Source organism: Janthinobacterium pasteuri (genome assembly GCF_051380775.1).
GTDB lineage: Bacteria > Pseudomonadota > Gammaproteobacteria > Burkholderiales > Burkholderiaceae_D > Janthinobacterium.
Genome location: NZ_JBNYXS010000006.1, coordinates 171,554 through 229,224, shown reverse-complemented (window position 1 = coordinate 229,224; position 57,671 = coordinate 171,554). Strand labels below are relative to the sequence as shown.

The 57,671-nt window shown below is 60.8% G+C and carries 47 protein-coding genes and 1 pseudogene (2 of these 48 running past the window's edge); 26 read left to right on the top strand and 22 right to left on the bottom strand.

Annotated elements, in window-relative coordinates:
- The 4 genes in view from ACQ4WN_RS09140 to ACQ4WN_RS09125 are tightly spaced (each overlapping or abutting the next) and all read right to left on the bottom strand, a layout consistent with a single transcriptional unit that may run on beyond the window.
- Window positions 1-975, bottom strand: partial view of a DUF2300 domain-containing protein gene (locus tag ACQ4WN_RS09140; protein WP_436551236.1) — the 5' portion only. Its footprint begins 720 nt before the window's first position; 975 of the gene's 1,695 nt are visible here — the first part of the coding sequence; it begins with the start codon at window positions 973-975; its stop codon lies beyond the left edge, outside the window.
- Window positions 975-5,525: an alpha-2-macroglobulin family protein gene (locus ACQ4WN_RS09135; protein WP_436551235.1), complete on the bottom strand. Its 4,551-nt coding sequence runs from the start codon at window positions 5,523-5,525 to the stop codon at window positions 975-977. The genes ACQ4WN_RS09140 and ACQ4WN_RS09135 overlap by 1 nt, the downstream gene beginning before the upstream one ends.
- The gene (locus tag ACQ4WN_RS09130) at window positions 5,522-6,196 is read right to left on the bottom strand and encodes a DUF1175 family protein (RefSeq protein ID WP_436551234.1); all 675 of its coding nucleotides are present in this window, start codon (window positions 6,194-6,196) and stop codon (window positions 5,522-5,524) included. The genes ACQ4WN_RS09135 and ACQ4WN_RS09130 overlap by 4 nt, the downstream gene beginning before the upstream one ends.
- On the bottom strand, window positions 6,193-7,809 hold the full coding sequence (locus ACQ4WN_RS09125) for a DUF2138 family protein (RefSeq protein WP_436551233.1): 1,617 nt from the start codon (window positions 7,807-7,809) through the stop codon (window positions 6,193-6,195). The genes ACQ4WN_RS09130 and ACQ4WN_RS09125 overlap by 4 nt, the downstream gene beginning before the upstream one ends.
- A gap of 135 nt (window positions 7,810-7,944) precedes the next feature.
- Here ACQ4WN_RS09125 and ACQ4WN_RS09120 point away from each other — a divergent pair, with 135 nt between their 5' ends.
- From ACQ4WN_RS09120 to ACQ4WN_RS09080, 9 genes are all read left to right on the top strand, one after another.
- A complete protein-coding gene (locus ACQ4WN_RS09120) occupies window positions 7,945-9,465 on the top strand; it encodes a B12-binding domain-containing radical SAM protein (protein WP_436551232.1) in 1,521 nt (506 codons plus the stop codon).
- Between the two features lie 57 nt (window positions 9,466-9,522).
- A complete protein-coding gene (locus tag ACQ4WN_RS09115; RefSeq protein ID WP_289952670.1) occupies window positions 9,523-10,656 on the top strand; it encodes an MlaE family ABC transporter permease in 1,134 nt (377 codons plus the stop codon).
- Window positions 10,656-11,555 (top strand): ABC transporter ATP-binding protein, encoded by a 900-nt coding sequence (locus tag ACQ4WN_RS09110; RefSeq protein WP_436551231.1) that lies wholly within the window; start codon window positions 10,656-10,658, stop codon window positions 11,553-11,555. Before ACQ4WN_RS09115 ends, ACQ4WN_RS09110 begins: the two co-directional genes overlap by 1 nt.
- Complete coding sequence (locus tag ACQ4WN_RS09105) at window positions 11,555-12,514, top strand: MlaD family protein (protein ID WP_436551230.1); 960 nt, start codon at window positions 11,555-11,557, stop codon at window positions 12,512-12,514. The genes ACQ4WN_RS09110 and ACQ4WN_RS09105 overlap by 1 nt, the downstream gene beginning before the upstream one ends.
- Window positions 12,515-12,526: 12 nt before the next feature.
- Window positions 12,527-13,141, top strand: coding sequence for an ABC-type transport auxiliary lipoprotein family protein (locus ACQ4WN_RS09100; RefSeq protein ID WP_436551229.1), 615 nt, complete (start codon window positions 12,527-12,529; stop codon window positions 13,139-13,141).
- 10 nt (window positions 13,142-13,151) lie between these two features.
- A complete protein-coding gene (locus ACQ4WN_RS09095; RefSeq protein ID WP_436551228.1) occupies window positions 13,152-14,339 on the top strand; it encodes a VanZ family protein in 1,188 nt (395 codons plus the stop codon).
- Window positions 14,340-14,379: 40 nt separating this feature from the next.
- Complete coding sequence (locus ACQ4WN_RS09090) at window positions 14,380-14,697, top strand: (2Fe-2S) ferredoxin domain-containing protein (protein ID WP_436551227.1); 318 nt, start codon at window positions 14,380-14,382, stop codon at window positions 14,695-14,697.
- 35 nt (window positions 14,698-14,732) lie between these two features.
- Window positions 14,733-15,386: an alpha/beta hydrolase gene (locus ACQ4WN_RS09085; RefSeq protein ID WP_058050378.1), complete on the top strand. Its 654-nt coding sequence runs from the start codon at window positions 14,733-14,735 to the stop codon at window positions 15,384-15,386.
- A 113-nt stretch (window positions 15,387-15,499) separates the two neighbouring features.
- Window positions 15,500-16,645 (top strand): D-alanyl-D-alanine carboxypeptidase family protein, encoded by a 1,146-nt coding sequence (locus ACQ4WN_RS09080; protein ID WP_436551226.1) that lies wholly within the window; start codon window positions 15,500-15,502, stop codon window positions 16,643-16,645.
- A gap of 71 nt (window positions 16,646-16,716) precedes the next feature.
- Here the strand turns inward: ACQ4WN_RS09080 and ACQ4WN_RS09075 are convergent, their stop codons facing one another.
- The 3 genes from ACQ4WN_RS09075 to ACQ4WN_RS09065 are packed head-to-tail and all read right to left on the bottom strand — an operon-like array spanning window position 16,717 to window position 20,647.
- Window positions 16,717-18,114 (bottom strand): cytochrome c, encoded by a 1,398-nt coding sequence (locus tag ACQ4WN_RS09075; protein WP_436551225.1) that lies wholly within the window; start codon window positions 18,112-18,114, stop codon window positions 16,717-16,719.
- A gap of 14 nt (window positions 18,115-18,128) precedes the next feature.
- Complete coding sequence (locus ACQ4WN_RS09070; RefSeq protein WP_436551224.1) at window positions 18,129-19,916, bottom strand: GMC family oxidoreductase; 1,788 nt, start codon at window positions 19,914-19,916, stop codon at window positions 18,129-18,131.
- 38 nt (window positions 19,917-19,954) lie between these two features.
- Window positions 19,955-20,647, bottom strand: a complete 693-nt coding sequence (locus tag ACQ4WN_RS09065; protein WP_436551223.1) for a gluconate 2-dehydrogenase subunit 3 family protein — start codon at window positions 20,645-20,647, stop codon at window positions 19,955-19,957.
- 225 nt (window positions 20,648-20,872) lie between these two features.
- Between ACQ4WN_RS09065 and ACQ4WN_RS09060 the strand changes: the two genes are divergently transcribed.
- A complete protein-coding gene (locus ACQ4WN_RS09060; protein WP_436551222.1) occupies window positions 20,873-21,436 on the top strand; it encodes a TetR/AcrR family transcriptional regulator in 564 nt (187 codons plus the stop codon).
- A 55-nt stretch (window positions 21,437-21,491) separates the two neighbouring features.
- Window positions 21,492-22,418 carry an aldo/keto reductase gene (locus tag ACQ4WN_RS09055; protein WP_436551221.1) on the top strand — a complete coding sequence of 309 codons (927 nt, stop codon included), beginning with the start codon at window positions 21,492-21,494 and terminating at the stop codon, window positions 22,416-22,418.
- A 3-nt stretch (window positions 22,419-22,421) separates the two neighbouring features.
- Here ACQ4WN_RS09055 and pssA read toward each other — a convergent pair whose 3' ends face one another.
- Complete coding sequence (pssA, locus tag ACQ4WN_RS09050; protein ID WP_436551243.1) at window positions 22,422-23,207, bottom strand: CDP-diacylglycerol--serine O-phosphatidyltransferase; 786 nt, start codon at window positions 23,205-23,207, stop codon at window positions 22,422-22,424.
- Between the two features lie 219 nt (window positions 23,208-23,426).
- Here pssA and ACQ4WN_RS09045 point away from each other — a divergent pair, with 219 nt between their 5' ends.
- Together ACQ4WN_RS09045 and ACQ4WN_RS09040 are read left to right on the top strand one after the other, a co-directional pair.
- The gene (locus ACQ4WN_RS09045; protein WP_436551220.1) at window positions 23,427-24,377 is read left to right on the top strand and encodes a CAP domain-containing protein; all 951 of its coding nucleotides are present in this window, start codon (window positions 23,427-23,429) and stop codon (window positions 24,375-24,377) included.
- A 147-nt stretch (window positions 24,378-24,524) separates the two neighbouring features.
- The gene (locus tag ACQ4WN_RS09040) at window positions 24,525-25,106 is read left to right on the top strand and encodes an Hpt domain-containing protein (protein ID WP_436551219.1); all 582 of its coding nucleotides are present in this window, start codon (window positions 24,525-24,527) and stop codon (window positions 25,104-25,106) included.
- Window positions 25,107-25,115: 9 nt separating this feature from the next.
- Here the strand turns inward: ACQ4WN_RS09040 and ACQ4WN_RS09035 are convergent, their stop codons facing one another.
- The 7 genes from ACQ4WN_RS09035 to rpmH form a co-directional block, all read right to left on the bottom strand.
- Window positions 25,116-25,316 (bottom strand): hypothetical protein, encoded by a 201-nt coding sequence (locus tag ACQ4WN_RS09035; RefSeq protein ID WP_436551218.1) that lies wholly within the window; start codon window positions 25,314-25,316, stop codon window positions 25,116-25,118.
- Window positions 25,317-25,408: 92 nt separating this feature from the next.
- Window positions 25,409-25,714, bottom strand: coding sequence for a hypothetical protein (locus ACQ4WN_RS09030; RefSeq protein WP_436551217.1), 306 nt, complete (start codon window positions 25,712-25,714; stop codon window positions 25,409-25,411).
- Between the two features lie 9 nt (window positions 25,715-25,723).
- Window positions 25,724-27,103: a tRNA uridine-5-carboxymethylaminomethyl(34) synthesis GTPase MnmE gene (gene mnmE / locus ACQ4WN_RS09025; protein WP_436551216.1), complete on the bottom strand. Its 1,380-nt coding sequence runs from the start codon at window positions 27,101-27,103 to the stop codon at window positions 25,724-25,726.
- Window positions 27,104-27,289: 186 nt separating this feature from the next.
- Window positions 27,290-29,026: a membrane protein insertase YidC gene (gene yidC, locus ACQ4WN_RS09020; protein WP_436551215.1), complete on the bottom strand. Its 1,737-nt coding sequence runs from the start codon at window positions 29,024-29,026 to the stop codon at window positions 27,290-27,292.
- Between the two features lie 11 nt (window positions 29,027-29,037).
- Entirely contained in the window at window positions 29,038-29,298 is a 261-nt protein-coding gene (yidD, locus tag ACQ4WN_RS09015) for a membrane protein insertion efficiency factor YidD (RefSeq protein ID WP_101483122.1), read from the bottom strand.
- Entirely contained in the window at window positions 29,295-29,732 is a 438-nt protein-coding gene (gene rnpA, locus ACQ4WN_RS09010; protein ID WP_436524581.1) for a ribonuclease P protein component, read from the bottom strand. The genes yidD and rnpA overlap by 4 nt, the downstream gene beginning before the upstream one ends.
- 23 nt (window positions 29,733-29,755) lie before the next feature.
- Complete coding sequence (gene rpmH / locus ACQ4WN_RS09005; RefSeq protein ID WP_010401996.1) at window positions 29,756-29,890, bottom strand: 50S ribosomal protein L34; 135 nt, start codon at window positions 29,888-29,890, stop codon at window positions 29,756-29,758.
- Between the two features lie 636 nt (window positions 29,891-30,526).
- On the opposite strand from rpmH, the gene dnaA reads away from it, so the two are divergent.
- The 5 genes from dnaA (at window position 30,527) to ACQ4WN_RS08980 (ending at window position 39,790) form a co-directional block, all read left to right on the top strand.
- Window positions 30,527-31,921 (top strand): chromosomal replication initiator protein DnaA, encoded by a 1,395-nt coding sequence (gene dnaA / locus ACQ4WN_RS09000; RefSeq protein WP_230523232.1) that lies wholly within the window; start codon window positions 30,527-30,529, stop codon window positions 31,919-31,921.
- A 272-nt stretch (window positions 31,922-32,193) separates the two neighbouring features.
- Window positions 32,194-33,300, top strand: a complete 1,107-nt coding sequence (gene dnaN, locus ACQ4WN_RS08995) for a DNA polymerase III subunit beta (protein ID WP_436551214.1) — start codon at window positions 32,194-32,196, stop codon at window positions 33,298-33,300.
- An 82-nt stretch (window positions 33,301-33,382) separates the two neighbouring features.
- A complete protein-coding gene (gene gyrB, locus ACQ4WN_RS08990) occupies window positions 33,383-35,881 on the top strand; it encodes a DNA topoisomerase (ATP-hydrolyzing) subunit B (protein WP_436551213.1) in 2,499 nt (832 codons plus the stop codon).
- Window positions 35,882-36,704: 823 nt separating this feature from the next.
- Window positions 36,705-38,420 (top strand): SEC-C metal-binding domain-containing protein, encoded by a 1,716-nt coding sequence (locus ACQ4WN_RS08985; RefSeq protein WP_436551212.1) that lies wholly within the window; start codon window positions 36,705-36,707, stop codon window positions 38,418-38,420.
- A gap of 350 nt (window positions 38,421-38,770) precedes the next feature.
- Window positions 38,771-39,790 (top strand): hypothetical protein, encoded by a 1,020-nt coding sequence (locus ACQ4WN_RS08980; protein WP_436551211.1) that lies wholly within the window; start codon window positions 38,771-38,773, stop codon window positions 39,788-39,790.
- A gap of 503 nt (window positions 39,791-40,293) precedes the next feature.
- Here ACQ4WN_RS08980 and ACQ4WN_RS08975 read toward each other — a convergent pair.
- From ACQ4WN_RS08975 to ACQ4WN_RS08965, 3 genes are all read right to left on the bottom strand, one after another.
- Window positions 40,294-41,474 (bottom strand): IS3 family transposase gene (locus tag ACQ4WN_RS08975; protein WP_436551210.1). Its coding sequence is split into 2 segments (ribosomal slippage): window positions 40,294-41,204 and window positions 41,204-41,474, totalling 1,182 coding nucleotides; the frame shifts between segments, so codons are not numbered across the junction.
- 134 nt (window positions 41,475-41,608) lie between these two features.
- Entirely contained in the window at window positions 41,609-42,556 is a 948-nt protein-coding gene (locus tag ACQ4WN_RS08970) for a DUF4928 family protein (RefSeq protein WP_436551209.1), read from the bottom strand.
- A complete protein-coding gene (locus ACQ4WN_RS08965) occupies window positions 42,534-43,727 on the bottom strand; it encodes a DNA cytosine methyltransferase (RefSeq protein ID WP_436551208.1) in 1,194 nt (397 codons plus the stop codon). Before ACQ4WN_RS08965 ends, ACQ4WN_RS08970 begins: the two co-directional genes overlap by 23 nt.
- Before the next feature lie 163 nt (window positions 43,728-43,890).
- Here ACQ4WN_RS08965 and ACQ4WN_RS08960 point away from each other — a divergent pair.
- A pseudogene (locus tag ACQ4WN_RS08960) lies at window positions 43,891-44,152 on the top strand (integrase core domain-containing protein); the annotation flags it as partial.
- A 317-nt stretch (window positions 44,153-44,469) separates the two neighbouring features.
- Window positions 44,470-45,531, top strand: coding sequence for a GGDEF domain-containing protein (locus tag ACQ4WN_RS08955; RefSeq protein WP_436551207.1), 1,062 nt, complete (start codon window positions 44,470-44,472; stop codon window positions 45,529-45,531).
- On the opposite strand, the gene ACQ4WN_RS08950 is transcribed toward ACQ4WN_RS08955, so the two are convergent.
- A complete protein-coding gene (locus ACQ4WN_RS08950; protein ID WP_436551206.1) occupies window positions 45,510-45,881 on the bottom strand; it encodes a hypothetical protein in 372 nt (123 codons plus the stop codon). The two genes, ACQ4WN_RS08955 and ACQ4WN_RS08950, sit on opposite strands and share 22 nt — an antisense overlap.
- Window positions 45,882-45,980: 99 nt before the next feature.
- Between ACQ4WN_RS08950 and ACQ4WN_RS08945 the strand changes: the two genes are divergently transcribed.
- On the top strand, window positions 45,981-47,021 hold the full coding sequence (locus ACQ4WN_RS08945; RefSeq protein WP_436551205.1) for a hypothetical protein: 1,041 nt from the start codon (window positions 45,981-45,983) through the stop codon (window positions 47,019-47,021).
- Window positions 47,022-47,190: 169 nt separating this feature from the next.
- Window positions 47,191-48,342, top strand: a complete 1,152-nt coding sequence (locus tag ACQ4WN_RS08940; RefSeq protein ID WP_436551204.1) for an AI-2E family transporter — start codon at window positions 47,191-47,193, stop codon at window positions 48,340-48,342.
- Between the two features lies 1 nt (window position 48,343).
- On the opposite strand, the gene ACQ4WN_RS08935 is transcribed toward ACQ4WN_RS08940, so the two are convergent.
- Together ACQ4WN_RS08935 and ACQ4WN_RS08930 are read right to left on the bottom strand one after the other, a co-directional pair.
- Window positions 48,344-50,062, bottom strand: a complete 1,719-nt coding sequence (locus ACQ4WN_RS08935) for a methyl-accepting chemotaxis protein (RefSeq protein ID WP_436551203.1) — start codon at window positions 50,060-50,062, stop codon at window positions 48,344-48,346.
- 357 nt (window positions 50,063-50,419) lie between these two features.
- The gene (locus ACQ4WN_RS08930; RefSeq protein ID WP_436551202.1) at window positions 50,420-52,027 is read right to left on the bottom strand and encodes a toxin-antitoxin system YwqK family antitoxin; all 1,608 of its coding nucleotides are present in this window, start codon (window positions 52,025-52,027) and stop codon (window positions 50,420-50,422) included.
- Between ACQ4WN_RS08930 and ACQ4WN_RS08925 the strand changes: the two genes are divergently transcribed.
- From ACQ4WN_RS08925 to ACQ4WN_RS08910, 4 genes are all read left to right on the top strand, one after another.
- Window positions 52,026-52,271: a helix-turn-helix domain-containing protein gene (locus ACQ4WN_RS08925; RefSeq protein ID WP_436551201.1), complete on the top strand. Its 246-nt coding sequence runs from the start codon at window positions 52,026-52,028 to the stop codon at window positions 52,269-52,271. The two genes, ACQ4WN_RS08930 and ACQ4WN_RS08925, sit on opposite strands and share 2 nt — an antisense overlap.
- Before the next feature lie 118 nt (window positions 52,272-52,389).
- Window positions 52,390-52,989 carry a MarC family protein gene (locus tag ACQ4WN_RS08920; RefSeq protein ID WP_436551200.1) on the top strand — a complete coding sequence of 200 codons (600 nt, stop codon included), beginning with the start codon at window positions 52,390-52,392 and terminating at the stop codon, window positions 52,987-52,989.
- Between the two features lie 33 nt (window positions 52,990-53,022).
- On the top strand, window positions 53,023-53,568 hold the full coding sequence (locus ACQ4WN_RS08915) for a DinB family protein (protein WP_436551199.1): 546 nt from the start codon (window positions 53,023-53,025) through the stop codon (window positions 53,566-53,568).
- A gap of 261 nt (window positions 53,569-53,829) precedes the next feature.
- On the top strand, window positions 53,830-57,168 hold the full coding sequence (locus ACQ4WN_RS08910; protein ID WP_436551198.1) for a DEAD/DEAH box helicase: 3,339 nt from the start codon (window positions 53,830-53,832) through the stop codon (window positions 57,166-57,168).
- Here ACQ4WN_RS08910 and ACQ4WN_RS08905 read toward each other — a convergent pair.
- A protein-coding gene (locus tag ACQ4WN_RS08905) for a heavy metal sensor histidine kinase (protein ID WP_436551197.1) crosses the window boundary here: on the bottom strand, window positions 57,165-57,671 show its 3' end. Its footprint extends 894 nt past the window's final position; 507 of the gene's 1,401 nt are visible here — the last part of the coding sequence; the start codon falls outside the window, past its right edge; the stop codon is at window positions 57,165-57,167. The genes ACQ4WN_RS08910 and ACQ4WN_RS08905 overlap by 4 nt on opposite strands.

Here is a 57,671-nt window from a genome sequence, read left to right as displayed (position 1 = left end):
CTGCGGACGGCCGCCCTTCTCCTGCAGCAGCATCAACTCGCCGGTGCTGCGCAAGGCGAGGTTCTGGCCATTCTCGAACTGCACATGGTAGCGACCATTGAGCGGGCCAGGTGCGGCCACGCCACGTTCGCCGCGCACGGCGCGAATCGGATAGCGCTTGAAGTAATCAACCACCACGCAGCCGCCATCTTCGGCCGCGCCCACTGGCGGCAGACTGGCGGCAAGCCTGGGCGCCCACTGCTCGAAAACATTGCTGCTGCCGCCCGCGCCGCCAAGCCAGATCGGCGTGCCGTCGGCCAGCCAACCGGCCGCGCCGCCGATGCGCTTGCCGTCCTGCTGCCAGGAATACGTCTTCACGCGCAACTGGCTGCCGAACCAGCGCGCCGTACCGGCGCCGCGCCCACCCCGTCCATCGAGCACCACGCGCAGCAGCGCCGCTTCGGCTTCCTGGCGGCTGGCGGCCGGGATGCTGTCCAACGCGCGCAGCAGGCTGTCCAGGCGCACCATGCGCGCAGGCGCCATCTGCGCGGGGTCAGACAGCCAGGCAAAGTCGCCTGCGGGCGCCGCGCCCAAGCGGCCGGTCCAGTACTGGCGCCATGAAGCCGGCGCGATCATCAGGCGCTTGGGCGAGAAAAAGAGGCCGCAGGACTGCGCCAGTGCAGCGTCGTGGCCGATGCTCTGGCCCGCGTCGCAGCAATACACTTCTTCCGGATCGCTGCCGCCACAGCGGTAGTCCGGCATCGCCACCTTGCTATCGGTCGCATACACATACACGAACAGCTTCCACAGGCTGGCCAGCGGCACTTGCCGCGCGCCGTCAAACGGCGGCGGTGCCGTGCCACCCTGGTGCAACCGCCGCACTTCCGTCTTGCCATCGCGCCGCCAGGCCACATCCAGCGATTTTGACGATGACTGCGACCAGGCAGGTGCGGCCAGCAGCAGGGTCGCCATCAATGCAGGAAGTGCTACGCGCATCAATCGACCTTCAGCGCGCGCGTGGTCTTGCCGCCGCCCTCGAAGGCTTTCTGCTCCGGCTGGTACATACGGTAAAAGCGCGCCGGCGGCAGCACATAACTGCCCTTTTGCGCGAAGCGCAGCAAATGACGCACCGTCACGTCGCCGGCCAAAGGCTCGATCGGCACGGCATAACCGTCGCGGCGCTCGGTATGGCGCGCGCGTTCCAGCGCGGCCGGCTTATCGCCCGCCATGACCATGCCCCAGGTGGTCGATTCGACCATGGCGCCCGGCGGCAGCGCCACTTCCAGCAGACCAAAACGGTGCTTCGCGCCCGGCGCTGCTTTCAAGGTGATTTCATCGAGATACAGCGCGTCCGTGCTGAGCGTTTCGCCCGCCTTGACCAGTTCCGTCGTGTAGCCGCCCTTGCCTGCCTTCATGCGCAGGATGCGCCGTTCGACGGTAACCGGCAAGGTTTGCGCTTCGGCGGCGTGGCTGTCGTACTGCACCACGGCTACCGTGCCGGCAGGTGCCGGAGTCGCTGCGGCGAGACGCAATTTATCCGGCACGCTCCTGGCATCGGTCCAGCGCCACAACGGCTGGCCGCTGCGGCTGTCGCGTTTTTGCCAGGCGCCGTCCAGCGCCACGGCCGGTCCCTTGCCGAACGACGCGCCGCCCAGCTTCTTTTGCACCCACAGCAAGGTCATCGCGCGGTCCAGGGTCGGCATCTCGGCGCGCACGCCGGCCAGTACCGCATCGGCCTGCGATGGCGGCACTTCGCCGGCCAGCATCAGCAAGGCCTGCGCCACCGGCGCCTTCGACGCGCGCAGTACCTGCCAGGCATCGGCGACCTGCTGCTGCAACGCCGAAGGCAAGGCGATGCCATTCTGGCTGGCGACCAGCGCCACCAGCCCAAAAGCCATCGATTGCGCTTCGCGGTCAGAGGCGCCGCCCAGCAGCAGGCTGCCGCTGTCGCCCGCCTGGCGCGGCTTGCCGCCCAAGATAGCGATGGCACTGTCGTCCACCAGGCCGGCGGCCAGCGTCTGCGTGGGCAAGCCCATCTCGCGCGCCATCCACAACACCAGCGCGCGGTCGCCCATCGCATCTTTCAAGCCATGTTCGCTATAGACGGCCAGCAGCTTGTTCCAGTGCTCGGGCGGCAGCTCGATGTGCAGCGCGCGCGCTGCGTACCAGTCGGCATAATAGGCGTAGGCCGTCATTAGCGCATTGCCGGCCGTGGCATTGCCCCACCAGCCAAAGACGGCGTTCGGACCGGCCATGGACACCAGGCGCAGGCGCTGCGCCGTGAGCAGCGTTTGCAGGGGTTCGCTTGCCGCGCCGGCATCCGGCCCCAGGCTTTGCGTGGCCAGCGCGAGCGGAATCAAGCGGCTCGCCGTCTGCTCCACGCAGCCATACGGATAGTCGATCAGGTCGTCGGCAATGCGCGCGAATTGGCTGGCGGCGCCCTGCGCGAACGAGACGCGGATATTGCGCGCGTCCGCCGGCAGCTTGAGCGCGAGTTCACTCGTGGCGCCATCGAGCGGCAGCACCAGCGAGCGCGGACTGCTCCAGGCGGCGGGCAAGGTTTGCATGGCCGCCTCTAACGCATCGACCAGTTTTCCACTCTGTTTTACTTCCAGGCGCAGAGGTCCGGCCCCTGGGGCGAGCGGGAATTCGACATAGTTCACGCCCGGCTTGGCGGACAGCTTTTCCGTCGTCGGCTGCGCCCCGCCGGAGAGGACAACGTCGAGCGCCTGCTCCTTGCCCGTCTGGTTGAACACGGCCACCGAGGCACGCGGCGCATCGCCGGCACGCATCCAGTCCGGCGCCGTCCACTTGGCATAGAAGTTCTTGTCCGACCGCAGATAGGCGGTGCGCTGACCCACGCGACCTTGACTATCCATCGCGCGGCCGGTGATCCTCCAGCGGGTCAGCGCGTCGGGCATGATAAAGCTCACGCGCGCGTTGCCATTCGCATCGGTTTTGAGCGATGGCGCCCAGTAGGCGGTATCGATATTGTCGCGGCGCGGACGTTCGAGCACCTTGACGCCACGCTCGTTGTAGTTGTGGCGCGCGGGCGCACCGGCAGTGCGCCCCTGTGCCATGTCGTAGCTGATGAAGGACAGACTGGCCGTGGTGCGCACGTTGTTGCGGCGCGGATGGTAGAAAAAGTCGCCGATGTCCGGCGCGATTTCCGGCTGCAGCACATAGATCATTTCATCGACCACGCCCAGCGCCACCAGGGTGCTCAGGGGCTTGCCGTCCAGGGTCGCCTTGACGTCCAGGGTCACCTTCTCGCCGGGCTGGTAGACCTCCTTATCGCTCTTGAACTGCAGCGCGATGCGCGGCTCGATCACTTGCAGGCCGGCGTTCTCGAACACGAAATCGCCTTTGCGCGTGTAGGCCACCGAGAACGTCATGTTCGGGCCATGCTCCTCCTTGACGGGAATGCGCACGCGCCACTGCCGCGGCGCCACGCGCTTCGCCTGGTACCAATCAGCGGCGCCGGCCATCAAGCCATGGTGTTCCACCTTGTCGCGCTCGAGCGTCAACAGCGCCTGGTCGACCTTGTCGGAAAAGGTGATCAAGGCCTCGGCGATGTCACCCGGACGATAGCGGGCGCGATCCAGCACGATCTCGATGCTGCCCGGCGTGGTCTGCACGCCATCGCCGGCGACCCAGTGGCTGGCGGCGGCCAGCAGGTTGCCGCGTTCGTCGCGCAGCGCCAGCTGATACGAACCGGAGGCCGGGAATGTCACGTCCCAGCCCTTGGCGTTTGGATCGAACGCGCCCTCGGTCTTGCTCTGTTTTTCCAGCTGCACCATCTCCCAGCGCACGGGCTTCGCCGCGCCCTGGCCATCGGCCAGCAAATCGAAATGCACGGCCTGACCCGGATCGGAAAACTGGCGCGTGGCCTTCAACTGGTAACTGCTGCTGGAGCGTTCTATCATCAGCTCGCGCGTCGCCTTGACGCGGTAGGCCGCGCCATCGGTCGCCAGCACGGTCAAGATGTAGCGCGAGGGATCGGCGGCGGGCGGCAAGGTGAAGTCGACATTGCCGCTGCCATCGCTGACCACTTCCTCGCTCTTCAAGGCCACCGGGAACAAGCCGCTGTAACGCAGTTCGCCTTCGACCATGGTGTTTTGCTGGCTGCGCAGTGACAGGGTCATCTTCGCGTTTTTCACCGGTTTGCCATCCGGGTATCGCAGCGCGATGCTGCCCTTGACCGCCTCGCCCGTCTTGAATTCCGGTTTCGATGGCTGCACGTTGATTTCAAAGTGCGGCTTGACGTATTCGGCCACGCGGAAGGCCGCGCCGTACACGCCATCCTTGTAATTGAAGCGCAGCTCATAGCCACCGGCGGTAGCTTCCGTGGGCAGGCGGAAGCGCGTCTCGGTGCCCGTATCACCGGACAGCTGCAGCGTTTGCGTCAGCAACGGCGTGCCGTTCGGATTGAGCACGGTCAAACTCAGCGGCGCACCAGCCGCCGCCTGCGATGCGCGCGCCGAAGTAAATTCGCGGCCCAGGAACTTGACGTTGACCTCGTCGCCGGGCCGGTACAAGGGCCGGTCGGTCACCGCATAAATCTTGGTGTTGTAGATCTCGCTGTCATAGTAAAAATTCTCGGACACGAACACGCCGCCGGCGCGGTCCTGGCCCAGCACATACGTGTGTTCGGGGCTGCCGCGCTCTAGCGACGCGACGCCGTCTGCACCGGTCACAGCCGACTGCAGCACGCCGGTGCCGTCGGTCCACGCCACGCTGGCGCCAGCCACGGCGGCGCTGGTGTCGCGCCGCGCCGTCCAGACCAGCATCTGGCCGGACGATACCTTGGTGACGGCCACCGTGTCAGACACGAACACCAGGGTGGTGGCACGGTGCTCGCCGATGATCGCTTCGACCAGGTACAAGCCCGGCTTGCGCTTGCCCAGCGGGATCATCACATTGCCGGCGCCGGCGACGATGAAGTCACTGCTCGATCCATCGAGCTTGACGCCCTTCGGCGGTGCGATGGCCTTGGCTTGCCAGATCGGATAGCGGAAGCTGTCGACCAGCTCCATGCCCTTGATCGGCTTGTACTGCGGATGGTTGGCAAACACGGTCGGCCGGCGGATCGCATCATTGGTGGCCAGCTGCGGCTGTTCCTTCGTTACCGCGCGGCGCGCCTCGCCGGAAAACAGCTTGCGCCAGGCCAGGCGCGACTGCTTCCACCAGCTATCCCACAGAAAGCTCAGCGTGTTGGCCAGGCCTTCGCCCTGGTAATTGCCTTCGACCTGGATGCGGTGCAGATTGCGCTGCTTTTTCAGGAATTCCATCGGCTCGGGCACGCGGTAGACAACGATGTCGGCGCCCGAATACGCTTCCAGGTTCATGCGTCCCATGTCGCGGCCGGGCACCTCGAGGCGCACGCGCGACTCGTCGCTGCTGCCGTAGCTGGCGTCCGACAGCAGGAAAAAGGGCTCGCCCTTGAAGGTCGTGTAGTTGCTAGGCTCGTTGCTCGGTTCACGTTCCTGCGCCGAAGCGCCGCCAATGAGCACCAACGCCAACAAGCTGGCGAAGAATAGCTTCATGATAAAAACGCCAGCCGGAACACACCGGCGAAATTCGGATTGTTGACCACAGGTTGCCACCGCGTGTCCTTCCAGCTCGTAAGTTCTTTGATATCGACGGTCCGCAGACCATTGTCGTCGGGGGTGACGGTGCCGGTGTGGTAGGCGATGCGCGCCCCCATCCAGACCATCAGGTGCTGTTCGTCGCCCTGGTCGAAAAACAGCAGGTCGCCGGGCAGCGCCTGGCTGATCTCGCGGGCGATGAAACGGCTGTTGTGCTGCACCAGCGCCAGCGCCGTGACAAAGTGGCCGACCTTGCCGCCCGTTTGCACCCAGCGATTGCGCAAGGCCGCCTGGTCCGCGCCAAGCTCCAGCTCGGGCGGCAGGCGCCGGTCGCTGGCGATGCCGTTCGCGCGCAGCCACTTCGCGTCATGCACGGTGAGCGCCTCGTTGACGGCAAAGCGCACCAGGCCGGCGCAATCGCGGTGCGTCCAGCGCGGCGACGGGCCCCGTTCGATCTGCGCGTTGACGATGCGCAGCATCCAGGCCTGGAAAGCGCGGCTCTGGGCCTGCGACAGCTGCACTTGCGGCGCGGCCGCCGCGCGCAGGGCCCAGGCATAGGGGCAAGTAACAACGGCAGCCCCTCCCGCCAGCCAGCGCAAGGCGGCACGGCGCGCATGCCACACCGTCATCGCGCAGTCTCCTGCCATTCCAGCGTTTCCCATGACGTGCCGCTGGCTGGCTGCCGCTTGAGCACCATGCGCAGCGGCGGATATTTTTTCAAGGCGTTCAGGCGCGGCACCAAGTGTTCGTTGGCGGCTGCGCGCAAGACCGGTTCGTTATTCGCCGGCAGGGTATTGAAGGCTTCCAGCTGGATCAGCCGCGCCAGCGACGCAGGCGCGATCAGGCCGATGGTGCGCGCGCCATCGGGCAGCAAGTCGCTGGCGGCCGGCGCCTGCTTGCGGCGCACGGCCAGCACCTGGTCCACCAGCTTGCCATCGGCGGAAAAGACAACCGTGTTGCCAGCCACGGCCAGCGCCGGCGTGGACTGGCCCAGGGCGGTGGCGACGCTGCGCTCCCAGCGCACGAACTCACCTTGACCATCCTTGCCGGTAATCTTGCGCACGGGATCCTTGCCGCCGATGGCCGCCTCGAACAGGCTGCCATATACAGCGTCATCACCGACCTGCGCACTGCGCGTGGCCACGAACACGGGCGTATGCAGCCGTGAAGTGCCGTACCAGCAGGCGGCGGCAGGCCCTTGCAAGTGCTGGGCCAGTGGCACCACCGGCTCGGATGTCTTGTCGCCCAGGCGCTTGAGCACAGGCTGCAGCGCGGTCCAGTCCACCGGCACGCTGAAGCAGGCGCTGGGATGATGCGGCAGTTGCTGCCACAGGAAGCTGCTGTCATAACCACCGTTTTTCAGCTTGTCGGCATTGAGCAGCACCTTCGATTGCCAGGCGCCCTGTTGAAAATCGAAGCGCAGCGCTTCGAGCGCGCCGAAGAAAGGCTGGTAGCCGAACGACAGGAAGTCCGCCTTGACGGCGATGCTGTGGCCCTCGGGCGCGGCGCTATCGAGATGGAACTGCGCATGAAAGACATTCTGTTTGGCCGCCTCCGGCGCCAGCAGGCTGGCCACGGTTTTCTCGGCCGTGCCATCGCCATGCTTGCCGTCGCTGCCGCCATACAGCATGCCGGGATGGGACAGGATGACCAGGCGCTGGCCATGCGCGGCAAACAGCAAGGTGCGCTGCCAGGCGTAATTGAGCGCGTAGACGGGCACGGTGTCGCCATCGACGCGCAAGCTGCCGGCCACGCGCATTTGCGTATCCTTCAGGGCGATCTTGCCCGCTTCCTCGAGCAGGCGCGTCAACTGGTTGCGCGACACGACGATGGCGAAATGCTTGAGCGAGCCGTCGGCGTCGCGCCACAAGGCCACTTCCGCCGGCTGGTCCAGCACCATGCGCAGCAGCTGGTCGCCCCATCCCAGTTCATGTTCGTAGGCGATGCGGCGCAAGCTGCCCTTGAGCCCCAGCCGGTCTTCGCTTTGCTCGTAATAGAACAGGAAATCCTCGCGCAGCACGTCGCGCGCCAACGGCACCGTCAGCAGGTCGCGCGGCAAGGTCGACAGGCTTTTCGTGCGGACCAGCGCATCGGGCCGGGATAAATCCAGCTTCAGGCCGTTGACCGGCCCCATCGCGCCCCAGCCGAATACCCGGTAACCGACCAGCGCGGCGGCCACCAGCGCCACCCCGGCAAGTGAGCCGACCAGAACTTTCTTATTGAGTACTTTTTTCGCCAGCACCTTATATCCCTTTTAGCCTGCCACGGCATTGACAAGTTAGTAATTATTGACAAATGGTAACATGGCATTTGTGGCCGCAGCGCACCGGTGACGCGACAGCGTAAAATAGCGGTTTCGCCGTTTCCATCGCCTCCCATGACCATCCTGCTCTCCACCCTGAACGCCCGCTACACCCACGCTTCGCTGGGCTTGCGCTATTTGCTGGCCAATATGGGGCCGTTGCAGGCGCAGACGCGATTGCAGGAATTCGTCATCGGCACGAAAACCACGGAACTGGTCGAGCGCATCCTGGCGAACAAGCCGCGCATCATCGGTTTTGGCGTGTATATATGGAACGTCGAAGAAACCACCAAACTGGTGGCCATGCTCAAGCGCGTGGCGCCCGAAGTCATCATCGTGCTGGGCGGGCCGGAAGTGTCGCACGAGGCGGGCGAGCAGGAAATCGTCAAGCTGGCCGACTACCTGATCACGGGCTGGGGCGACGTCACCTTCCCCAAGCTGTGCGGCGAGATCCTCAACGGGCCAAAACCACTGATGAAGATCCACGCGGGCGTGCAAGCGCCGCTGGCGGAACTGCAACTGCCCTACTCTCTATATACAGACGACGATATCCGCCACCGCACGATTTACGTGGAAGCGTCGCGCGGCTGTCCGTTCAAGTGCGAATTCTGCCTGTCGGCGCTGGACAAGACGGCCTGGCCCTTCGCCCTGGACAACTTCCTGGCCGAGATGGAATCCCTGCATGCGCGCGGCGCCCGCCTGTTCAAATTCGTCGACCGCACCTTCAACCTGAACATCAAGACCAGCCTGAAGATCATGCAGTTCTTTTTAGATAAGATCGAAGCGAATCCGGACGATCCGATCTACGCCCACTTCGAGCTGGTGCCCGACCACTTGCCCGATGCCCTGAAAGAAGGCATCAGCAAGTTCCCTCCCGGCGCCCTGCAGTTCGAGATCGGCATCCAGAGTTTCAATCCGGACGTGCAATCGCTGGTCAGCCGCAAGCAGGACAATCAAAAGGCGGCCGACAACATCCGCTGGCTGTGCGAGGAATCGAACGCCCACCTGCACGTGGACTTGATCGCCGGCTTGCCGGGCGAGGATGAAGCGAGCTTCGCGGCCGGCTTCAACAAGCTGGTGGCATTGAAACCGCATGAAATCCAGTTCGGCATCTTGAAGCGGCTGCGCGGCACACCCATCATCCGCCACACGGAAAATTACGGCATGGTGTTCGACCCGCACCCGCCGTACACCATCCTGGCCAACAAGCAGCTCGATTTCATGAGCATGCAGCGCCTGGTGCGCTTCGCCCGCTACTGGGACCTGGTGGCCAACTCGGGCCGCTTCGCCAATACGGTGCAATGGATGCTGGGCGATGCACCGTTTGAAAATTTCATGGACTTTTCGAACTGGCTGTACGCCCACACGGACGCCACCCACCGCATCGCCATGGAACGCCTGGCCAAGCTGGTGGCGCAATGGCTGCAGACGCGCGGCATGAGCGCAGCCGAGGCCAATGCCCTGCTGGCCAGCGACTATGCGGGCGGCGCGCAGGCAGCCGCGCAGGCCAAGACAAGCGAAGTGAGCACTAACAACAGCAAGGTGCGCCCGGACGTGGCCCTGCCACAGCGGCAGGCGCGTCACCTGGCATCCTGAAACGGCGGCGATTGAACAGCGGTGGCGGTCTGCGCCATTCTCCCTTAAACTGGCACGATGCCGACTGTACAATCGCCGAAACTGACCCTCTCCCAGACCAGCTCCCAACAGGGAGCACTTGTCACTGCCAGCGGCACCTGGCAGGTGCACGCCCTTGCGCATGACAATGCGATCAAGGCCATTGACGCCCAGCTCAAGCCCTTGCAGGGCGACGCGAATGCCAGCTGGGACCTGTCACAGATCGACAGCATGGACCATATCGGCGCCCAGCTGTTCTGGAATGCCTGGGGCAAGCGGCGCCCTGCGCAGCTGACCCTGGCACCATCCCAGGAAGAGTTTTTCCGGCGCATCGAAGAGACGGGCCCACTGGAAACGCCGCCTTCGCGCGCCAACCGCCTCACGCCCGTGATGAAGCTGGGCATGACCATTTTGCTGTTTTTCGAACATTTGAAGGGCTTTATCGCCCTCGTGGGCCAGGTAACGCAGGATATCGGCCGCTTTGCGCGCCACCCGATGCGCGGACCATGGCGTGAAATTTCCGCCAATATTTTCCATGCGGGCTTCCAGGCGCTGGGCATCACGGCGCTCGTGGGCTTTTTGATCGGCGTCGTGCTGTCCTATCTGTCGGCGCAGCAGCTGCGCGCCTTTGGCGGCGACATTTATCTGGTCAACCTGCTGGGCATGAGCGTCATCCGCGAACTGGGGCCTTTATTGGCGGCCATCCTCGTGGCCGGCCGCTCGGGTTCGTCCATCACGGCACAGCTGGGCGTCATGCGCGTCACTGAAGAGCTCGACGCCATGCTGGTGATGGGCATTTCACACGGTTTCCGCCTGATCATGCCGAAAGTGCTTGCCCTGGCCATTTCCATGCCCCTGCTCGTCATCTGGACGGATACGGCCGCACTGATCGGCGGCATGGTGGCGGCCAAGGTGGAATTAAACTTGTCGGCGCGCTATTTCATCCAGAAGCTGCCGGATGCCGTGCCGCTGGCCAACTACATGATCGGCCTGGGCAAGGGCGTCATCTTCGGCATGCTGATCGCCCTCGTCTCCTGCCACTTCGGCCTGCGCATCAAGGCCAATACGGAAAGCCTGGGGCACGGCACCACCACCGCCGTCGTCACGGCCATCACCGTGGTGATCCTGGCCGACGCCGTGTTCGCCATCGTCTTCAATGGAGTGGGCTACTGATGGCAGACGACACCGATATCGCTTGTGGCACGGGCAAGGACGGCCAGTTCAACCTGCATGGCAGCGCGCCCGTGGTGGAAATCACCAATCTGTGGACCAAGTTCGGCCGCACCGTCGTGCACCAGGACTTGAACCTGGAAATCGAACGGGGCGAAATCCTCTCCATCGTGGGCGGCTCCGGCACGGGCAAGACGGTGCTGCTGCGCCAGATGCTGGGCCTGGAACATCCGGCGCGCGGCTGCGTCAAAGTCTTTGGCGAAGATATTAACAAAGCAAGTTCCGACCAGCTGCAGCAATTGCGCAACCATTGGGGCATGCTGTTCCAGCAAGGCGCGCTGTATTCGGCCCTGACCGTGTTTGACAACGTAGCCCAGCCGATGCGCGAATTGCGCGTGCTGCCCGAGGCGCTGATCCACGACGCGGTATTATTAAAGATGAACATGGTGGGACTGGGCCCGGAACATGCGCTGAAAATGCCATCGGACCTGTCGGGCGGCATGATCAAGCGCGTGGCGCTGGCGCGCGCCCTGGCGCTGGAACCGAAGCTGCTGTTCCTCGACGAACCGACGGCGGGCCTGGACCCGGACCTGTCGGAAAGCTTTGTCTCTTTGATCCAGTCGCTGCACCGCGAGCTGGGCTTGACGGTGGTGATGGTCACGCATGACCTCGACACCCTGTTCGCCCTGTCCACGCGCATCGCCGTGCTGGCGGAAAAACACGTGATCGCCATCGGCCCCACGCGCGAGGTGATCGCAGTCGACCACCCGTTCATCAAACAATTTTTTCTCGGTGACCGCGGCCAGCGCGCGCTGGCTGTCCTCGATGAAAAACAGGCGGCGGCAAGCAAGGCGGCGCAGCCAGGCGCTGACGCCGGCACAGACAAGAAAGCGGAGAAGTAATGGAAAACAGATCACATGCCCTGATGACGGGATTTTTTACTCTCACCCTGCTGGTGGCCGCCATTTTGTTCGGCGTCTGGTTCAACCGTGACCGCGTGGAACGCGTCCCGTATCTGCTCGCCACCACCCTGTCCGTGCCGGGCCTGAACCCACAGGCGGCCGTGCGCTACCGGGGCCTGGAAGTGGGCAAGGTCGACGCCATCGATTTCGATACGCAAAAAGCGGGGCAAATCCTCGTGCACATCAGCGTGGCACCAGACACGCCCGTCACCCACACCACCTTTGCTACCCTGGGCTACCAGGGCGTGACGGGCATCGCCTACATCCAGCTCGACGACGAGCACGTGGGTTCCAAATTATTGGGCACCAGCAAGGACAAGCCGTCGCTGATTCCCCTGCGCGCCGGCTTGCTGGACCAACTGGAAAAGCGCGGCAAGCGCATCCTCGACCAGGCCGAGCAGATCACCAACAAGGTCAACAACCTGCTCAGCCCCGACAACCAGGCGGCCATGCTGGGCGCCTTCAATGAAGTGGGCAAGGCAGCCAAGGCCTTCGGCGCCATTCCGCAGCAGCTGGAGCCGACCCTGACGCAATTGCCGCAACTGACGGAACAAACACGCCAAACCTTGACGGCCGTCAGCACGGCTAGCAAGAACGTGTCGGACTTGACGGCCACCTGGAAAAAGCTGGGCAACGATATCCAGGCGCCCGGCGGCGTGCTCGACAAGGTCAATGGCACGGTCGACCGGGTCGGCAATTCGGTGGAAACGGTGGCCAATGGCGTATCGCTGGAAGTGCTGCCACAGGTCATCGAGCTGAGCGGCGAGGCGCGCTCTTCGATGCGCGCCCTGAAAACCACCATGAGCACGCTCAATGAACAGCCGCAGAGCATCTTGTTCGGCGCCCCAGACATCCCGCCCGGCCCGGGCGAGCCCGGTTTTTCGGCGCCGGGCAAATAAGGAGAAGAAAGCATGCACATCCCTCGCAATTTCACGGTGCTGGCCCTGGCCGGCGCTTTCCTGCTGGGCGGCTGCGCCAGCCGCGGCCCCGTGCCCACGTTTTATGATTTCGGCCCGGTGGCGCCGATGGCGGCCGCACCAGCGGCGGCGCCAGCCGTGCCCGTGCTGGTGATTGCCGACGCCAACGGCCCTTCGTGGCTGGACAGTCAGCGCATGTATTACCGCCTGCTGTACGCCGATGCGCAACAATCGCGTCCTTACGCCTACAACCGCTGGAACACGCCGCCGTTGCAACTGTTGAGCCAGCGCCTGAAAACGCGCGTGGCGCAAAGCGGCGTGAAAGTGCTGTCGACTACGGACGCGGCCGCCGGCATTCCCCTGCTGCGCATCGACGTCGATGATTTCTCACAAAACTTCGATACGCAAACGCACAGCAGCGGCCACGTCTCGCTGCGCGCCTCGCTGTTCCGCGGCCACCGCCTGATCGACCAGAAAACCTTCAGTCGCAGCGGCCCGGCCGGCAGCGCCGACGCGCAAGGCGGCGCGCAGGCGCTGGCGGCAGCGTCGGACGCCATCGCCAACGACCTGCTGGTCTGGCTGGGCACGCTGACCATCCCGAAAGAATGACCGTCACAGAATGACCGCCTCCGCAGCCCCTGCCAGCCAGCCAGCGCCACTGCCGCCCGTACGCTCGTCGCCCGTGTCGCGCGCGACCCTGCTCGCCTACGTCTTCCTGATCGTCTACGCCAGCTGGTTCCCGTTCACGGGCTGGCACAGCAATGGCTTGTCGCCGCTGACGTTCCTGGAAAACACGCGCATGCCCCGCTACTGGACGGGCTTTGACGTGGGCATCAACGTCGTCGGCTACATCCCGCTGGGCGCGTTGATCGTGTATTCGCTGTTCCCCAGGGTCACGGGATTTTTTGCCGTCGTGATCGCCAGCCTGTGCGGCGTCTTCATCTCCGGCAGCATGGAAGCGGTGCAAACCTATTTGCCCAGCCGCGTGTCGTCGAATCTCGATTTTTATACGAATGCGGCCGGCTGCTTTATCGGTTCCATCATCGGTGCCTTGACGGCGCGCAAGCTGCTCGACCATAGCCATTTGTACCGCGTGCGCCAACGCTGGTTTGCCCAGCACGCCAGCCAGGGCCTGGTGCTGGTGGCCTTGTGGCCACTGGCGCAAATCTATCCGCAAGGCTATCTGTTCGGCCTGGGCCAGCTGCTGCCCATCCTGTCGGACTGGCTTTCCAGCCTGATGGGCATGGAGATCGATCTGGCCACGTATCTGCGTCCCGATGTGACATTGACCGTCGAGCAATATTGGCTATCAGAAACCATCATCACGGCTTGCGGCATGACGGGCGCCGTGCTTACCTTGCTGTGTCTGCTGCGCCGCGCCGCACCGCGCGCCATCTTGATGCTGATCCTGATCGCCGCCGCCTTGATCGTGCGCTCGATGGCCAGCGCGCTGCTGTTTTCGCCGGAAAACGCCTTCGTCTGGATCACGCCGGGTGCGCAGGGCGGCTTTTTGATCGGCCTGATCATGCTGGGCGGCCTGGCCTTCGCGCCCCATGTGGCGCAGCGCCGCATCGCGGCCGCCACCTTGCTGCTGAGTCTAGTGATGGTGAATACGACGCCGATCAACCCGTATTTCATGTCCACATTGCAAGGCTGGGTACAGGGAAAATTCCTGAACTTTAATGGCGCGGCGCAATTCCTGGCCCTGCTGTGGCCTTTCATGGCCCTGTGGTTCCTGTGCCTGCCCTCGCACCGCCTGAACCGGCAGGACGATGCGCAGCGCCAGCGTCGCGAAGACCACCCATAAGCGCTATCATGGCGTATTGATGAATCAGCAGGAGCATAGTATGAGCGACGCACCGTATTTTGAACGCCACGTTTTTTTCTGCATGAATAAACGTGAAGACGGCCGCAACAGTTGCGGCGACCATGGCGCGGAAGCGGCGCAAAAGCATTGCAAGCGCCGCATCAAGGAACTCGACATGAATGGCGCAGGCAAGATCCGCATCAACCAGGCCGGCTGCATGGACCGCTGCGAAGAAGGCCCGCTGCTGGTCATCTACCCGGAAGCGACCTGGTACACCTATGTCGACACCAGCGATATCGATGAAATCATCGATTCGCACCTGGTGGGCGGCAAAATCGTCGAACGCCTCAAGATTTAATGCCAATTTAAGAGATAGCCACCAGTATGAGCATCATGAACAGAAATTCGGAAAAATTTACCCTCGCCGGCCATGCAGGCAGCATGGAAGGCTTGCTCGATTTCCCGGCAGACACCCCGCGCGGCATCGCTCTCGTTGCCCATCCGCACCCGCTGTATGGTGGCACGATGGATAACAAGGTCACGCAAACCCTGGCGCGCGCCTTTGTCGCCCTCGGTTACGTGGTGGCGCGCATCAACTTCCGCGGCGTGGGCGCCTCGGAAGGCGTACACGACCATGGCGTGGGTGAGACGGACGACATGCAATTGCTGTATGAACACATGCGCGGCCTGTACCCGGGCTTGCCCGTGGCCTTGTCCGGTTTCTCGTTCGGCACCTTCGTGCAATCGAAACTGCAGGAGCGCCTGGCAGCCGCCGGCACGCCCGTCGAGCGCCTGGCGCTGATTGGCAGCGCGGCAGGCAAGTGGGCCATGGCCGACATTCCGGCCGACACGATTTTGATCCACGGCGAACTGGATGACACGATTCCCCTGTCCGCCGTCTTCGACTGGGCCCGTCCACAAGACATTCCCGTGATCGTGATCCCCGGCGCCGACCACTTTTTCCACCGCAAGCTCAATCACATCAAGAACCTCGTGATTGCGCTGTGGCATGGTGACAAACCCGCCATCGCAGCAGATGATCATTGAAGTGTGGGCTTACTACCGTCTCCACGGCTATAATTGATCCGTTTTTTCCACGCGGCCATGTAAGCAGCAACAACATGGCCCCCAGCCTTCATCTTTTTCGCAGACCAGCCTCCATGAAAAAACTTTTAGCGGCACTGGCCTCCAGTGTACTTTTCCTATCCGCCGCCTACGCCCAGAGCGTTCCAGCCCCGACCATCGCCGCCAAGTCCTGGCTGCTGCTTGACGCCACGAGTGGCCAGATCATTGCTTCGCAAGATCCGGACGCGCGCATCGAGCCGGCATCGTTGACCAAGATCATGACGGCTTACCTGACGTTTGCCGCCATCCGCGAAAAGAAACTGGCGCTGGACCAAAAAGTGAATGTTTCCGTGCGCGCCTGGAAAGTCGATTCGAGCAGCTCGAAGATGTTCATCGACCCGGCCACCCCCGTATCGATCGACGACTTGCTGCATGGCCTGATGATTCAATCGGGTAACGACGCCGCCGTGGCGCTGGCTGAAGCCGTCGCCGGCGATGAAGGCACTTTCGTCGTGCTGATGAACCGCGAAGCGCAACGCATGGGCTTGAAAAATACGCGTTTTGCCAATCCGCATGGCTTGCCTAGCCCCGAGAACTATTCCACCGCACAAGACCTGTCCGTGCTGGCCCAGCGCGTGATCGCCGACTATCCGGAATTCTACAAAATCGATTCCGTAAAAAGCTTTACCTACAACAAGATCACCCAGCCTAACCGCAACCGCCTGCTGTGGCTGGACCCGACCGTGGACGGCATGAAAACGGGCCACACGGAAGCGGCCGGCTATTGCATGATCGCGTCGGCCCGCCGTCCAGGCGGCACCGGCGAGCGCCGCCTGATCTCGGTGGTGCTGGGCACCACGTCCGACCAGGCCCGTACGCAGGAAAGCCAGAAGCTGCTGAACTGGGGCTTCCAGAACTTCGATACGGTCAAGCTGTACTCGAAGGGCCAGGCCGTGGCCACGCCGGAAGTATGGAAGGGCTCGAAAGGCACCGTGAAAATCGGTTTCGCCCGCGACGTGCTCGTCACCGTGCCAAAAGGCATGGCTGCCAAGATGAAACCTGTGCTGGAACGCAAGGACCCGCTGGTCGCGCCACTGGCTGAAAACGCCCCGGTCGGCAAGCTGAAAATGATGGTTGAAGACAAGGTTCTGCTGGAACTGCCTGTCGTGGCGCTGGAGCCGATCAACCAGGCCACGATCTTCGGCCGCGCCTGGGATTCGATGCGTTTGTGGATGAAGTAATTATTTCTTGTATCCCATAAAAAATGCCCGCAGATACTGCGGGCATTTTTTTCGTCTTGCGCTACGTCAGCTTACTTCAGCGGCGCATCCTTCAAGTGCGGCTGGCGCGCCACGGGCGGGAAAGTGCCCGGGCGGCCTGCCGCAAAGGTCGCTTCCGTCTGCGACGCTGCCACCGGCACGGACAGCTTGCGCACCTTGGCCACCTGCGCCGCCGTCACCGGTGCGCCGCGGTTGCCCCAGCTGGTCTGGATGAAGGTCACCACTTGCGCAGTCTGCTCATCATTAAAAATGTCGGCGTACGGCGCCATCGTCAGCGCCGACGGTGCCGTGCGCGTGGCCGGCACGGCGCCGCCCGACAGCACAATGTTGATGGCTGAAGTAGGATCGTTCGTCTGCAGCACGGCATTGCCCGCCAGCGCAGGGAAGGCCTTGTCGTAGCCCTTGCCGTCGGAACGGTGGCAACCGGCGCAACGGTCCAGGTACAACTGCGCACCCTTGGAATTGACGACGCCGCTGAACAACTGCTTGCCCAGCTTGTCGTCCGCGACAAACGCGGGCGTGGCCGGGTTCGATGGCGGCAAGGACTTCAGGTATTTCGCCATCGCCGCCAAGTCGCCATCCGTCATGTGCTGCATGGAATGGGCCACCACGTCGTTCATGGCGCCGAACGAGGCCGTATGGCTATTGCGGCCCGTCTTCAGGAATTCAGCGATCTCCGCCACACTCCAGCGCGCCAGGCCGCCGCCATGTTCATTGCGCAAGGAGGGCACGGACCAGCCGTCGATCACGCCGCCGCCCGCCAGGAAGGTGGTATTGCCCGCGTCCGTCAGCGATTTTTCCTGCATGCCCACGCCGCGCGCCGTATGGCAGGCGCCGCAGTGGCCCAGGCCCTGCACCAGGTAGGCGCCGCGCAGCAATTGCGCGTCGCCCGTGGCCGGTACCTTGTAGGGCTGCGGCGTGGGGGCAAAGACCCAGCGCCAGATGGTTAACGGAAAACGCATCGACAGCGGCCACGGGATGTCGGCTGCCTTGTTCGGCGTCGGGTCCGCCTTCACGCCATGCATGAAATAGGCGTACAGCGCTTGCATGTCCGCCTCGCTCAGGCGCGAGTACGACGGGTAGGGCATGGCCGGATACACGGTGTAACCGTGTTTCGTCACGCCAGTGCGCATCAGCTTGTCGAAATCGGCAAAGCTCCAGTCGCCGATGCCGGCTTTTTTGTCGGGCGTGATGTTGGTGGAATACACCTTGCCGATCGGCGTTTCCATGCCCAGGCCGCCGGCGAACGGCTGGCCCTTGCTGCCGGCCGTATGGCAGGCGATGCAGTCGCCCGCGCGAGCCAGGTATTCACCCTGGCGTATCAGCTGGGCGTTCGGGGTGGTGGCGGCGGCCGACCAGGCGGCGCCGGGGGTACTGGCGGCGAGCGCCAGCAGCAGCGCGCCCACGGTGGTGGTGAATGTGTTGTTCATCTTCTTGTTCTTTATCAAGCGACCAGGGGACGGGGATCTTTCAGGTATTGCTCGCGGATGGCCTTGGCCGACCAGTAGGTCAGCGCGCAAGCGAGGCCCGTCGGGTTGTAGCCGATGCCGACCGGGAACACGCTGGAGCCGACGGCAAACACGTTGTGCACATCCCAGCTCTGCAAGTAGCGGTTGACGACGCTGGTCTTGCGGTCCGCGCCCATGGCCGTGCCGCCCGCCCAGTGAGTGGTCTGGTAGTTGCGCAAGTCGAGGTGGTCGCCCACGCTCTTGACGGAGACCTTGATCGCTTCGGGATTCATCGCTTCAGCCACCTTCATCATCTTGTCCGTGACGAAACGGCTCATCTTGATGTCGTTTTCCTTCCAGTCGAAGGTAAAGCGCAGCAATTGCTGGCCATACTTGTCCGTGTAGGTCGGGTCGAGGTCGACATAGCAATCGCGGTAAGTCATGTTGGCGCCATGGCAATCGAAGGAGACCGTGTTCAGATAGCTCTTCTTGACGGCCTTTTTCCAGGCAGAACCCCAGGCGGGCGTGCCATCCGGTGTGGCGATGCCGGAAATCGGCTTGGAGCCGGCCGGGTTGCACCAGGCGGGCGAACCACCGACAAAGCCCAGCGGGCCATGGTCGAAATTGTCGCCATTCCAGTCATCGAGCGCGACACCGGTGCCGCCGGCGCCGATGAAGGGGTTGGTGTTCGTGTCTTCCTTGAAGAAAGTCTGGATGGTGGACATCATCTGGTAGGCGATATTGCGTCCCACCACGCCTTCATTGCTGACGGGATCGTACGGCTTGCCAATGCCCGACAACAGGAACAGATGCGCATTGTTGTAGGCAAACGCGCTGGCGATGACCAGGTCGGCCGGCTGCTCGACGGCCTTGCCGTCCGCATTGATATACGTCACACCCGTTGCGCGTTTTTTGCTGCCGTCGAGGTTGATGCGCACGACATTGCAGTTGGCACGCAATGTAAAGTTCGCCACCATGCGCAGGGCCGGCATGATGTTGACGTTGGGCGAGGCTTTGGAGTAGTTGTAGCAGGCGTAGCCGGAGCAGAAACCGCAAAAGTTGCATGGCCCCATCTGGCAGCCATACGGGTTCGTGTACGGGCCGGACGCGTTCGACGAAGCGTTGACAAACGGGTGGTAGCCGACGGCCTTGGCCGCGCGACGGAACAACTCTGCCGTGTACGGCACTTTTTGCGGTGCCAGCGCGTAATTGTCGGAGCGGTCGCCCTCGAACACATTGCCGTCGCCGACGACGATGCCGTTGACTTTATACGCCTGGCCCGAGGTGCCGAAGACTTTTTCCACGAAATCGAAGTGCGGCTCCAGCTCGGCGTAGGTCACGCCAAAGTCCTGGATCGTCATGCCTTCGGGAATGAATTTCTTGCCATAGCGGCGTTCGTAGTGGCTGCGGATTTGCAGCTCTTCCGGCAGGACGCGCCAGTGCATGCCCGACCAGTGCAAGCCCGCGCCGCCCACGCCCGTACCCGGCTTGAAGGCGCCTATCTGGCGGTACGGCACGGCCACGCCCGTGATGCTGTGGCGGAAGGTAAATGTGCTCTTCGACATATCCTGGAACAGCTTGCTGCGCTGGATATAGGTCAGCTCGTCGAGGGTCTTCGGATAGGCGCCGTCGGGATAGGTGTCGCGGTACTCGCCGCGTTCCAGCGCGACCACGTTCAGGCCCGCTTCCGTCAATTCCTTGGCCATGATGGCGCCGGTCCAGCCAAAGCCGACAATCACGGCATCGACAGGCTTCATTTTTACATCTGGTTTGATATCACTCATGATGGTTTTTCTTTTTCTTTGATCTGCTACTAAAAGTTTTACGCTATGGATACCGGCGGAAGAGGATATTTTTTTCCGTACTGTTCCACCCAATCCATGTAGTCGGCACGCGCGCCAGGGAATCCCACCATCTTCCAGGCCAGCATGTCCTTGTTACCGCCGTGCACGGGGTCGCAAAAGTATCCTTCGCGCGTGTTTTGCAGCAGCTGGTTAAAGAAGATCTTCGATGGCACTGCGCCGATGTCCAGGGTGCCCTTTTGCAATTGCGTGATGACGGCATCGCGCTCGGCCCCGTTCAGCTGCACGAAGGGCTTGCCGGACTGCTTGTGCACGGCCGCATTGACGCCGGCCAGGGCGCTCTTGTACAGCTCGCGCGGCGCCATGTGGAACTGGTAGCCGAACTGTTCGATCGAGGGTACGAACGGCCCCTGCATGTACCACAGCGCGCCATACGCGTAAGGCGTGTTCATCTGCGAGTCGATGAATTCATGCACGCCCGATTCCAGCGCACCCGGCCCTTCGGCGTCGGCGGGTATCAAACGGTCGACCAGCGCGCTCAGGGTGGCCCATTCGGTGGCGTCGAAAAAGCGCGGTTTATAGGCAGGCTGGTCCTTGGAGACGGCCATGGCCAGGCCGCCGCCGGCGCCGGCTAGCAAGGCCACGGCAGGTGCGGCGCCGACAGCCTTGCGCAAGAAGTGTCGCCGATGGGGCGAAATCCCGATGATTTTCATAGGTTTTCCTCAGGCGGCGCGAGCCGCCACAGTGATGGATGTGGGAGTCAGAAAGAAAATGCGGGCAAGCGCCGCGGAGATGGCAGATTTCACGTAGAGATGACTGGGGTATCGCGGCGCATCCGCCTGCCGGTTAATTGATCAAGGTGATTGACAAGCAGTCGCTTTGCATTTACGGTGCGCATCGTACCATAATTAAAAGAAACATTCAGAGACAGGCTCAAGGTGATTAAAAATGCAGCAGCGCCGCGTGGACGTCCGCGCAAGGCGGGTGTGGAAGATGCGGTGCTCGAAGCGATCGTCATGCTGGTCAGGCAATATGGACTGGAAGCGGTGACGATACAGATGGTGGCCGACGTGGCCGGCGTGGGGCGCCAGACGATATACCGGCGCTGGCCGCGGCGCGAAGACATGCTGCTCGACGCGCTCGTCAAGCGCACGGCGGAAAAGCTGCAGCGCGCGCTCGACATGCCGGATGGCCAGGAAATCGAAGCGATCTGCGCGCGCATCTTCGACAACCTGAACGCCGATGGCCGCTTCACCTGTGATTTACTGGTACTGATCCACGATGATGCGGCCGCCCAGCTGCGCTTTCGCGAGCAGATCGTCGCACCGTGGATCACCCTGGTGGTGCAGCGCCTGGTCAACATCGGCGTGCGCGCCGACCTCGACTTGCGCCTGTTCGCCTTCATGCTGCAATCGGCGCTGGTGTACCAGATGCAACTGGGCGGCCAGCTCGACCTTGCCCTGCAAGAGCGTTGCTGCCGCTTCATCCGCAGCATGCTCTAGATTAGCTGGCTATAATCGTGGCGAGTCCATCACGTCACCATCCGAAAGCCAGCCCATGAGCCACGTATTTCCCGCCAGCCTGCAAGCACCACGCAGCCGTTTAAGCAGCAACGGTCCCGAACTGTCGCGCATCGTCGCCGGCATGTGGCGCATCGGCGAGTGGAATATGTCGGCGCAGCAACGACTGGCCTTCATCGAGCAATGCCTGGCCCTGGGCGTATCGAGTTTCGACCATGCCGATATCTATGGCGATTACAGCGCCGAAGGTTTGTTTGGCGAAGCGCTGGCCCTGCAACCGGGCTTGCGCGACAAGATGGAGCTGGTCAGCAAGTGCGGCATCAAGCTGCTCTCGCCCCACCGTCCCGGACACGCCATCCAGCATTACGACACGAGCGCGGCGCACATCACCAGCTCCGTGGAACACACCTTGCGCCAGTTGCACACGGACCGCCTGGATTTGCTGCTGATCCACCGTCCCGATCCGCTGATGGATTTCGACGAGATCGCCGGCGCGTTTACCCAGTTACAACAGGCGGGCAAGGTCCTGCACTTCGGCGTATCGAACTTCAGCCGCCACCAGTTCGAATGCCTGCACCGGCGTTTCCCGCTGGTGACGAACCAGGTGGAATTCTCGCCGCTGCACGTAACGCCCCTGTTCGACGAAACCTTCGACGGCTTGCAGGACGTGGGGGTGGCGCCGATGATCTGGTCGCCGCTGGCCGGCGGCAGGCTGTTCCAGGGTGGCGATGCGAATGTGGAGAACTTGCGCAATGTCATCAAGCAGATCGCCGACCAGCTGCAGCGCCCGTTTGCCAGCGTGGTGTTTGCCTGGATCATGCAACTGCCATGCCGCCCCCTGCCGCTGACGGGCTCGGGCCGCATCGAAGCCGTGGGCGTAGCCGTGGAAGGCACGCAATTCACGCTCAGCCGCAGTGACTGGTTCGCCATCCTGCGCGCCGCGCGCGGGCACGAGGTGGCTTAAAGTCTAGTCAATCTCATCCGGATCATTAAAGACTTGCGGCAACGCAATGCCGCGCCAGCCCAGATACCAGGCCAGGTTCAGCGCCAGGGTGGCAGCGATGTAGACGGCGAAGAACAGCGCAAAGAAGCTGGTCTTCAGCCACACCAGCAAGGCGATGGCCACGATCAGCACCAGCAGCGCGGCCAGGCTTTTCTTTTGCTTGGAACTGGGGAAACGCAAGGTCGACACCATCAGGCTGCCCACGCCCACCAGCAGCAGCATCAGCAGATAGCTGTGCAGCATGGAATCGATGGGCGCCGGCCAGGCCACCACCACGGCCGCCACGCAGGCGGCACCGGCCGTGATCGGCATGCCGACAAAATACAGCGGGTCGGTACGCCCCACATTCACATTGAAGCGCGCCAGGCGCATGGCGCCGCAAGCGACAAAGAAGAAGCTGGCCATGCCGCCAAAGCGCAGCAGCAGCGGATCGTGCACACCCATCTGCACAAAGCCGTAGCAGTACAACAAGACGGCCGGGGCGCAGCCGAAATTCATCACGTCGGCAATGGAATCGAGCTGCACGCCGAACTGCGAACTGGTCCCCGTCAGCCGGGCCACATAGCCGTCGAGCGCATCAAACACCCCGGCGAGCACCAGCAGCGCCGCGGCCAGGCGATAGGCATCCGCGTCGCCCACCGCGGCGTTATCGACGGAAATGACGATGCTGGCAAAACCGCAGGCTATCGACAGCAAAGTCACCATGCTGGGCAAGGCGTACTTGGCGCGCTGCAGGCGCGACTTGGGCAATGTGTTCAAATTATGGGCAATCAAAGTAGCGGGAATGAGGCAATGCAGCGGTAAACACTGCACTGTGCCCATTCTACCCTGCGCAGCTGCGGCACCGCCCCCGCACGAGCGCGACATATCTTGTCATAGATGCTCTACGGCATATAAAAATGCCTTAAAATCGTTTCACTGGGCAGCACCCTCCCCCACCACTGCCCGTTTATCGATACAGGAGCCCTCTTGATTGCCTCGTCACTGCGTTGGAAATACTGGATACCCGCCCTGCTGAGCGCAGCCCTGCTGGGCGCCTGCGGCGGCGGCGATAGCGGAGGCAAGCCGTCGCTGAGCACCTCGACCCCGGCAGGGCAGCTGACGCAGGAACCGGGCGCTCCCGTCCTCAGTAACAATATCGCCACCGATGGCTTCAACTGGTTCAACTACCGGCGCAGCCAGATCGGCCTGTCGCCACTGGTGCGCAACGGCCAGATCGACAGCGCGGCCCTGGGCCATTCCAGCTATCTGAACCTCAACAATACGGTGGCGCACGAGCAAGTGCAGGGCAAGCCCGGCTTTACGGGCGTCAAACTGGGCGACCGCCTGGCCAAGGCCGGCTACGTCGTCACGTCGCTGCAGGGCGAAGTCATCGCCGGCGCGAGCAACAACTCCGGCTTTTACCTGGCCGAAGAGCTGGTCACGGCCATCTATCACCGCTTCGTCATTTTCGAGCCGCTCTTCAAGGAAGGTGGCGCGGGGGCGGCCGTCAGTAGCGCCGGCTACGCGTATTTCACCACCGACCTGGCAAGCAACCGCAACTATGGCCCCGGGCTGGCGGCGGCGCAAATCGTCGCCTATCCATTTGGCGGACAGCAAAAGGTGGCCGTCAGTTTTTCCAGCGATAACGAATCGCCCGATCCCGTGCCGAACCAGGACGTGGTCGGCTACCCGATCAGCGTGCACGCCAACTACGGCACCACGGTCAGCGTGACGGCGTTCAGCGTGCGCCAGCGCGGTACCGGCACGGACCTGACAGTGCGCCTGCTGACGAGCGGCAGCGATATGCATACGCCGGTCTCGGCCGCATCCATCATTCCGCTGGCGCCCCTGGCCGCGAATACCACCTATGACGTGAGTTTCATCGGCAAAGTCAATGGCGCGGACATCACGTACAACTGGTCATTCAGCACGCGCTAGCGTGGCAAGCGGGCGCGATGTTGAGCACGACAGGAAGTAAAATAGTGCTTCCTGCTTTACGACAGTGACAAGTTTTGGGGCTCTCTGCACAGCATGCTGAAACCACACGTCACTTGTGATGATGATGCCGCCTTAGCGGCATCCGATATGGTCCGTATTCTCGACGTCGAGAACGGACTGGGCCGCATCATGGGCGACCGCATCCTGTACCTGAAAATCCTGCGCCGCTTCCTGCATGACCACGGCACCACGCCGTGCCAGATCCGCGCCGAATTCGACGCCGGCAACTATGCCTCCGCACGCCTGAAGGCGCATACCCTGAAGGGCGCCGCCGGCATGATCGGTGCGCGCCATGTGCATGGCCTGTCGGAAACGCTGGAATCGGCACTGCGTGCGCAGGCGCCCGATCTGGCCCGGCAGATGCTGCAGCTGGAACTGGCGCAGGATCAATTGCTCGGTGCGGTCAGCAGCATGCTGAGCACGCCGGAAGCGACCCATACGGCGGCGCAGGACATGGCACCCGACCCTGCCGCCCCCGCCATCCAGCTGCTGCTGGCGCGCCTGGCCAGCCACCTGCGCGAAGGCGATGGCGCGGCCATCGACATCCTGGAAAACTCGGCCAGCCTGCTGGCCGCCAGCCTGGGCGTCCACGTCTACCAGGAAGTGGCAGCCGCCGCGCACGAGTTCGATTTTGACGGCGCGCTGGCGGCGCTGCTGCGGCGGCGCTAATTACCGAACTCAAGGTTGGTACAGCGCCTCTTCCGCGTAAGCCATGCCGCAACTCTTGCCGCAAAAGCGGCGCACGGCATCGAGCGGCTTGTCGCAATACCAGCACGCGCCTTTTGGCGGCAAGGTGGCGATCAATTCCGGCATGGCGGGCAGTGGTCGCGCCACTACCTCATCCTCGCATTCCACGACATCCGGCTGTTTGCTGTCCATGGCGCTTCCTTTCCTAGCGGCACTTCAAGGCCGCTCAGCAAGATTACGTCAGCGCAATTTGGACTTCATGATAATTCTCAACGGGGCAGATGCTAGCTAGACTTTCGGAAACTGCGCACCGCATCATTGGCATTCTCGGCAATGACTTTTTGCAGCGCCGGCTGCCCCGCATACTTGGTGGACAGCCGCTTCCACTGCCGCTGTGCCTGGCCGCAGGAGCTTGCCACGGCTTGCGTGATCTCGCGCTGGCGCGTCTTGTCGTTGTCATCCCACTCGCCTGCGAAATGCTCGCACATCCGGGCGTTCTCGACAAACCGTGCCACGTCCTTCGGCAGTTTTTCCTGCGCACCAGCCAGCAGGGGCACACAACTGAACAGCAGAACAAGCAGCAGCTTCATCCAACCTCCTTACTTGCCGATGCAGAAACGGCTGAAGATCACGCCCAGCAGATCGTCAGGCGAAAACTCGCCCGTGATGCTCGACAGCTGCACCTGCGCCAGGCGCAGCTCTTCGGCGAACAGGTCCAGCGACTGGTCATCCTGCGCCGCGTGCGCGGCAGCGATGTTCAAGTGCTTGCCGGCCGACTTGAGCGCGATTAAATGGCGTTCGCGCGCCAGGTACAGCGATTCGCCCGTCTGCTGCCAGCCGGCGATGCGCAGCAGTTCGGCACGCAGCAAGTCGATACCGATGTGCTCGTGCGCCGACAGATACACGTGCGTGGCATCCGGCAAGGCATCCACGCCGGGCTTGTGGCCGGACAGGTCAATCTTGTTCCACACGCGCACCACGGGCACGCCTTCGGGGAAGGCGGCGACGATAGTTTCATCTGCCAGCGTGGGGCCATGGTCGGCGTCGAGCAGGTGCAAAATCACGTCGGCCTTGCCGATCTCGCCCCAGGTGCGTTCGATGCCGATGCGCTCGACGGCGTCGATGGTGTCGCCGGCGCTGCGGATGCCGGCCGTGTCGATGATGTTGAGCGGAATGCCCTCGATCTGGATGGTTTCGCTGACCTTGTCGCGCGTGGTGCCGGCGATCGGCGTGACAATCGCCACGTCGGCGCCCGCCAGCGCGTTCAATAGCGACGACTTACCCACGTTCGGCTGGCCGGCCAGCACGACATTGAGGCCTTCGCGCAGCAGCGCTCCCTGCGCCGCCTGGGCAAACACTTTATTCAAGGCTTCGATGACAGCTTTCAACTGACCGCGCGCATTCGATTTTTCCAGGAAATCGATCTCTTCTTCCGGGAAATCCAGGGTCGCCTCGACCAGCATGCGCAAGCCCGTCACCTGTTCCACCAGCGCATGGATGGTGTTGGAGAACGCGCCCGACAGCGATTGCGAGGCGGACTTGGCCGCCGCTTCCGTGGAAGCGTCGATCAGGTCGGCCACGGCTTCGGCTTGCGCCAGATCAAGCTTGTCATTCAAGAATGCGCGGCGCGTGAATTCGCCCGGTTCGGCCAGGCGCAAGCCGTTGTCCTTGCCCGCTTCCAGCACGCGCGCCAGCAGCAGCTGCAACACGATAGGGCCGCCATGGCCCTGCAATTCCAGCACGTCTTCGCCCGTGTACGAATGCGGGCCCTTGAAGTGGATGGCGATGCCCTGGTCGATGATGCTGCCATCGGCTTCCGTAAACGGTAAATAGGTAGCGTGGCGCGGTTTCAGTTGCTGCGCGCCGAACAGGGCCGTCATCAGGGGAGCGAGGTTTTTGCCGGAGGCGCGTACCACGCCGATGCCGCCGCGTCCGGGGGCGGTGGCGATGGCGGCGATAGGGGAAGAGTCGAGTTTCATGGGGATATTGTAGTGTATTCGGGAAAGGCGGCAGGAGCCGCGATATTTTCAGCGACAAACCGGTGCACATGAAGGGGGCGCTCAGTGGAAAGCCGGCAAAACCCACTTTTTTTTGACATCGGACCCACTGGATACGATGTCAAAAAAAAGCCCGCGCGAGGCGGGCTTTCTGTTCGCTGGCCGGAATTACTTGGCGGCAGGCGCGTATTTCTTGGTGATCACCCATTGCTGGCCGATCGACAGGACGTTGTTGACGACCCAGTAGAGTACCAAGCCCGACGGGAAGAAGAAGAACATCACCGAGAATGCCAATGGCATGAACAGCATCATCTTCGCTTGCATCGGATCGGCCGGGGCCGGGTTCAGCTTGGTCGTGATGTACATCGAGATCGCGTACAGCACCGGCAGGATGCACCATGGGTCATGCTGGGCCAGGTCGGTGATCCAGCCGATCCATGGCGCGCCGCGGATTTCCACGGACGCGTTCAGTACCCAGTACAGGGCGATAAACACGGGCATCTGGATCAGGATCGGCAGGCAGCCGCCCAGCGGATTGATCTTTTCCGTCTTGTACAGCTCCATCGTGGCCTGGTTCATCTTTTGCGGATCGCCTTTGTAGCGCTCGCGGATCGCCTGCATCTTCGGCGTGACCAGTTTCATCTTGGCCATGCTGCGGTAGCCGGCGGCCGACAAGGGGAAGAACGCCAGCTTGATCAGGATGGTGAAGGCGATGATGGTCCAGCCCCAGTTGCCCAGCACGCTGTGGATGTGTTCCATGACCCAGAAGATCGGCTTGGCGATGATGGTCAGCCAGCCGTAATCCTTGACCAGTTCCAGGCCAGGCGATACCGATTCCAGCAGATGCGCGATTTGCGGACCCGAATACAGCTTGCTGTCCATGCTGGCCGTGGCGCCTGGCGCCAGGGTAGGCAATGGCAGCACGTTGCCGATGGCGTACAGGTTGGCGCCGACCTTCTTGGTGAAGATGTCGCGCTTGGCGTTTTCAGGCGGAACAAAGGCGGAAACGAAGAAATGTTGCGAAATAGCAAACCAGCCGCCATTCGCCGTGGCCGGATGCAGGCCCTTCATGGCGTTGTCGTTGCCCTTCTTCTCGTCTTCCACGGCCGCTTTTTCGATTTTCTCGAACGTCAGCTTCTGGTACTTGTCTTGCGGCGTGTACAGGGTCGGACCCGTGAAGCTGCTGTTGAAGAACGAGTCACCGACCGGCTTGTTGCCGTCATGCGTCAGTTGCAGATACAGTTGTGGCGTGACAGGCGCTGCGCCCACGTTGGCCACGTCGTGACGCACTTCAATGACGTAGTCGCCGCGTTTGAACGTAAACGTCTTGGTCAGCTTGACGCCGCCTTCGACCGCTTCCATCACCAGTTGCACTTGCTTGCCATCACCGATAGTGCGCACGCCAGGCTGCACGGTGAAACCGCTCGCGTGGGTAGGGAAAGGACCGCCGACCAGGCCCGATTGCGCCAGGTAGGTGTGGTTCGCGCCCTCGTCGAACAGCACTTCGTTTTGCTTGCCTTCGTCAGGCTGGCACCATTTAAACAGGCCGAAGCAGCCGCCGAACCAGCCCGGATTGCCTGCGCCCTTGAATTTCAGCAATTCCAGACGCTTGACCTGGCCGCCCAGGGTGTCGATGTCGACCTTGATGACGTCGGTGGTGATGCTAATCACTTCGCGCTTGAACGCGGCGGGATCAACAGCCGCGCCCGGCAAAGTAGGCACACCAGCAGCCGCTGCGGCAGCCAGGGCCTCCGTCTTGGCAGGGGTCGCAGGTGCCTTGGCGGTTTGTTGCGTGTTCGCGGAGAACATCGATGGCTCGCCGATCGAGATTTTCCATTCGTTCCAGAGAATTACCAGCGAGACGGAAAACACGATCCACAGGATGGTACGTTTATTGATATCCATTAGGGTATTTGTCAGGAGTGGTTGCAACCGCAAGCGGTCGTTGAAGATTGTTTGCAATCGGCCGGCGGCACCGGGTCGACGCCCCCATCATTCCAGGGGTGGCAACGGCACAGGCGCTTGGCAGCCAGCAGGCTGCCCTTGGCCGTACCGTGCACGCGCAGCGCTTCCATCGCGTAATGCGAACAACTTGGATAGAAACGGCAATTCTGTCCCAGCATGGGGCTGATCAGCAACTGATAAGCACGCAGCAGGAACAGCAGCAGGGTTTTCATGGCGCGGATGGTGGTGGCGCAGCAACAGAACGGGCCTGGGCGGCGATTTGCGCCGCGAACAGGCGGCTCAATTCTTCACGCAGCTCGGCTTTGAGCCGGCTCGTGGTGGCCGGGCCATCCTTGCTGTTGACGGCGCGCGACAAACGCACCACGCAGTCGACCGGCGGCATCGCGCTGTTGCGAAACAGCTCGCGCGTGACGCGCTTGATCGTGTTGCGGGTCGCCGCGCGCGGCGCGAAACGCTTCGCCACAACGACGCCCAGCCGCGCATGCGGCAATTGATTGTGTCGGGTGTACAGCACAAAATGCGCTGTTTTTTGCGAAGGGCGCAAACGAAAAACGGATGAAAATTCATCCGTTTTAACGATACGCCGAACGCGCGCGAAGTCGTGTGAACCTTCGCGTTGATTGCCGACTGGAGTACAGCTAGCCACGCGATCAGCTGTCAACGACAAGCCTAGACGGCCAGACGTTTGCGGCCCTTTGCGCGACGTGCGTTGAGCACATCACGGCCACCACGGGTAGCCATACGAGCGCGGAAGCCGTGCGTACGCTTGCGGCGAACGACGGAAGGTTGGTAAGTACGTTTCATGTTGGTCTCGCTAAAAACAAAAAAAATGCAAAATCGGGTCTGACGTCCCGTCAGTTTTTGGTGCCAATGACAATCGCGCACTTATGCCAAGGCACAAGCTGGCCAATCTCATCGCCCGCTTGAACGCGCACCAAATCTACTACGCGGAGCGATTTGCGGCCTCCGGTGCTCACTGTGCCTTCGCACAGTTGCGCGCCTCAGCCACAACTCATCACCGCTCGCTACGATTTGGTACTGCGTCGTTAATCCACGCTTAGTCCATATTGTCGTTCCAAATGAATAAACACGGAATACGGGCGGGGAACCCTGAATTATTCAGCATATGCCCCCCTCTTGTCAAGGATTGCCGTGATCGCCTGGAAATTTTCGCGCCGGGCCCCATCTGCCGGCAAGCCCCCGCCACAGGCCGCGCCAGCACTGCCTGCGACGGGATAACCGGGGGATAAGTCGCCTCTTATGCACACGGCGCCCCACCCCGCCACAGAAAAATAAGCGTCGTGCCTGTGGATAACTTTGGCAGTCGGGAGTAGAATAGCGCGTTACGTGTGGCGAGCCCTCGCGCGACGCCGGCCTTGCAACACGGTGAACGCAGGGCAGAATCGATACGCCCTCCCACACCTTTTCACATAGACATACATGGATAATTTCTGGCAGGCCTGTTCCGCGCAGTTGGAACTGGAGCTGACACCGCAACAATTCAGTGCGTGGATCAAACCGCTTATCCCTCTCGATTACGAAGAGGGCAAGCTGCGCATTGCTGCGCCCAATCGCTTCAAGCTCGATTGGGTCAAGACCCAGTTCGCCAGCCGCATCACTGCACTGGCCATTCAGTACTTCGAAGCGCCCACGGAAGTGCAGTTCGTGCTCGACCCGCGCCTGGCCCTGCCGAAGAAGCCCGTCACCACCAGCACCCCGGCCAGCGATCCGAATGGCGGCGCGCCCAGCGCGCGCGCCGCGGAGCCGCAGCCCAGCGTGCCGGAACTGAGCATCGGCGCGGCGCCGCGCCGCGAGCAGAGCCGCATCAACACCGACCTGACCTTCGACAGCTTCGTGACCGGTAAAGCCAACCAGCTGGCGCGCGCCGCCGCCATCCAGGTGGCGAACAATCCGGGCGTGTCGTATAACCCGCTGTTCTTCTACGGCGGCGTCGGCCTGGGTAAAACCCACTTGATCCACGCGATCGGCAACCAGGTGATGGCCGACAATCCGGGCGCGAAGATACGCTACATCCACGCAGAACAGTACGTTCGCGACGTAGTGACCGCTTACCAGCGCAAGGGTTTCGACGACTTCAAGCACTACTATCACTCGCTCGACATGCTGCTGATCGATGATATCCAGTTCTTTGGCGGCAAGAGCCGCACGCAGGAAGAGTTTTTCTATGCGTTCGAGGCATTGATTGCTGCAAAGAAACAGATCATCATCACCTCGGATACCTATCCGAAGGAAATCACGGGCATGGATGACCGCCTGATTTCGCGCTTCGACTCGGGCCTGACGGTGGCCATCGAACCGCCGGAACTGGAAATGCGCGTGGCGATTCTGCTGAAAAAAGCCAAGCAGGAAGGCGTGACCTTCTCCGACGACGTGGCCTTCTTTGTCGCCAAGCACTTGCGCTCGAACGTGCGCGAGCTGGAAGGCGCGCTGCGCAAAATTCTGGCGTATTCGCGTTTCCATGGCAAGGACATCACGATCGATATCGTCAAGGAAGCACTGAAAGACTTGCTGTCGGTGCAGAACCGCCAGATTTCCGTGGAAAACATCCAGAAAACAGTGGCCGACTTCTTCAATATCAAGGTTGCCGACATGTATTCGAAGCGCCGGCCCGCCAATATCGCCCGGCCGCGCCAGATCGCCATGTACCTGGCCAAGGAATTGACACAGAAGAGCCTGCCGGAAATCGGCGAGCTGTTTGGCGGCCGCGACCACACCACGGTGCTGCATGCCGTGCGCAAGATCGCGCTGGACCGCACCAAGAACCCGGAATGCAACCACGAATTGCATGTACTGGAGCAAACGTTGAAGGGCTAACAACACCTGACAAAACCTGCTGCGCGACGCGCTTTGCGGCCTGCGATGCTCACCGTGCTCTAGCACGGTTGCGCTTCTTAGCCACAAATCACTGCCGCTCGCTACGGTTTTGTTCGGCGTTAAGCACCATTTGGCAAGACTGGCTCAAAACGTGCTTTACCCTTATCATCTGGGAGGGCACCGCAGCCAGTCTGTCGGGGCTCCCTATGGTAATAATTGTTAAATTAATACGTTAAACGTCGTACTGTTCAACCTATACATTGAGGATAAATATGCAATTGGTCAAAACCACCCGAGATACCCTTCTCCGGCCACTGCAGATCGTGAGCGGTATTGTCGAGCGTCGGCACACTATGCCGATTCTGGCCAATATCCTCATCCGCAAAGACGGTGAAAATGTCTCCTTCCTGTCGACCGACACCGAAGTGCAGATCACCACGCACGCGCAAATCGGTTCCGGCGCGGACGTCACGGGCACCACCGTGGCCGCGCGCAAGCTGCTGGACATTTTGCGCGCGCTGCCCGAATCGGGCGACGTCACGATGACCCTGCTGAACAAGCGCCTGACCGTGCAAACGGGCAAGTCGCGCTTCGCCCTGCAAACCCTGGCGGCGGAAGAGTTTCCTACCGTGCAACAGGCGGAAAGCTATAACGCCTCCGTCACCCTGCCGCAGAAAACGCTGAAGCACCTGTTCAACATGGTGCATTTCTCGATGGCCCAGCAAGACATCCGCTATTACCTGAACGGCTTGCTGCTGGTTCTGGATGGCAATCATGTCATCGCCGTGGCCACCGACGGCCACCGCCTGGCGTTTTGCCAGGTCGCCACCGAGCAGACGTTTGCGCGCCAGGAAGTGATTATTCCGCGCAAGACCATCATCGAACTGCAGCGCCTGCTGGAAGAGAACGATGAGCCGGTGCAGCTGGACATCGCCGCCAACCAGGTGAAACTGACCTTTGCCGACATCGAGCTAATCTCGAAGCTGGTGGAAGGCAAGTTCCCCGACTACACGCGCGTGATTCCAAAAGGCTACAAAAACGACTTCACCATCGGCCGCGATGAACTGCTGCGCTCGCTGCAACGTGCCGCCATCATGACCAGCGACAAGTTCAAGGGCGTGCGCTGCATCATCACCCCGGGCAGCATGAAGATCAGCTCGACCAATGCGGACCAGGAAGAAGCCGTCGAAGAGCTGGAAATCGACTACGGCGGCGACTCCGTCGACATCGGCTTCAACGTGACGTATCTGCTGGACGTGCTGAACAACCTGAAATGCGAATACGTCAACATCGCGCTGGGCGACTCGAATTCGTCCGCCCTGATCTCCATCCCGGACAATGCCGACTTCAAGTATGTCGTCATGCCGATGCGGATTTAAGCCTTAGTCGCAGCATAAAACTGGGGTCAGACCCGACGGGTCTGACCCCAAAATCAGCAATCGTTATTTGAGAAAGCAGTCCATGTCCGAGAATCCACAAGACACCCCGATCCAGGCCAAAACGGAAGAATACGGCGCCTCCTCCATCCAGATCCTGGAAGGCCTGGAAGCCGTACGCAAACGCCCGGGCATGTACATTGGCGACACCTCGGACGGCACCGGCTTGCACCATCTGGTATTCGAAGTGCTGGACAACTCGATCGATGAATCGCTGGCCGGCCACTGCACGGAAATCCACGTCACCATCCACAGCGACAATTCGATCTCGATCACCGACAATGGCCGCGGCGTGCCGACCGGCCTGAAAATGGACGACAAGCACGATCCGAAGCGTTCGGCGGCGGAAATCGTCATGACCGAACTGCACGCGGGCGGCAAGTTCGACCAGAACTCGTACAAAGTCTCGGGGGGCTTGCACGGCGTGGGCGTGTCTTGCGTCAATGGCCTGTCGAAACTGCTGAAACTGACCATCCGCCGCGATGGCAAAGTGCATCACATGGAATTCGTGCGCGGCGTGCCGCAAGACCGCCAGATCGTCATGGTCGGCGACATCGCCACCTCGCCGATCAAGGTCATCGGCGACACCGACAAGCGCGGCACGGACGTGCATTTCTGGGCCGATGAAGAGATTTTCACGCACGTGGAATTCCACTATGAAATCCTGGCCAAGCGCATCCGCGAACTGTCCTTCCTGAACAATGGCGTCAACATCAAGTTGTCCGACCAGCGCACGGGCAAGGAAGAAATCTTCGCTTTCGAAGGCGGCACGCGCGGTTTCGTCGAGTACATCAACAAGGCCAAATCGGTCTTGCACCCGACCATTTTCCAGGCCACGGGCGAGCGCATGTCGGACCAGGGCACGAACATCTCGGTCGACGTGTCGATGCAGTGGAACGATGCCTACAATGAACAGGTGCTGTGCTTCACGAATAACATCCCGCAACGCGATGGCGGTACCCACCTGACGGGCTTGCGCGCGGCGATGACGCGCGTGATCAACAAATACATCGATGAACACGAGTTCGCCAAAAAGGCGAAAGTGGAAATCAGCGGCGACGACATGCGCGAAGGTCTGACCTGCGTGCTGTCCGTGAAAGTTCCCGAACCGAAATTCTCGTCGCAGACGAAAGACAAGCTGGTATCGAGCGAAGTGCGCGGCCCCGTCGAAGAAATCGTCGCCAAGACCCTGGCCGATTACCTGCAGGAAAAACCGAACGACGCCAAGATCATTTGCGGCAAGATCGTCGAAGCGGCACGCGCCCGCGAAGCGGCACGCAAGGCCCGCGACCTGACGCGCCGCAAAGGCATCATGGACGGCCTGGGCCTGTCGGCCAAGCTGGCCGACTGCCAGGAAAAAGACCCAGCCCTGTGCGAACTGTACATCGTCGAGGGTGACTCGGCAGGTGGCTCGGCAAAACAAGGGCGCGACCGCAAGTTCCAGGCGATTCTGCCGCTGCGCGGTAAAGTCTTGAACGTGGAAAAAGCCCGTTTCGAGAAAATGCTGTCGTCGGAGCAGATCACCACCCTGATCGCCACGCTCGGCACCTCGATCGGACCGGACGAATTCAACGTCGAAAAACTGCGCTACCACCGCATCATCATCATGACCGATGCGGACGTCGACGGCGCCCACATCCGTACCCTGCTGCTGACCCTGTTCTACCGCCAGATGCCGCAACTGGTCGAACGCGGCCACATCTACATCGCGCAACCGCCGCTGTACAAGGTGAAATCGGGCCGCGACGAGCGCTATCTGAAAGATGACGCCGAAGAAGCGAGCTACATGATGACAGTGGCGCTGAACACGGCCGTGCTGGTGCCGCGCACAGGCGCGGAAGGCATTTCCGGCGAGACGCTGACGGAACTGGTGCGCAAGTTCAACCTGTCGAACACCATCATGACGCGCCTGACGCGCGTCATCGACCGTGCCGCACTGACGGCCATCATGACGGGCGTGCAGCTGGACCTGTCGACCCTGGACCTGGCGGAAACCTCCGCCCTGGCCCTGCAGACAGCCATCAACGACAGCGCCGTGCGCGTGCATGTGCGTTCCGACGACTTGTCGGAAAAACACATGCTGCGCATCGAGCGCATGCACCACGGCAACGTCAAAATCAGCGCCATCGACGCCGACTTCGTGCAAGGCCCCGACTACGCCGTGCTGAGCAGCGGCGCCGCCACCTTCGAAGGCCTGATCGGCGAAGGCGCGTTTGTCCGCCGCGGCGAAGGCGAGCGCGTCAAGGAAATCGCCGTGGTCGACTTCCATCAAGCCATGCAATGGCTGCGCGACGAAGCCGAACGCACCGTTTCGAAACAGCGCTACAAAGGTCTGGGCGAAATGAACCCGGACCAGCTGTGGGAAACCACGATGGACCCAACCGTGCGCCGCCTGCTGAAAGTGCAGATCGAAGACGCCATTGCGGCGGATCAGATCTTCACGACGCTAATGGGCGACGATGTGGAACCACGCAGGGCGTTTATTGAAAACAACGCGCTGCGCGCGGGGAATATTGACGTGTAATTTTGTAGGTTCTCATAATTCATGCAAAAATTCTCATAATTTGCAAAAAATCTTGAGGCCGCATGCGGCCTGGCGCCGTGCCCCCAACCAGGCATGAATACATGGCGCCAGCACAAGAAATAAACATTCCTGCCACTGAAACAACAACGCCCGGCATGCCCGGGCGTTGTTGTTTTCAACTCGCTATATTTCAGCAGGATGTTCACTGGCGGGTGTGTAAAAAAGGCCCTCACTCAACGGCATGCTATAGGACGCCAACAACTAGATCCCTGATCCGTTAGACGGACTCAATGTGAGCATTGAACCCGAAGGATTGACAGCTGCAGAGATAAGTCTGGAAAATTGACATTGGTAATATATTTTATCGTTGACGCTCATATAAGTTGAGATTGGAATCCGTCGAAATCAATGACTTAGCAGAAAAATTCTCGCATAAGTTGAGATCAGTTCTCACATAAGATGAGATTACTCAGCAAATTCTCACATAAGTTGAGATTATTCAGATTGCCTATTTAACGAGCAGATGCCCGCCCCGTGCCTCTCTGAATCTACCAAGCGGCTTTTGGCCTGTCCGGTAATCCGTCATGTTTACAGCGCGGCAACATGCTAGGCTGGCGAGACCGGCCGAGAACGGCCAAGAGCGGACCTTGTGGGCACTGCAGTTGGCGGCCAATGTTTTTGCCGATCCGGTGGTATTGGGCCGTATTTGGATATTATGAAATGCTACTTATTCATGCCCCAACAGCGTGCCATAGTTATTGAGTTCTACATCCAGTAAGTTAAACTTGGCCTACGGTGCTCTTGCCGTGCCTTCGGTTACAACATGAACGATCTGGAGTTTGCACAGCGCGTTTCCGCGCGAATTGGCGAGCTGTACAGCGAAGCCAAGCGTAGTCGCTACCAATTCCCCAAGCATGCCCTCATCCAGACACGTGCTCTCGCAAGTCTCTGTTGCGACTTGCTGCGGCCAGATGACTGGCGCGATTGGCCCTATGGGCTGGAGGAAAAGATCAGGATGCTGGCAAAGGCCCAACGCATCAATCTCGACACTCACGAGAAGCTGAACGACTTGCGTCGATGGGGCAACGCGGCGGCGCATCCCGAAGAAAGCCGGCGAGAGGAGGCACAGTTCGGACCATTGGCCAGCGAAGCAATGGCAAACGCACTTGTCCTGCTCGAGACGGTGTTCCGGCAGAAGCATAGTGGGGCGGCACTACCCGACTACGTTGTCGTCGAGGAGAGCTCGGACGAACTGAAAGAAGTGTGCTATCGGGCGCTGGTCGAGAACTGTCCCGCCGACCAGTATCAGGTCGCGATGCTGCTGCGGCAGCAACTGGCATCGAAGGTAAAGGAGACCGAGGCAGGGCCCGATTCCTTCTTGGCGTCATACACCAGGCGCTTCGAGTTCGGCGCGCTGAAAGGCCGAGCGCTGGATTTATTGCGCTATGCCAGCGATGGCAGCTACCCGCCCGCGTCCTACCAGTACGGCCTCGCGCTGTCAGACGGCGAGCGTGGCGATGAATACGTAGCGTTCGGTGTCAATCTCATCGCGACTGCGGCACGAGACGGGGATATCGATGCGTTAGCCTGGTCTGGGCATTCGGCGATGCACGGGCTGCATGACGAGCCAGTCGACTACGAGCGCGCCCGCGGCTACCTGGAAAAGGCGGCGGCCGAGGATCAACCCCTTGCGCTCAGCCTGCTTTCGCGGATGTACCGCAAGGGGCTGGGCGTGGCGGTGGATCCCAAGGTTGCATTCGACTTGACGCTCCGCGCCGCCGAGGCCGGATATCCGGTTGCGCAATACGGGGCGGGGGTAGCGCTTTACCATGGCGACGGTGTAGAGATCGACCAGCCTGCGGCGCTCGCCTGGCTGCAACGGGCGAGCGATGCCGACCTGCCCGAAGCCCAGCACGTAGTGGGCAACCTCATGCGGCGCGGATTACTGCCAGGTGGCTTCGCCGACGCGGAGAAGTTGCTCACGAACGCCATGCGTGGCGTCAACGAGGCGAGTCTGGATCTCGCTGACCTCTACATGTCACAAGCCGAGCCCAGGCAGTGGATCAAAGCTTCCGGTCTGGTGCAGGGCGCTTACGAGAGGGCGTTGGCCGAGAAAGATGAGCTGATCGCCGACAGGGCACTTCGGCTCGCGCCGACTTTTGTTGCCAAGCTCGAGGAGCTGCGTACCAGGATGTCGGACGAGGAGCATGGGGACTTCCTCGTGGCGCGCTTCATGTTCGACGAATACAGACGACCATTCCCGAAGCGTGCTGAGCGATTGCGGGAATTTACTGACGCCGTCTTGGCGCTGGCGAAGGTGAAGGGTAGCGGTTTGAAGGAAGAGGCACGCTTGGTTCGCAAGCTTGCGTCCGGGATGGGGGCGACGTCGGTGCCGGCAAAGGTCCCGGCACTTGTTCCTGCGATCCGCCGCGTACGTGCGCTGGCGCCGGTCGTGCAGAGGGTGGCTCGGACAAAGGTCGGTCGCAACGAACCGTGTCCCTGCCAGAGCGGGCTGAAATTCAAGGCTTGCTGCGGCTGACGCAAAAGGCGTGTGCGGACGTCCTCGATAGACGTGATTGTACGAAATCATCCAAGTCTAGCGCTGCGCAGCAGCGCTAAAGAATCAGATTAAGAATGCTGAAGTCCCACCGCCCGCGGCGAGTACCCGCGCCGCGTTGACCTGGACCTGACGATGGTGCGCACCAGTTGATGGCCGGGGCCCGTGTCAACCTACAGGTGCACACCGGCGTGGATCCATCACCAGATAGTGAACATAAACGAGCAACTATTGGGCACCAGTTCGATGGCATGTAGCTTAAGCCATCGACATTTAGAGTCTATTCCCCGTACGAGGGTCCCGAAATAGAAGGTTTGAAAGGACGAAGCTAGATGAGCAGACAAAATCGAAAACCCGTTCGTGCCAAGGGAAAAACAAGACCAGTGCCGTATGTCAATAGGAAAAGCGGGCCATTTCTCATGCCGAAGTTGAGTGAAGAATACGGCGGCTACGCTCACCTTCTGGCCGATGCGCTATCGACAATTCCAGAGCTACCGGATTTTTCCCAGGATTCTAAGGTCGCGATATTCTCTGATTTTGGGGGCGAGAACAATGAGGCTGACTTCAATACCTATTCATTCTTAATTATGGCCTACAACAAGGTTGGCCCGTTTCAAGACGCTGTACATGCCATGCGTGAACGGCACGGCATCAAGGACCACTACAGCGAATTCAGATACAAACGACTGGATAATGGCGCTCGCTTTCGAGCGTTGCCGCAGTATTTGGAAATCATCGACAGGTACATCCACGGCGCCGTCATCACTGTTGCTGTCGACAAGAGTATCAAAACGCTGTTTGGCCCTACCAAAGGCAAGGCGCACGCCCATATCACCAAAATACTTGCTGAGAAAGGGCTCGGCGCGTGGGATGGTGCTACAGCTGAGAAGCTAATGAGGATCTGTCATGCCGCTGCGGCCTTTACCTCGGTAACAACACACCCCAACCAACGCCTGCTCTGGTATTGCGATAACGACGCAATCAATGCACAAGGAAATTCGCGCGGCTTCAAGGATACACAAGGTGTCTTCCTCAACGTGCTCGATATGTATTGCCCACATGGATTTGAAATATTGGGATTCGCTAAGTCGTTCACCGATAAATCTCATCTCGATGATCTGCTGAGCGTGGCGGACTTTGCCGCTGGTGTAGTACAGGACTTGCTCAAGTCGCATAAAACAGGCATTGATTTCATACCGGATGCTGGAAAAACCGAAGTCATAAAATGGATAGCGAGGGAAAGCCCTTGGCTCTCCAAAATAACAATCCAGCTCGTATCGTTGCCTGGCGGAGGCGTAGGCCAGGGCCTTGTACACTTCACGCCACCAAGTCAATCCGGCGATGACGAATGATGACTAGCCGAAGCCCCTCCCCCCAGCGCGCGCGGCCACCACAGTGGCAAGCTCCAGGTTGATGGCCCGTACCAGCTGCTGCCCGGCGCTTGGCCGGCGCCATCCACATCCTGCAGCTGATCATCGACCGGATCCTCGCCAGCGCCGCCGGCGCGCCGCGCGCGTGTCGGATGACACGATAAATGAAAAATCGCCCTTTGATTTAAAAGGTCTTTTTCAGTATCTGCGTCATCGAGCTGGCAGCCAATTGACATCAATCATGAAAAAAACCGCTAGATTTGACACGAATAGTCAAAATTTCCAGTGAGTCATGCGGTACACCAGCCGCGCTGTGATCGCAGGCAGCGACGCTAAAAAGTACGAAAGGAAAAAAGCCGGCTGATCTGCCGGCTTTTTTCCTATTACTTATCTGCGTGCTAGCTTGTGTCTGCGAAGCTATCAGGTTAAATCGAGATCCCTCAATGTCCTGTCCAAATCATACATTCCATCACATTTTGCGGTGGTCAAGTAATTTCGGACACAACGATAGGTTCACGTTCTGCCATTTTCTGTTCGTAGACAGAGGGCGGCAGATTGCCCAATGCTGAATTGATGCGCTTGCAGTTATAGAAGCCGACGATGTAGTCGGTGATGTCGGCTTTGGCCTCGGCGTGGTTAGCGTATTGACGCTGCCAGACCCGTTCCATCTTGAGGTTCAAGAAGAAGCGTTCAGCGACGGCGTTGTCCCAGCAGTTACCTTTGCGGCTCATGCTGCAGACGAAGCCGTGGCTAGCCAGCAGGTCCTGGTAAAACTCGCTGGCATATTGACTGCCCCGGTCGGAATGGACGATCAGTCCAGCTGCCGGCCGGCGCTGTTGGATGGCCATCGTCAACGCATCGCAGACCAGCTTGGCTGGCATGCTTGGTGCCATGGCCCAGCCCACCACTTTGCGCGCGTACAGGTCCAGCACGGTTGCCAGATACAGCCAGCCCGCACCGGTACGGATGTACGTGATGTCGCTGACGTACGCCAGGTTCGGCGCGCTAGGATTGAACTGTCGGTTCAGCACGTTGGCGGCCACTGGCAGGTCGTGCTTGCTGTCCGTCGTATGGACGAACTTGCGCTTCCAGACCGGCTTCAAAGCCTGCTGGCGCATCAAACTGCGCACCTTGTAGCGCCCGATGTCGAACCCTGCGCTGGCCATGGCAGTGACCAGTCGGCGGCTTCCGTAGCTCTGATGGCTTGCCATAAACGCGGCCCGCAGATGAACGCTCGCTTTGCACAAAACTGGTTTAGCAGAACGACGCTGCGCCTCGTAAAAGCCAGATCGGCTCACGTCCAGGATGCGACAGCTGTGCTGGACTGGGATGGCCTCCTTTTGCAGCTGGCGAATAAGCGTATGGGTCACTTCATTTCGCGGGCAAAGAAGGCCGAGGCCTTTTTTAAGATGGTGACGTCCTGCCGTAGCTGCTGATTTTCCAGCTCCAGTTGGCGGATTCTTTGCTGCTCGGCAGTGAGCGGCTTGCCGATGCCGGGCTGCCCGTTTTGCTCGGCACTGTACTGCTGCAGCCAGCGACGGATCGCGGTCTGGCCGATGCCCATGCTTTCGCTGACGTTCTGGACGCTCTGGCCCTGCTCATTGATCAGCCGGACCACTTCCAGTTTCAGGCTCGGCTCGAAGGTTCTACGTTTTCTTGTTGTCATGCTTTTTCCTCAGATGGTGGATTTTCCACCTATTGAGGTGTCCGGGCAAATTAGACCACAGCAGTAACTCTGGGGAAGTATTTTTGCTCTTGACGCGCCGCATCGCGTTGCGGCGCTGTTCCGCGCTGAGATTATCAGTCAAAGGCTATCCGCAAGCTCGGATCAGCCTCATGCTTCGCGACGATCTCATTATATTTAGCCATGAGGCGAAACACGATGCTTTTTCGCTCCATCATCTTGAATAGGCTTATTTCGTAAAGGTTGGCCGCAAGGAATTGCAAGGCATCCATGATCTCAACACGCCCCTCGATACCAATATTTTCAGCCAATCCTTCGGCTACGCTAATCTTGGACGCAGTCGTGAGAATGATCGGATGCAACCCGGCTTGCAAGTTGGCTTGGCATTTACGAAGCAGCGCTTCCGCTGGCGCCGTGGTGCAATGGATGATGGCGTTGTCGATCACAAAGTCACCGGATCGAGAGGAAACTGTGTCAGCTACCGAGGCCCCGTTATGATGTATTTCCAGCTCTGGCAACGCCAGCTCCAGTATGGCTCCAACTAAATGTTGCAGAACCACTCCCACGTAGGTTTTTCCAGGCGACTTCTTCTGACGCTGCAACGCTTGATCCAACAAGTTACGAATTACTGATACCAGCGTTTTGCTGGCATCATAGTTGAGCTTGAACGGCTGAGAGTTAAAGAAATCCACAAAGCGATCAACCCACCATGCCTCAACGTCGTGCAGCTCCGCTCCATGCAGATCGCCCGAAGCATGCAGGCCATGGATGAAGTCTATGTAGTCCTTGGCAAGCATGGGCGTGCCGCGGCTCGTACGGCCGGCTTCCGTACCAACCATCTGTGTGACGCCATGGCTATTAAGGACTTTATTGATAGAAACGCCGCTTAATCCGGACACTTGGCTGCCCTTTGGCGTCAACAATGTCGTGGTGTCAAACGGCAGACCGGCATGCTTTACCCGATTTGTGACAATCAGAGCAGTGCCTAAAAGTCCCATCTGAAAAATGTTGTGAAAGTCTCTGAACTGGAATAACTTTTCTTCAAGGCTCGGACTGAGTGGCATAGATGTTCGCAAGTGGCAAAAGGAGTTTTGTCGCCAGCCATTTTGCGACGGGAACAGCGACCGCGTCGCCCATCGCTTTGTAACCGTCGTTGTAGCTGCCGGGAATTTTGTAAGTGTCGGGCGCTCCCATCAAGCGGGCAGTCTCGCGCACGGTCAATAGCCGGCTTTGCAATTTACCATTTTTCCGGATAACAAGAAGTTGTCGGCTGCTGCCACCGCTTGGAGTGCGCAGGCAGCCCGCGATATTGTCAAACCGCAGCTCCAAAACTTGCTTGCCATTTCGAGTGCGCTTATAACCAGGAGCGACCACTAGCTGCTTCTTCGGGATGGCTTTTAGAAGGTCGGCGTGTTTCGGCGAAATCAATGCGATATTGCGTTCGTCTGACTCAATGCTTGCATATTCGGCGTCGAACTCGATCACGTCTGGCAGATGCTGCTTGCGCGCAGGTGGCTCTGGCATATACCACCAAACCCAACCATCCAAACCGTTGGCAGCCTTGCGTACAGCCTCTGGATGAAGCCATGTTGGAGTGGAGCTGACCAATTCCGGCGGGATTGCAATCTCCTTCTTAATCGCGACCACGAATATACGCGGACGCGATTGCGGCACAAAACGAACTGCGTCAAGCAGCATTGCTCCAACCAAATAGCCACGTTCAACAAGAGCGGCGTGTAGCTTTCGATAATGGGCTCCGCCAGCGGATGACACGAGCCCTAGAACATTTTCCGCCACCAGCAAAGGCGGGGCATCATCACCCATCTCATCAATGATACGAAGCCACTCCCAGACCAAGCCACTGCGCTTACCATTAATGCCGCCGGCTAAACCGGCCAGAGATAGGTCTTGGCAAGGAAAAGAGGCCCATGCGAGCGATGCTGCAGGCAAATGAGCCCCTTCAACATCGGAAATCGAGCCAAGATAGAAATGTTTTTTGGTATGGTTCGCCGTGTAAACTGCGCCTTTTTTTCCGTCGATGTCGTTGGCCCAGATAGGCTTGAATGAGCTTTTTAGACCTTGGGCAACGAGTCCGCTGCCAGCAAAAAATTCCAGATAGGAGTGTTCGACACCACTCTGCCTAGCGGCCGGTGCGCACTCTGCCAAAGCGACGGCACCGTCTCCCAATGAAGTGTTGGTGACGTGGTTTGAGGCGGAGTTTGAGAGTAGGGACATGAACGACATTGTAGCGGGTTTTCAAAAAACCTCACAGTCGAACATCTGCAAAAATCACTCGATGAGGAGCCTGAAAACTCCCCCCGAAGAGACTGACAGCTGTCCTGTAGCTCTCATATTTAAACTAGGACAATGTCAATCCAGATGTCTTTTTTCAAAAGAAAACCAGGGCTATCAATACACCAGCGAGCACTTCCAGCGCTTGCTTAAGTCTCACGGTATCGTATGAAGTATGAGCCGTTATGGGAACTGCTGGAACAACTCCGTAATGGGAAGCTTCCTCTCTACGCTCAAGAGCGAACGCCTGAGCAAAAAGTATTGCAGTACAAGTATATGATGAGCGAGCTGACGTGTTCGACTACATAGAAAGGTTTTCCAATCCACGCCGACGACACTCCGCCATCGGCTATCCCAACCCAGAATAATTTGAAATTTTAAAATGCGCCTAGAGGAAGTGTCCGTGGCGGGGGCCACACCCTCTCCCAGCCACTCCGGTAGCGAGCCGATGAGCGTAGTATTTAGCTTAGAAGAAATTTGATGCTTTTTAGTTGCTGACGATGCACGTCTATCTGTTGCGCCTACACAATGCTGGTCACGGCTTTCTTCACGCTGGCTACCACCTCCCCCAAGAAACCAGTACACTCGTTCTTGAGCGCAACTACTTTTGTACGCGCGCCAAGCCGCCTGCCGTTGCCGGGAGGCTTCCCTGCCGCAAGGCGTGTTATCTGCCTGGACAAATGCAATGTTCACTTCGCGCAGCCTGTCTCCTGCTTTCTATTACCTGTTCTTTTCAGGAGAACCGGAGCAGCGGCAGCGCTTTTTCAAGGAACTGCATTTCATTTCGATAGCCATCCTGACGTTTGGCCTGGCTTGCTGGCTGGTCACGTTCAGCCTGACCTTGCCGCGCGCTTCGCTCGATCATGCGCATGCGGCGATGGCCGTGGCGGGCATGGTGGTCGGGCTGGTGCTGACCGTGTATGCGAAATCACTGCAAGCCATCATCGTCAGCGGCACCATCAGCGTGCTGTTCATCGCCTTCGGCTTTCGCGTGCTGATGCTGGGCACGGAAGATCCCCCTTTCTGGGTATTGCCACTGGGCGTGATGATCACCCTGACGACGGCCCCCATCTTCAGCGGCATCGCGTATTACCTGGGCGTATCGCTGGGCGTGTGGGCGATCCTGGGGCTGGGACAGTTTCCCGCGCATGCGGGCCAGGCTGACCAGCATTGGCCGGTGCTGGCCGTCAGCATCAGCGTGATCATCGGCCTGGCGCTGAATATCTATTTTCTCGTCTTGCGCATCCATAACTATCGCTCCCAGTGCGAACTGGCGACGATGGCCTATAAGGATGGGTTGACCGGGCTCAACAATCGCCGCATGTTCACGCAAAGCGCCCGCGCACTGCAGCGCACGGCACACACGCCCGCGTATTTCCTGATGATCGACATCGACGACTTCAAGCAAATCAACGATGTGCATGGCCATGACGTGGGCGACGAGGTGCTGAAAAAGATCGCCGAGGTGATCGCGGGACTCTCGGGCGAGCACTTGTGCGGCCGTCTGGGCGGCGAGGAATTTGCCGTGATTTACCTGGGTGAAAAGAACGCGGCCTGCGCCTTTGCCGCGCAGCTGGTCGCCAGCGTCGAGGCGGCATTTGTGCCGGAACGCAAGATGTCCGTCAGCATCGGCATCGCGGAATTGATCAAGGAGGCGGACTTGTCGCACAGCTACCGGCGTGCCGATGAATCTTTGTACCAGGCGAAGAAAAGCGGCAAGAACCGCTACGTGCTCAACGCCGGCTGATTGTGCGGGGCTGAGGGCGTTGCATCAAGCAGCGCCAGCAAAGCTTGCGGCGAGATCTTCCAGGGATCGCGCTGTTCAAGGTCCACCTCATCCCAACTGTCCCGGGCGCCGATCTTGAGGATGGTCAAGGGAATATTCTTGCTTTCAAAGAACGCCAGCATGCGACGGATCAAACGGCTCACCTTGGCGTGGTCATCACCATACAAAGAACAGGTATAGAAACAGCCCTTCTCTCCCATGCGCAATTTCCTGGCCGCGCCGAGACGCGATTGGAGCACGTACTTGTGCAGAAACTCGGTCACGACCTCATCATCGACGGGAATACTGCAGGAAATGGTGATCTTGGCCATGGCAAGGGGGACAGTGATTCAATAGCCAAGCCTAGCAGAAAGCGTTTCATTCCTGAAATGCTAAGATCGCGGCGCGCGCATGCCGGCAAATGGACCGGCATGGCGTCTCGACAAGGATTGCCATTGAATACGCCAGGGAAAATCACTTTCCGCATGCTGTCGCTGTGCGCCGCCCTGTGCCTGCCGCTTTCCAGCATGGCACAAGCCATTGCTGATGAGGATGCCGCCTTCGTGGCTGCCACCGTGCCCGTTTCCGTGCCATCGCCGCCGCTCAGCCTGAACGAGCATCCAGAAATCCGCGCTGACGTCTTCAGGCTGCTCGGTTATGCGCGTGGCGACTATACGCAGGGCGACACCCTGATCGCGCTCCAGGTACTCGACAGCATGCGTTCGCTGCATGACATCACGCGCACCATGCTGCCCGACGGGCGCTCGGTGCTGGCCTCCATCAACCCCAGCGAACACGGTGCGCAGCGCGCCGCCATGCTGTTCGACCCGCAACGCAAGCTGTTGGCGCTGGCCCTTGTCAACGGCCATTGCCAGGCCGCCATTGACGATGCCGCGCCCGCCTGTCTGCCGTCCACGCATGCCGTGCTGACCTTGTTTGTGCCACCGGACGCGGAGGACGAGATGGCTGCGCCGCTGCTCGTGTGGGCGCGGCAACTACCGCCCATGCTGGCACTGGCTGCGCGGGAGCAGCGGCAAAGCATTGCTGTGGTGGAATACATCACCACCCGCCCCGGCCAGCCCGGCTGGGAGCAGCGCGACGTGCCGCCCGGCTTTCCCTCCAGCTTGCTGCATCTGCTGCTGCCGAATGCGGAATTGAACAGCAGTTCCAGCGGCGGCAAACTCATCGCACCGGCAGGCCTGGCCGGTTTGCCCATGCGCACGCCCACGGAAGCGGCGGAGGCGGGCGACGAGCCCATGCCCGATGCCAGCATCACCCTGCGCAGCTATGCCGATTTCCACTGGGTGCTCAACACTTACGCCAAACTGGCCAAGGGCGCGCAAGTGAAGGGGCATGACGACAAGGTGGTGTTTGCGGGCAGCGATACGAGCGGCCGCTACACAGTGACCTTGCGCGAACAGGGCAAGAAAGACAGTGTGTTCATCACCGTGGCCAGCTGGCGGGAAAAATAGCCCGCAGGGGATTAGGGATAGGGGAAAGCATTGCCATCACGCACAAGAGCATGGCATTTTGGCATTTTGCGGTATGATTTCCGGCCGTGCGGCGCGGCCCGGTCCCTGCTTTGCCCACCAGCCCTTCAAGCCAGCCACGCTTGCGTAGCATCCTGCCCTAAGGAGTCATATGTTCGGTTTTAACTTGCGCGTTGCCAAGATGGTGTGGACGGCGTTCCTGATCGCCTTCCTGCTCTTCCTCACCTACAAGGTCTCGTCAACCCTGATCGTGGTGGTCTTTGCCATTTTCTTCAGCTATCTCGTGTATCCGCTGATCGGACTGCTGGAGCGGTATGGACCGAAGCGCCTGCCGCGCACGGCCAATATCGGCATCGTCTTCCTGGTGGTGATCTTGCTGGTGGCCATTTTAGGCTCCATCTTCGGCGCCCGCATCGAGGAAGAGGCGATCAAGCTCAGCGATCAATTGCCAACACTGCTCAAAGGCAACAATTTCGCCGAGCGCATCCCCTTGCCGGAATTCATGGAACCCCTGCGCGCGCGCCTGCTATCGTTCATGCAGACGCAGCTGAGCAGCGGTACGGGACAGGCCATGCCGCTGGCGAAAGAGCTGGGCCTGACCGTCATGCATGCAGCCAGCAACCTGATCTATCTGGTGCTGGTGCCCGTGCTGAGCTTTTTGCTGATCAAGGAAGGGCCGGACATGCGCGACGGTTTGCTGTCCCTGCTGAACCGCCCGAACAAGAAACTCTGGGGCGCCATCATCGATGACCTCGACATCTTGCTGTCGCGCTATGTGCGCGCCCTGCTGCTGTTGTCGATCGCCACTTTTGTGTCCTACAGCATTGCCTTTTCCCTGATGGGCGTGCCGTACAGCCTGCTGCTGGCGGGTGCCGCGGCCCTGCTGGAATTCATCCCGTTTGCCGGCCCGCTGGCAGCCGCCGTCATCGCCGTGGTCGTGGCTGGTTTCAGCGGTTTCGAGCACGTATTCTGGCTGATCGGCTTTATCGCCGCCTACCGTTTGTTCCAGGATTACGTGGTCAACCCGTACTTGATGAGCGAAGGCGTGGAAGTGAGCCCGCTAATGGTGATCGTCGGCTTACTGGCCGGCGACCAGCTCGGTGGCGTAGTGGGCATCTTCCTGTCCGTGCCCGTGATGGCGGCCATCAAGATCGTCTTCGTGCGCGCCCGGGCGGCCTTGCAGGCACGTCACGATGCGCTGGAGAAAGCGGAACAGGCGGCTGAGGAAGCGCGCGCACAGGCCTTGGCCGAGGCGGCGCTGCTGCAGGAAGAGGGCAGCAAAGCCACCCTGCCAGCGCAGTAACTTAGAACTCTTCCCACTCGCCGCTATTGTCGGCGGCCGGCTTGGCTGGACGCGGCTTGGCGGCGGCAACCGATGCCGGCGCCAGGTGCAGGGCCGGGCGTTTCAAGGCCGTGCTGGTGGCGGCCACGACAGGCTTGCGCAAGGCAGGCTTGGCTGCTACCGGGCCGCTATGGTTGGCGTCGAGCTTGAAAATGCTGACCATTTCGGCCAGCGCCGCCGCCTGCTCCTGCATCGATTCCGAAGCGGCTGCCGCTTCTTCCACCAGTGCCGCATTTTGTTGCGTCACGGTATCCATCTCCGCCACCGCTTGATTGATCTGGCCGATGCCCAGTTCCTGCTCGTGGCCGGCGGCGCTGATTTCGCCCATGATGTCCGTCACGCGGCGGATGCTGGAAACGATTTCGTCCATCGTCGTGCCCGTCTGGCTGACCAGCGCGCTGCCGGCACCCACGTTCTGCACCGACGCTTCGATGAGCACCTTGATATCCTTGGCCGCGCTGGCCGAGCGGTGCGCCAGGTTGCGCACTTCCGTGGCGACGACGGCAAAGCCACGGCCCTGCTCGCCCGCGCGCGCCGCTTCCACGGCCGCGTTCAGGGCCAGGATGTTGGTCTGGAAAGCGATGCCATCGATGACGCCGATGATGTCGGCGATCTTTTTCGACGATTCGCTGATGGTACCCATGGTATCGACCACTTGCGCCACCAGCGCACCGCCCTTGACGGCCACATCCGATGCCGACACGGCCAGCTGGTTTGCCTGGCGCGCATTGTCGGAATTTTGCTTGACGGTCGAGGTCAGCTCTTCCAGCGAGGATGCCGTTTCTTCCAGGCTCGAAGCTTGCTGCTCGGTGCGGCTCGATAAATCCAGGTTGCCCGAAGCGATTTCATTGCTGGCCGTGGCGATGGCGCCGCTGCCGTCGCGCACGCCGCGCACGGTGTTCGACAGGCGTTCCTGCATCTGTTTAAGGCCGCCCAACAGGGCACCCATCTCGTCGTTGCGCGTGATGACGATGTCGTTGGCCAGGTTGCCGTCGGAAATGGCACCGAAATGGCGCAGGGCCTGGTCCAGCGGGGCAAAGATGGCGCGCAGCAGCAAGATGCTGGAAATAATGGTCAGCAAGGCGCCCACTACCATGCCGATGATGGCCATGGTCACTTGCGTGCGGAAGCTGGCCTGGCTTTGCGCATACAGTGCGGCGGCCAAGGTAGCCTGGTGCTGCGTCAATGCTTCGGACGCCTGGTCCAGTTTGGCGTACAGGGGTACCAGCCCCTTCATCATCAAGCTATCGGCTTGCGCGATATTGCCTTCACGCAAAGTCTTAGCCAGGAGCAACAAGCCGTTGTTGAGGAAATCGTTACGATTCTTGTCCATGTCGTCGGACAGGCGCTTTTCTTCCACGCCTTGCGGCAGGTTCAGGTACACCTTCCACGCCTTGTTCGACACTTCCAGGAATTGTTCCGCACGCGCCAGGGTCTCCTTGGCATCGGGCGCATCCGGGTGCACCATCACGCGGTCCAGCGTGAAACGGGCGCGACCCAGCGCGATTTGCGATTCGCCGATCGCTTGCGTCGACGCCAGCTGATTGCTGAAGACTTCATTGAGACTGTTATTCGCCGATTTCAGGCTGATGATACTCATGCAGCCCAACACAGCGATCAGCAAGCCCAGCACACTCATAGTGGCAATCAGGCGCATTTTTATTGTTATATTCGACAACATGCAGTTTCCTTGGTAAGGGCGCAACCATGCTTGCGCATGCCGGACGGATAGCCGCAGGCGCCAGATGGGCGGGGCAGTTCTTCATTGTTCAGGACAAAATTCGGTCGACGGAGCGTTACTGGCGGCAGGGGGAAGGCGGCCCGCTCATCATCGTCAGGAGTGAAATACAGAGCAACAGAGTTGAGGTTTCCTGTACTTTTAATTTCCTGATTGCAAGATACAGGGAAAGATTAGCAGTAGCAATATCCGTATGGAATTTTCACGCTTTGTAACAAGCGGATGATGTTTTTTGCGCAGAACTGGCATTCCGCAATCGTGCGTGGTCGCGCCGGAATGCCATTTATGCTAGTCAACTAGTTAATACACGGTTTCTTCGATGAGCTGGCCATCGTCGCGGAAATACTGAAAGCGGCCCGTTTTCTTGCCCATGTGATAACTGCCAATCTGCTTCGGTTTCCCGTTCTGGAAATGTTCGATGTTGACCCCGTGCAGCACGCCCTTTTGCCAGTTGCGCTGAAATTGCGGCAGTTCTCCATCGGGATAAAACAGGGTTTCCGCACCATCGCGCTTGCCGTCGGCAAAGCTGCCCTGGTAACGCCGCTTGCCATCCGGATAAAAACTTTCCATCGTGCCATCGAGCACGCCCAGGCGGTAATGTTCGACCAGTTCCAGCTGGCCACTGGCCGCATACTGCTCCAGCTTGCCATCGGGTTTGCCATCGAGCATGGTCAGCACTTGCCGGCCGCCGTCCGGCGTCGCCTTCTTCCACGGCCCCTGCTTGATGTCATCGACGTAGTTGCCGCCACCGCCAGGTTCCACCCACTGGCCCTGTTTCTTGCCATTCACATAGTTGCCCTGCCATTGCACCACGCCAGCGACGCGGCGCTCGCTGGGACCGTTCAGGCGGTCTTTCACGAAATGGTCGTAACCGGTGAAGCTGTGCATGTCCGCTTCGCGCCACTCAGCCAGGCCCGGGCTGACTTCCCAACGGCCCGTGCGCTGGCCCCGCTGCATCATGCCCGTCGTGGTTTCGTCGCCGCTTTCATATGTCCATGGCCCCTCGGCCTTGTCATCGACAAAGGCGCCAGACGAGCGGATGGTGAACGGCTCCTCGAAGTGCCATACGCCGGTACGCTTGCCCAGCGCATACTGGCCACGGGCAAACACGTTGCCCACGCAGCAGTTCACCTCGTATTCGATGAATGGCCCATCCTGGCTGGCGGCAAAGCGTTGCGGCTGGGTTTCCCAGGTGATCCACTTGACGTGGTAACTGGGCGCGCGGCTCCCTTGCCATCCCTTGCCGAGCAGATACGTGACGGTCAGAAAATGGCCCTCCTTTTCCTGGAAAGTCTTTTTATACGCAAACGCGGGCGCTTCCGCTGGCTTGCCCGGCAACAACTGCCCATCGATATTGAAATAGCCGGCCAGGGTGCCGTGCGCATGCTCGATGGCATCGAACTCGGCCACGCCCGAGGGCGCATACGCGATGCTGTAATCGATCAGCTGCAGACGGGCCAGCGCAGCGCGCACCCGCGATTCATCCATGGTTTTCGCACCGCGCACGATGGCGTCCAGCGCGGGCTGCAAAGTGGCCACCTTGAACATCCTGCCGCCGCTGCGCTCGTAACGGTAGGCATGCAAGCCATAGGCATCAGCACTGCGGCTGAGTACCAAGGTGGTCTCGCCTTCGCTGTCGAGGTCCATCTGGAAGACGGCCTCGATGCTGGCCTTGCCATACTTGTCCAGGTTCATGCGTTTCTCGCTGCCCTCGTTGCACTGGCAGTAGTAGCCGTTGACCTCGCCATTTTCCCGCAGGAAGGCCAGCACCACGCCGCCGTCGCGGCGCTCGATGGCGCTGGCAGTGGCCATGGGCTGGCCTGCATAAAAACGCGCCGCCTGCGCCGGCGCCAGGGCGCCCAGCGCCAGCAGCGCCGCCATCGTGCTCATCAAGAATGTTTGCCGCATGTCAACTCCACTGCCGAAAAGCGCCATTATGCATGGCCATTCAGGCAATGCCGGACACTCCAGGACGGTAGCGGCCAGACAACGGACGCTGCACCGTTTGTTCCAGAAGCAGACGGGCAGCAAGGTCATCGATGTGGCCATAGACAATGGCTACACCAGCCAGAGCGCGTTGACCGCCATGTTCAAGAAGCATTTCGGCATCACGCCCACCACGTTTTACCAGGCAAAAGTCATCGCGGGATAAAAAAAATGCTGCTATGCATCAATAATCATGGGCGATAAGCGCAGCTCTTGTTATCATCGCAAGCCTTATCGCACCGCGCCCATCCTGGCAACGGTGTTGACCTCATTCTCACGCCACCATGACACAGAATTTCTTCCAGACTTTTATCCTGCTCTTGCTCGTCACCGATCCGTTCGGCAACGTTTCCCTGTTCGTCAATGCCCTGAAACGGGTACCCATCGAGCGGCGCTGGAAAGTCGTGGTGCGCGAGTGCATGATCGCCTTCGGCATCTTGCTGCTGTTCATGTTTTTTGGCCGCCATTTCCTGAACGCCTTGCAATTGTCGGAAGTGGCGCTGCGCATCGGCGGCGGCGTCATTTTGTTCCTGATCGCCATGCGCATGGTGTTTCCGCAGCCCAATGCGGGCAATAGCGACCACGAGATGGGCGGCGAACCGTTCATCGTGCCGCTGGCCATCCCCGCGCTGGCAGGCCCGTCGGCACTGGCGACCGTGCTGTTGTTTTCCTCGCATGAAATGAACGACGTCATCGCCCACGTGGCGGGGCTGACGGCCGTGGCCGTCGTCTGGCTGGCCGTCTTCCTGTGCGCCGAACGCTTGCAGCGTGCGCTGGGTCCAAGGGTCATGACAGCGTTCGAGCGCCTGATGGGCTTGATCCTGACGGCAATGGCCATTGAAATGTTGCTCGCTGGCATACGCGCATTTTTGAAGTCTGTATAAAATAGCCTTTCATTCATTCACGAAAGTTTATTCATGAGTCGTTGCGCCCACCTTTGCCTGATGGCCGATTACAATCAGTGGATGAACGCCAAGGTCTACGCGGCGGCGGCCAGCCTTCCGCCCGGCGAGCTGCAGCGCGAGCGGGGTGCCTTTTTCGGCTCCCTGCTGGCCACCCTGAACCACGTGATGGTGGGCGACACCCTGTGGCTGCAGCGCTACGCCAGGCATCCGGCCGGCTTTCCCCTGCTCGACCCCATCCGCGCCATGACGCCACCCGCATCGCTCACACATCCACTGTTCGCGGCCGAGGATTTTGCCGCCATGCACGCGCACCGGTTGTGGCTGGACCAGGTCATCATCGACTGGGCCGCCTCCATCACGGAAGACGACCTGGATCACCTGCTCGACTACCGCAACAGCAAGGGGCCGAACCGGCGCGAATTTTTCAGCCTGCTCATGCATTTTTTCAACCACCAGACGCACCACCGGGGCCAGGCCAGCACCCTGCTGTCGCAAGCGGGCGTGGACCTCGGCGATACGGATTTACTGTTTCGCATCCCCAACCATATTGAGGACTGAGGGCAGGCGCTAGCGTCACGATCAGGCCGCTCGTATGCGGCGGCGCCGCAGCAATGCTGGCGCCGAATACGAGTGGGAAGCGTTTTAACGAATTGCAACAGCCTCCCCACGGGAAAGCCAGGCAGGAAGTTGATGCCTGGCTTTTTTTCGTCCGCGATCGCCACTTTTTTGCGGCAAAGCCCGCGCAATAGGCGAAAGTGCAAAACGTGCAGCGCGCATACGCTTTACAATCCTCGCTCGCTTTACAAAATATTGGTCATCATGAATCAGGCAGAACAGCAGCGCCTCCTGGCTATCCTGGAGTATTGGCACAAGATCGAATTCTTTATCCCGTTTGACCTGAATCAAATCACGGACGTTGAAGACCAGTCCACCGTGCGTCTCCTGCAGCGCGAACAGCTGGCGCAATTGCCGCTGCAGTTCGCCACGCAATGGCAAGTACCGTCCGACCGCGAGGTCGACGGCTTTTCGCTGTTCCTCGGCGTGTTCGACAAGGCGGAAATCAACAAGGTTTGTCCGCCGGCCAGCGGCCCGGAAAACATGGCAGAAACAGAAAAAACGGAACTGACCGGACGCTCGTGCTTTGCCCGCATGAACCTGAATGCGCTAGGCGAGCCACAGTTCGATCCCGTGTCCGTGTCGACATTGCCGTGGGCCCTGGGCCTCGCGCGCACGCCGGACTGGTCGGGTCTGAGCCTGGACGCCTTCTGCGACAGCCAGTTGCTGCTGCAAGACAGTCTGCGCAACTTCGCCGCCGCCCGCGCGCCCCAGCAAGTGACGGACCAGGCGGGCAATGTCTCATCGCCCCTGTCCGGCATGGAAATCGCGGCCCTGGCCGACCTGCTGCGCGACTGGGCCGGTTTCCACCCGTCCGCAGGTCAGCCGCTGGCCGTGCTCGAACTGCGCACGCGCAAGAAACGCGCCGCCGTGACGGAAGCCGATACGCTTGAGTCCAGCCAGAACCGCAGCCTGGACTTTGGCGACGCGGTGGAACCGTCGATCGATATCCTCAACAGTTTTTACCTCGATGACCTGGAACAGATCATCCGCGCCTTGCGTGGCGGCAAGCTGCCGGCGACTGTCGCCGCCTACCTGACGCCGCTGGCACAGGATGAACGCATCGACCTGTACAGCCCCGCCGGACGCCAGGCGCTGGCCGCCATGCTCAATCCGGGCAATATGAACCGGGGACACTGGCTGGAAGACGCCAGCTACGCCATGAGCCTGATGCAGCAGTTCGCCATCCACGGCGCGCGCACGGGCTTGAGCGAGCGGGGCATCTTTTCCGTCAACGGCCCGCCCGGCACAGGCAAGACGACCTTGTTGCGCGAATTGTTCGCCGACAACATCGTGCGCCGCGCTGCCGTGCTGTCCTGCCTGGACCGCGCTGGCGACGCCTTCATCGGCAAGGTGGCCGTGGCCTTCGAAGGCGTGCGCGAGCCGATCACCATCGCCCGCCTGCGCCCGGAACTGACAGGCTTTGAAATGGTCGTCGCCTCGTCGAACAATGCGGCGGTGGAAAACATTTCCGGCGACCTGCCGAAACCCAAGCAACTGGGCAAGGAATGGGCGCGCACGCGTTACTTTGAAAGCGTGGCGCGCCGGGTCGTGGCCGACGGCAATGGCGCCAACCGCGCCTTGAGCGATGCCGAGGCGCCATGGGGCTTGATGTCCTGTGCGCTGGGCAATAGCGCCAACCGCCGCCGCTTCGTCAGCAATTTTTATGACGACGACTGGGACAAGAGCACGGCGCGCAAGACGCCGAACGCGCAGAATATCCGCCAGTGGCTGGCCAGCTACCAGGGCGTCAGCTTCGCCCAGGCCGCGCGCGAGTTTCGCGAGACGGAACACGTGGTGGAAAAGGCCCTGGCCGAGCACGCCCAATACGCGGCCCTGTGGCAAGCCGTGGGCACTTGCACGGAAGCAGATTTCATCCAGGCCAGCCAGCAAGCGCTGATTGCTGCCGAGCAAGAGACGGATGCGGCCAATGGCGCCCTATCCGCTGCGCTGGTGCAACAGGACACCTTACTCGCCAGCAAGAAGGAATTGCTGGAAGAAGAACGCCTGGTGGCGCTGACGCAGCCGGGGTTCTTTGCCCGTTTATTCCGCACCGCACCGGCGCGTGCCTACAAGGACGCCGTCATCGCCAATGCCGAGGCGCAGCGCCAGGCCGCGCGCGACGTCTCCGCCATCAAGCTGCTGCTGAAAGGCGAGCTGGAGCCGCGCTGCGAGCGCGCCCGCAACAGCTTGCACATCGCCCTGCGCACGGCGCAATCGCGCCAGCGCGAATGGGATGACAGCACGGAATTGCTGCGCCGCGCGCGCATGCGTTTCCCCACCATCATCGCCCCGGCCACGCTGGACGAGCTGGACGGCGACACGCTGCAGATTGGCGGCCTGTGGCATGAACCGGCGCTGGCGCGCCTGCGCTCGCGCCTGTTCGCCAAGGCCCTGGCCCTGCATGAAGCATGGCTGGCGGAAGTGGCGAAGAAAGGCGGACCTGGCTTTGGCGGCAACTTGCTGGCCGTGTCGAAATTGCTGAAGAACAAGCGCGCCTATGACCAGTCGCACATCGCCATGGTCTGGCACAGCCTGTTCATGGTAGTGCCTGTCGTGTCGACCACGTTCGCCTCGTTCGCGCGCCAGTTCCAGGGCATGGGCCCCGAATCGCTGGGCTGGCTGTTCATCGACGAAGCGGGCCAAGCACCACCGCAAGCGGCGCTGGGCAGCCTGTGGCGCGCAAAACGTGCTGTCGTCGTGGGCGACCCGCTGCAGATCGAACCCGTGTTTACAGTGCCGGGCCGCCTGGTGCAAACTTTATCCGCACTGTCGCCGCACACGCAGGATGGCAGTTACGCGCCGACAAGCGTTTCCGTGCAGACCCTGGCCGACAAGGCCAACCGTTATGGCGCGCATGTAGCCGCAGGCAGCGCCCAGCCGCTGTGGATAGGCAGCCCCCTGCGCGTGCACCGCCGCTGCGTGGAGCCGATGTTTTCGCTGGCCAATAGCATCGCCTATGAAGACAAGATGGTCTACGGTTTGAGCGAACGCACGCCGCCGGCCAGCGCGCGCGGCCTGACGCGCGGCTCCAGCCGCTGGATCGACGCCGTCGGCCCCGTCAGCTACAAGCAGGTGGTGCCTGTGCAGCTCGATTTCGTGCTGGAAGTGCTGTTGAAACTGTACCGCCGCGACGGCAAGCTGCCGGACATGTATGTGATCACGCCGTTCAAGGCCGTGCGCAACGAATTGCGCTCGCGCATCGTTGACCTGGACTGGGACCGCCGCCTCGGCTATGGCAAGGCACCAACGCCGCGCGAATTGCGCCAGTGGAGCAGCCAGATGGTCGGCACCGTGCACACCTTCCAGGGCAAGGAACAAAGCGTAGTGATGCTGGTCCTCGGTGCCGACGACAGCACGGCGGGCGCAGCGCAATGGGCGGCAGCCACGCCGAACCTGCTCAACGTGGCCCTGACGCGTGCCCAGCACTATGTGTATATCGTCGGCAACCCGCGGCTGTGGGGGCAGTTACCGCACTTTGCGCCCGCCTGCGCGCAGTTGCCACATACGGGCATGCATGAGTTTCTTGTCGAAATGGGCTAAGCGGGGAAAACGAGGGTAAACGTCGTGGCGGCCGCGTCGGACGCCACGCTCGCGCTGCCGCCATGCAATTGCATGATGGCCGTGACGATGGCCAAACCTAATCCTGTGGAGGCGGCCGAGTCGCTGCGGGCCGGGTCGGCGCGGTAAAAACGCTCGAACAGGTGCGGCAAATGGCGCGCGGGGATGGCGGGACCGAGGTTGCTCACGCTCAACTCCACGCCCTCGTTCGTCGTGTGCGAACGCAGCAAGATAGTACTGCCCGGCGCCGCGTGGCGGATCGCGTTCGACAGCAAATTGCCCAGCGCGCGGCGCAGCAGTTGCGGCTCGGCCGTTACATTGCCGCTGCCGTGGCAAGCCAGCGCCAGCTCGCGCTCTTCGGCCAGGCCTTCAAAGAAATCTGCTAGCCTTAGAAATTCGTCCTGCACGGGCAAGGTCTGCTTGACGATCACCATCTCTTCCTGCTGCGCGCGCGCCAGAAACAGCATGCTGTCGATCATGCGCGA

What these genes read in the sequence shown, in the direction of transcription:
- ACQ4WN_RS09110 (WP_436551231.1), top strand. Translation starts at nt 10,656, where the DNA reads ATGGCAGACGACACCGATATCGCTTGTGGCACGGGCAAGGACGGCCAG.
- ACQ4WN_RS09080 (WP_436551226.1), top strand. Translation starts at nt 15,500, where the DNA reads ATGAAAAAACTTTTAGCGGCACTGGCCTCCAGTGTACTTTTCCTATCC.
- ACQ4WN_RS09090 (WP_436551227.1), top strand. Translation starts at nt 14,380, where the DNA reads ATGAGCGACGCACCGTATTTTGAACGCCACGTTTTTTTCTGCATGAAT.
- mnmE (WP_436551216.1), bottom strand. Translation starts at nt 27,103, where the DNA reads ATGAAACTCGACTCTTCCCCTATCGCCGCCATCGCCACCGCCCCCGGA.
- ACQ4WN_RS08940 (WP_436551204.1), top strand. Translation starts at nt 47,191, where the DNA reads ATGTTCGGTTTTAACTTGCGCGTTGCCAAGATGGTGTGGACGGCGTTC.
- ACQ4WN_RS08985 (WP_436551212.1), top strand. Translation starts at nt 36,705, where the DNA reads ATGAACGATCTGGAGTTTGCACAGCGCGTTTCCGCGCGAATTGGCGAG.
- ACQ4WN_RS09105 (WP_436551230.1), top strand. Translation starts at nt 11,555, where the DNA reads ATGGAAAACAGATCACATGCCCTGATGACGGGATTTTTTACTCTCACC.
- ACQ4WN_RS09055 (WP_436551221.1), top strand. Translation starts at nt 21,492, where the DNA reads ATGAGCCACGTATTTCCCGCCAGCCTGCAAGCACCACGCAGCCGTTTA.
- ACQ4WN_RS09100 (WP_436551229.1), top strand. Translation starts at nt 12,527, where the DNA reads ATGCACATCCCTCGCAATTTCACGGTGCTGGCCCTGGCCGGCGCTTTC.
- ACQ4WN_RS09040 (WP_436551219.1), top strand. Translation starts at nt 24,525, where the DNA reads ATGGTCCGTATTCTCGACGTCGAGAACGGACTGGGCCGCATCATGGGC.
- ACQ4WN_RS08930 (WP_436551202.1), bottom strand. Translation starts at nt 52,027, where the DNA reads ATGCGGCAAACATTCTTGATGAGCACGATGGCGGCGCTGCTGGCGCTG.
- ACQ4WN_RS08910 (WP_436551198.1), top strand. Translation starts at nt 53,830, where the DNA reads ATGAATCAGGCAGAACAGCAGCGCCTCCTGGCTATCCTGGAGTATTGG.
- dnaA (WP_230523232.1), top strand. Translation starts at nt 30,527, where the DNA reads ATGGATAATTTCTGGCAGGCCTGTTCCGCGCAGTTGGAACTGGAGCTG.
- ACQ4WN_RS08935 (WP_436551203.1), bottom strand. Translation starts at nt 50,062, where the DNA reads ATGTTGTCGAATATAACAATAAAAATGCGCCTGATTGCCACTATGAGT.
- ACQ4WN_RS09130 (WP_436551234.1), bottom strand. Translation starts at nt 6,196, where the DNA reads ATGACGGTGTGGCATGCGCGCCGTGCCGCCTTGCGCTGGCTGGCGGGA.
- ACQ4WN_RS08925 (WP_436551201.1), top strand. Translation starts at nt 52,026, where the DNA reads ATGTCAACTCCACTGCCGAAAAGCGCCATTATGCATGGCCATTCAGGC.
- ACQ4WN_RS08980 (WP_436551211.1), top strand. Translation starts at nt 38,771, where the DNA reads ATGAGCAGACAAAATCGAAAACCCGTTCGTGCCAAGGGAAAAACAAGA.
- ACQ4WN_RS09085 (WP_058050378.1), top strand. Translation starts at nt 14,733, where the DNA reads ATGAACAGAAATTCGGAAAAATTTACCCTCGCCGGCCATGCAGGCAGC.
- ACQ4WN_RS09065 (WP_436551223.1), bottom strand. Translation starts at nt 20,647, where the DNA reads ATGAAAATCATCGGGATTTCGCCCCATCGGCGACACTTCTTGCGCAAG.
- ACQ4WN_RS08965 (WP_436551208.1), bottom strand. Translation starts at nt 43,727, where the DNA reads ATGTCCCTACTCTCAAACTCCGCCTCAAACCACGTCACCAACACTTCA.
- rpmH (WP_010401996.1), bottom strand. Translation starts at nt 29,890, where the DNA reads ATGAAACGTACTTACCAACCTTCCGTCGTTCGCCGCAAGCGTACGCAC.
- ACQ4WN_RS09120 (WP_436551232.1), top strand. Translation starts at nt 7,945, where the DNA reads ATGACCATCCTGCTCTCCACCCTGAACGCCCGCTACACCCACGCTTCG.
- yidD (WP_101483122.1), bottom strand. Translation starts at nt 29,298, where the DNA reads ATGAAAACCCTGCTGCTGTTCCTGCTGCGTGCTTATCAGTTGCTGATC.
- ACQ4WN_RS08915 (WP_436551199.1), top strand. Translation starts at nt 53,023, where the DNA reads ATGAGTCGTTGCGCCCACCTTTGCCTGATGGCCGATTACAATCAGTGG.
- ACQ4WN_RS09075 (WP_436551225.1), bottom strand. Translation starts at nt 18,114, where the DNA reads ATGAACAACACATTCACCACCACCGTGGGCGCGCTGCTGCTGGCGCTC.
- ACQ4WN_RS09030 (WP_436551217.1), bottom strand. Translation starts at nt 25,714, where the DNA reads ATGAAGCTGCTGCTTGTTCTGCTGTTCAGTTGTGTGCCCCTGCTGGCT.
- yidC (WP_436551215.1), bottom strand. Translation starts at nt 29,026, where the DNA reads ATGGATATCAATAAACGTACCATCCTGTGGATCGTGTTTTCCGTCTCG.
- ACQ4WN_RS08955 (WP_436551207.1), top strand. Translation starts at nt 44,470, where the DNA reads ATGTTCACTTCGCGCAGCCTGTCTCCTGCTTTCTATTACCTGTTCTTT.
- ACQ4WN_RS08920 (WP_436551200.1), top strand. Translation starts at nt 52,390, where the DNA reads ATGACACAGAATTTCTTCCAGACTTTTATCCTGCTCTTGCTCGTCACC.
- ACQ4WN_RS09070 (WP_436551224.1), bottom strand. Translation starts at nt 19,916, where the DNA reads ATGAGTGATATCAAACCAGATGTAAAAATGAAGCCTGTCGATGCCGTG.
- ACQ4WN_RS08950 (WP_436551206.1), bottom strand. Translation starts at nt 45,881, where the DNA reads ATGGCCAAGATCACCATTTCCTGCAGTATTCCCGTCGATGATGAGGTC.
- ACQ4WN_RS08970 (WP_436551209.1), bottom strand. Translation starts at nt 42,556, where the DNA reads ATGCCACTCAGTCCGAGCCTTGAAGAAAAGTTATTCCAGTTCAGAGAC.
- dnaN (WP_436551214.1), top strand. Translation starts at nt 32,194, where the DNA reads ATGCAATTGGTCAAAACCACCCGAGATACCCTTCTCCGGCCACTGCAG.
- ACQ4WN_RS09135 (WP_436551235.1), bottom strand. Translation starts at nt 5,525, where the DNA reads ATGAAGCTATTCTTCGCCAGCTTGTTGGCGTTGGTGCTCATTGGCGGC.
- ACQ4WN_RS08945 (WP_436551205.1), top strand. Translation starts at nt 45,981, where the DNA reads ATGGCGTCTCGACAAGGATTGCCATTGAATACGCCAGGGAAAATCACT.
- ACQ4WN_RS09095 (WP_436551228.1), top strand. Translation starts at nt 13,152, where the DNA reads ATGACCGCCTCCGCAGCCCCTGCCAGCCAGCCAGCGCCACTGCCGCCC.
- ACQ4WN_RS09115 (WP_289952670.1), top strand. Translation starts at nt 9,523, where the DNA reads ATGCCGACTGTACAATCGCCGAAACTGACCCTCTCCCAGACCAGCTCC.
- ACQ4WN_RS09035 (WP_436551218.1), bottom strand. Translation starts at nt 25,316, where the DNA reads ATGGACAGCAAACAGCCGGATGTCGTGGAATGCGAGGATGAGGTAGTG.
- gyrB (WP_436551213.1), top strand. Translation starts at nt 33,383, where the DNA reads ATGTCCGAGAATCCACAAGACACCCCGATCCAGGCCAAAACGGAAGAA.